Consider the following 57240-nt stretch of genomic DNA (forward strand, 5'->3'; position numbering starts at 1 on the left):
GACGCGGCGTGGACCGCGGGTTCGTGCTTTCCGATCATGCGGATTGGCCCGCGCTGCAAACGGCGATTCACGCGACGGGCGCGCAGCGCGTGATCGTCACGCATGGCTCGGTGGAACCGATGGTGCGCTGGCTGCGCGAGCAAGGGCTCGAAGCAGGCTCATTCGCAACGCAATACGGCGACGATACGGTCGAAGCCGATGCATTGGGCGGCAGCCTTAGCGGCAGCGAGACAGTTGCGCCCGACACTACACCGCGCGCACAGAGCAGCGAAGCGCACGCGCATGAACTCGACGATACCGCGAGCCGTCCATGAAGCGCTTCGCTGCTCTTTATACCGCGCTCGACGCGACCACATCCACGCACGACAAGCTCGAAGCGCTGACGAGCTACTTCGCGGTGGCCGAGCCGGAAGACGCCGCATGGGCGTCGTACTTTCTGGCCGGCGGCAAGCCGCGGCAATCGGTGCCCACGCGCCTGCTCACCGAATTCGCACGCGAACGCGCGGGCTTGCCCGCCTGGCTCTTCGAGGAGTCGTATCACGCAGTCGGCGATCTTGCGGAAACCATCGCGCATATTTTGCCGCCCGCACAACGCAGTTCCGAACTCGGGCTCACGCAATGGATCGAGCAGCGTGTGCTGAGCTTGCGCGGTGTTGCGCCGGAAGAATTGCGCACGCGTCTGTTCAGCTATTGGGACGAACTCGACTGGAGCGGACGCTTTCTGCTCACGAAGCTGATTGGCGGAGGTTTTCGCGTCGGCGTTGCGCGGCAGCTGGTCGTGCGCGCGCTCGCGGAAGTTGCCGGCGTCGACCATAAGCGGATCGCTCAGCGCATGGTCGGATGGACCGATTCGCGGCAGAAGCCGGACGCGGCGCGCTATCTGCGTCTGATCGCGCCCGAGGCGCCCGAGGTCGCGAACGCAGATGAACAGCAATCGACGCAGCGGCACGACAGCGATCTGGGCTTGCCGTATCCGTTCTTTCTCGCGCATCCGTTGCAGGCCGATCCTGAGACGCTCGGCGATCCGTCGCGCTGGCTGATCGAATGGAAGTGGGACGGCATACGCGCACAGCTCGTCAAACGCGGCGGACGTGTGTGGTTGTGGTCGCGCGGCGAGGATCTGATCACCGATCGCTTTCCGGAAGTGGCCGCGCTTGGCGAGGCCTTGCCGGACGGCTTCGTGATCGACGGTGAAATTCTCGCGTGGGAGCCTGGCGCCGCTGCGCCGTTGCCGTTCGCGCGTCTTCAACCGCGCATTGCGCGCAAGACGCTGACGAAAAGAATTCTCGCGGATTCGCCCGCCGCACTGGTTGCATACGATCTGCTCGAAGCTCACGGCGAAGATTTGCGCATGACGCCGCTCGCCGGGCGGCGCGCGCGTCTGGATGCGCTGGCCGTATCGCTCGACAGCATGCCTGCACGCGAGCTGCTACGTGTATCGCCGCTCGTAGCGGGCGCTGACTGGCGCGCCCTGGCAGCGCTACGCGAAGAGAGCCGCGCGCGCGGCGTCGAGGGTTTGATGCTCAAGGACCGGGGCTCGATGTACGGTGTTGGCCGCACGAAAGCATCAGGCACGTGGTGGAAATGGAAAATCGATCCCTATGCGGTCGACGCCGTACTGGTTTACGCGCAACGCGGACATGGCCGCCGTGCGAGCCTATACACTGATTTCACGTTCGCGGTCTGGGACGAAGCCAACGGCGTACGCACACTCGTGCCGTTTGCAAAGGCGTATTCGGGTCTTACCGATGAGGAAATGCGCCAGGTTGACGCCATCGTGCGCAAGACTACGATCGAGAAGTTCGGACCGGTGCGCAGCGTGACGCCGACGCTCGTATTCGAAATCGGCTTCGAAGGCATTCAGGCGAGTGCGCGCCACAAGTCCGGCGTGGCCGTGCGGTTCCCGCGCATGCTGCGCTGGCGCACGGACAAGCATATCGACGACGCCGACACGCTTGCGATGCTGAAGGGTTTCATCGACGATCGTGCGGCGTAACCCTCGCACTAACGAATAGCCGGCCAATCAATACGACGCATCGGCAACGACGCATTCGCAACAGATAGACCACATACAGCGCCGCTGGCTGATCGCGGCCCATCCAGAAATGTAATGAATGACGCGGCGCTGCGCGGGAGCGAATCTTGCAACCGTGCGGCGGATGCCGTGATGCGGCGCGCGCAGGAATCAGGGAGAACGTAGTGAGGCTCGACAACCGATTCGACGACAGTGAAGACGTGGTCGTATGGCGGCCCATCCAGTATGCGATGGCCTCGCACCGTCGCGTGCTGGTGGTGGACGACTATCGCGAAGCCGCGGACGCGCTGCAAATGCTGTTGAACGCGGATGGATTCGAATGCCGGGCGCTGGAAGATCCGCATGCGGTATGCGATATGGCGTCCGAGTGGCAGCCGTTCGCCGTGGTTCTCGACATCAAGATGCCGGGGCTCGACGGCTTTGAACTTGCGCGGCGTCTGCGTGCGCATCCGTCGACCGCGCATATGCTGCTTGTGGCGTGTACGGCATTCGCTTCGCGTGACGACCGTGCGCGCGCCCGCGCTGTCGGTTTCGACGCGCACTGCGCGAAACCGTTGACGCCCGAGCTTCTGTTGCGCGTGCTGGAATCGGCCGCGGCGCTGCATGCAGCGGGGCCGCCGTAAAGCATGCGCGAGGTTTGAAAAAACTGCGGGGTTGCCGACGCGGGTTGTCGATGTGGGTTGTCGATGTGGGTTGTTAGCGATGCACCAGAAAGCCGCGCCACATGCGGGCCCGGGGGTTGCTAAACGTGTTGCAAGCCGTGCGTTTTGCACGCCGCACATGTTCATCAGCATTCTGGAGGTCGTATGAGCGACACACAACGTCCCACGCCACCGTTCTCAGGGCAGCAGCAGGATCAGACTCCCGGCCGCACCGCGCCGATGCAGCCTCAACCCGATCACGGCGAGAAATCGTATAAGGGCTCGGGACGCCTCGCTGGCAAGGCGGCGATCATCACCGGCGGCGACAGCGGCATCGGCCGCGCAGTCGCCATCGCCTTCGCGCGCGAAGGCGCGGACGTACTGATCGCCTATCTGAACGAGGACGACGACGCACGCGAAACCGCGCGCTGGGTCGAAGAGGCAGGCCGCAAAGCGGTGCTCATGCCTGGCGACATCACGAACCGGGCGCATTGCAACGCGATTGTCGACAAAGCGGTCGAGGCTTTCGGCCGGCTCGACGTGCTCGTGAACAACGCCGCGTATCAGATGACCTACCCCTCGATCGACGAGATTACCGACGAGGAGTGGGACAAGACATTCGATACCAACATCGGCGCGATGTTCCGGATCACGCGCGCCGCGGTCAAGCATATGAAACCAGGCGCCGCCATTGTGAACACGACGTCGATCAATGCGGACCATCCGAACCCTGGCTTGCTTGCGTACGCGACGACCAAGGGCGCGATTCAGAACTTCACGGGCGGGCTCGCGCAACTGCTGGCAGAAAAGGGCATTCGCGCCAACTGCGTGGCGCCGGGACCGATCTGGACGCCGCTGATTCCGTCGACGATGCCGCCGGAAAAGGTCGAAAAATTCGGCCAGCAAGTGCCCATGAAGCGACCCGGACAGCCGGCCGAACTCGCGCCGGCCTACGTGATGCTGGCTTCCGACGAAGCCAGTTACATCTCAGGCGCGACGATCGCGGTCACGGGCGGCTCGCCGATTATTTAGGCATATTGATTGAATGTAGAAGGCACCCCTGGTTGCCTGCTCAAGCGTAAGCAGTGGTGCCGCAGAACGCCTCACACATTAAGTCGACGCAGGACTGCGATAGTTCGCCTTGCGGCGGCACAACCCATCCTGCTGGCACACGGCTTGCGCGCGTAAGTAATTCGTTCTTGCGCTCGCTGTGCGTGACCCATCGTCAGGAGAAAATCCCATGAATACACCCATTGCGGACACGCCGCTGGATGTCGCGCCTGGCGACGTTCAACGCGTGTCGGTGAGCTTCGACATCAACGGAAAAAAGCACCACTTCGACGTGGAAGCCTGGACGTCGCTTCTCGATTTGCTGCGCGAACACTGCCATTTGAGCGGCACGAAGAAGGGCTGCGATCACGGACAATGCGGCGCGTGCACCGCCATTGTGAGTGGTCAACGTATCAATACCTGTCTCGCGCTTGCGGTGGTTTACGACGGTGCGTCGATTACGACAATCGAAGGACTCGCGAACGGCGAGGCGTTGCATCCGGTTCAACAGGCTTTCATCGATCATGACGCGTTTCAGTGTGGCTATTGCACGCCGGGGCAAATCTGTTCAGCCGTGGCGATGCTCGAGGAAGGCCACGCGAAAACGGCCGCCGACGTGCGCGAACTGATGAGCGGCAACCTGTGCCGCTGCGGTGCCTACACTAGCATCGTCGCGGCGATTCTCGATGTAGGTGAGTTTGCGGATAAAGGAGCGCGGTCATGAATCGCTTCTCGTATATGCGTGCGAGCGAAGTGCCGCAAGCCATCGAACAGCATCGCGCGAACCCGGCCGCTGCGTTTATCGCGGGCGGCACCAATCTGGTAGACCTGTGGCGCGAGAACGTCGCGCATCCGCAGGTCGTGGTCGACATCAACCGTTTGCCGCTCAGAGAGATCGAACCGACCGCGGCGGGCGGACTTAAGATCGGCGCGCTCGTGACCAACAGCGCGGCCGCTTACGACGCCGCGATCGTTTCGCGCTATCCGTTGTTGTCCAAGGCGATTCTCGCGGGCGCTTCGCCGCAGATTCGAAATGTGGCGAGCGTTGGCGGCAATCTGTTGCAGCGCACTCGCTGCCTCTATTTCTACGATGCGGGCACGCGCTGCAACAAGCGCGAACCCGGCACCGGCTGCCCGGCGATGGAAGGCGTGAACCGGATGCACGCGATCCTCGGCGCGAGCGAACACTGCATTGCCGTTCATCCTTCCGACATGTGCGTGGCCCTGGCTGCGCTCGATGCAACGGTTCACCTATCGGGGCCCGACGGCGCGCGCGTGCTGCCGTTCGCCGATTTCCACCGCTTGGCCGGCGACACGCCGCACATCGATACGAATTTGCGCGACGACGAAGTGATTACCGCAGTCGAGTTGCCAAAGCAGGGCTTCGCCGAGCATCACGCGTACGTGAAAGTGCGCGACAGGGCGTCGTATGCGTTTGCGCTTGTCTCCGTCGCGCTGGGATTGGAGCTCGACGGCGACATCATCATGAATGCGCATTGCGCGCTAGGCGGCGTCGCGCACAAGCCCTGGCGCAATAGGGATGCTGAAGCATCGCTGCGCGGCAAGACACTGAACGTCGACACCGTGCGCAACTTCGCCACCTATGTGCTGCGCGACGCGCAGGGCCGCCGGGGCAACGCGTTCAAGATCGAATTGACGGCGCGCGCCATCGAGCGTGCATTTCTGATCGCAAGGCAACGTTCGTTCGAGGAGTCGGCGCTATGAACCGTATCGAGACTTTGCCGGCACTGCGCGCGAGCGGCGTGCCGCACAAGCGCGTCGACGGCAGGCTGAAGGTAACCGGCGCCGCGCAGTACGCGGCCGACTTCACCGCGAACGGGCTCACGTACGGCTTTGTCGTATCGAGCACGATTGCGGCGGGGCGCATCGTGTCGATCGATTCATCCGCCGCGCTTGCGCTACCGGGCGTGCTGCATGTGCTGACGTATCTGAATCGCCCCGAATTGCCTCGCGAGGACAAACCCTACAAGGATAAGGTCGCGCCCGGCGGCAGCCCGCTCAGGCCGCTATGGGACGACCGCGTGTGGTACAGCGGCCAGCCGGTGGCGCTCGTGCTCGCGCAGTCGCTCGAACTCGCGCGTCATGCGGCGTCGCTCGTGGACGTGCGCTATGAGTCGGCGCCGCATCGCACGGATATGGGCGAGGTGCTCATGGATGCCGTGCCGCCGTCGACGGAGAAGGGCGGCTTCGACCCGCCGCCCGCGCCGCGCGGCGACGCGGATGCCGCGTTGGCAAGCGCCGTGGCGCGTGTCGATGCGTTCTACAGCACACCCGCCGAATATCACAATCCGATGGAAATGCACGGTTGCACGGTCGTGCCTGGCGACCACGGTCATTTGACCGTGTACGAAAAGACCCAGGGGGTCGTCAACACGAAGTCGTATCTGACCGCTGTGTTCGGCTTGAGCGATGACGAGGTGCAAGTTGTCTCGCCATTCGTGGGCGGCGCATTCGGCTCCGGGCTCAGGCCGCAGTATCACCTCGCACTCGCGGTCATGGCGGCGCTCGAACTCAAGCGGCCAGTGCGGGTGACGTTGACGCGCCAGCAAATGTTTACGTTTGCGCATCGTCCGCAATCCATTCAGCGCGTCGCGCTCGGCGCCGGTGCCGACGGCAGGTTGCAGGCAGTGATTCACGAAGCAGTGTCCGAGACCTCCCAATATGAGGACTACTGTGACGTGGTGGTGAATTGGGCCGGTCAACTTTATCAATGCGAAAACGTGACGCTCGGCTACAAGGTCGCGAGGCTCGATGTGCCGACGCCCGCCGACATGCGTGCACCGGGCGCCGCACAAGGCCTTTTTCCGCTGGAAGTGGCGATGGACGAACTGGCCGAGGCGTTACAGATGGACCCGCTCGAACTGCGCCTCATCAACTACGCGGAACGCGATGGCAACAAGAATCTGCCGTTCTCGAGCAAGGCGCTGCGCGAATGCTATCGCGAAGGCGCGGCGCGTTTCGGTTGGGACAGGCGGCCGCTTGCGCCCCGCGCGCGGCGCGAGGGCACGGAGCTGATCGGCTGGGGCATGGCGACGGGTGCTTGGGACGCGATGCAAAACGAAGCGTCGGCGCGCGCGGTGCTTACGCGTGACGGCCGCGTGACTGTGTCGAGCTCGACCGCCGATATCGGCACCGGCACTTACACCGCGATGACGCAGATCGCGGCGGACGCGCTCGGTGTGCCGCTTCACGACGTCGTGTTCGAACTCGGCGATACGCGCTTGCCAGAGGCGCCGATCGAAGGCGGATCGTGGACTGTGTCGTCGGTGGGCAGCGCAGTCGATGTCGCGTGCAAGCGGTTGCATAACCGTCTCGTCGAGCTAGCGCGGCAACATGGCGGCACACGATTCGCGGCTGTCGCCCGCGAGGACATCAGGCGCATGGGCAAGCAGATCGTATGCGGCTCAGGCAAGGAAGACGTAATCGCGATCGACGCACTGCTTGAGCGCGCCGGACTCGAAGCGCTCGAAGAACAGGCGAGCGTGAAGCCGCACGAAAAGCAGCAGGCGTATTCGATGGGCACGCATTCGGCGATTTTCGTCGAAGCGCGCGTGGACGAGGCGCTGGGCACCGTGCGCGTGACACGCGTGGTGAGCGCGGTGGCCGCCGGTCACATCGTCAATCCAAAGACCGCGGCGAGTCAGGTGGCAGGCGGCGTGGTGTGGGGCATCAGCATGGCGCTGCACGAGGAAGGGCAGTTCGATCACGACATAGGCCGACAGATGAACCACAACCTCGCCGAATATCACGTGCCGGTCAACGCGGATATTCACGATATAGACGTGCTGTTCGTCGAGGAGCACGACGATATCGTCAATCCGCTCGGCGCGAAGGGCGTGGGTGAGATCGGCGTGGTCGGCGTGGCGGCGGCCGTGAGCAACGCGATCTGGCATGCAACCGGCAAGCGCGTGCGGGACTTGCCGATTACGTTGGACAAGCTGTTCGCGTGAATGCCGGTTGGAGCGCGCAGCGAGGTGAACAGAAACACATGAATGCGGAGCGGGGTTCGTTAGCCGCGCTCCGCTCCGTTCATTGCGCTGCGCTCATCGTCCTCACGCCGCGTATCGGCGTATCAGTGGACCGGAGCACCGCGAAACGCGGCGTCAGTCGGCGTATTTGAATTCAGGCAGCGCTTCTAGCGACTTTTTAGTTGCCTCGGGCAGAACCACGCGACGGTTCGTGATCTGCAGATCGTTGAACGGAACTGCCACGAGATGCTTGCCCATGCCGAGGAAACCGCCCACCGACAGAATCGCGTAGGTGCCGCGGTCGCCGCCTGGCGAGACGATCAGATCGTCGACCGTTCCAATGGTGTCCTTGTTCTTGTTGAAGACATCGGCCCCTGCGAGCTTCGACGCGCGGTAGCCGCTCGCAAGCTGGACCACGTCGGTACGCCTCTCGGTGATCGATTGCGGTGCGCCCTGAGCGTGAGCGTTGCCGTACGAGAAGAGAGTGCCGACGAGCAGTGCCGCTGCAAGCAGCGGTCTCGATTGCGTGCTTCGCATGATCGTTTCTCCTTGTTATGCATGTGGCGCCGATCCGGCGCGTCCAGTCAGCTTTCAAAGCCGTTACCGCAAATTCCGTGCCGCGCGGGCATCGCTGCAAAGGCGCGGGCCTGGGGATTGCTACACGAGCGAGCCTGCTCTTCATATTGCCTACACTGGAAACGCGCGCGAGCGCCCTTTGCTTCTCACAGGAATCCCTATGTCATCCCCGGCCAATTACTCCACCCGCATCGCGGAAGGCACGCCTTTTCCGCTCGGCGCGACATGGAACGGAAACGGTGTGAACTTCGCACTCTTCTCGGCGCACGCGACCAAAGTCGAACTGTGTCTATTCGATGAAACGGGTCAGCATGAAATCGAGCGCATAGAACTGCCGGAATATACCGACGAGGTCTGGCACGTGTTCGTGCCTAATCTGAAACCCGGCGCGGTGTACGGTTACCGCGTGCATGGTCCGTACGAGCCCGAGAAGGGTCATCGCTTCAATGCGAACAAGCTGCTGCTCGATCCTTATGCAAAGGCGCACATCGGCGAATTGAAATGGGCGCCTGAAATCTTCGGCTATACGCTCGATTCCGAAGATGCGGACCTGTCGTTCGACGAGCGCGACAGCGCGCCGTTCGTGCCGAAATGCAAGGTCGTGGACGCCACATTTTCATGGGCTCATCCCGAGCGCAATCCGCTGCCGTGGGACCGCGTGATCTTCTATGAAACGCATGTGCGCGGCTTCACGAAACGCCATCCGCAAGTGCCGGAAAATCTGCGCGGCACTTTCGCGGGGCTCGGGCAGAAAGCGGTGATCGATTACATCAGGAGCCTCGGCGTAACCTCGGTCGAACTGATGCCGATCCAGACTTTCGTCAACGACAGCTATCTGCTGGACAAGGGCCTGACGAATTACTGGGGCTACAACACAATCGGCTTCTTTGCAGCCGACCCGCGATTCTTTGCTTCGTCGACCGAGTCGGTCAGCGAGTTCAAGGGAATGGTGGACAGTTTCCATAACGCGAACCTCGAAGTGATTCTCGACGTGGTGTACAACCACACCGCCGAAGGCAACGAACGTGGGCCGACGCTCTCGTTCAAGGGCATCGACAACGCGTCGTACTATCGCCTGATGCCCGATGAGCCGCGCTATTACATCAACGATACGGGCACCGGCAATACGCTGAATCTCTCGCATCCGCGCGTGCTGCAGATGGTGACCGACAGCCTGCGTTACTGGGTGACGGAGATGAAGGTCGACGGTTTCCGCTTCGACCTCGCGACTATTCTCGGCCGCGAGCCGCATGGCTTCGACGAAGGCGGCGGCTTTCTCGACAGTTGCCGGCAAGACCCGGTTCTCTCCAGCGTGCGGCTCATCGCGGAGCCGTGGGATTGCGGTCCCGGCGGCTATCAGGTGGGTGGCTTTCCGCCCGGATGGGCCGAATGGAACGACCGCTTTCGCGACACCGTGCGCGCGTACTGGAAGGGCGACGAGGGCATGGTCGCCGATCTCGCGACGCGCCTGACCGGCTCCGGCGACAAGTTCAATCATCGCGGCCGGCGTCCGTGGGCCAGCGTGAACTTCATCGCTGCGCACGACGGCTTCACGCTGAACGATCTCGTCTCATACAACGACAAGCACAACGAGGCGAACGGCGAGGACAACAAGGACGGTCACTCGGACAACAAGTCGTGGAATATGGGCGTCGAAGGTCCGACCGACGACCCCGAGATCCGTCAGCAACGCGAGCGTCAGAAACGCAATCTGCTCGCCACATTGCTGCTCTCGCAAGGCACGCCGATGATTCTCGCGGGCGATGAATTCGGCCGCACGCAGAAGGGCAACAACAACGCTTATTGCCAGGACAATGAGATCAGCTGGGTGGATTGGGACGGCATCGACGACGACGGCCGTGCGCTGACCGAGTTCGTGAGAAACCTGACCACGCTGCGTCACCGCTTGCCGGTGCTGCGTCGCAGCCGCTTTCTCACGGGCGAATACAACGAGGCGCTCGACGTCACCGACGCGCGTTGGCTCTCGCCTGACGGCGCCGATCTCGCGCCTGAGCAATGGGCCGATCCGTCGATGCGCTGCTTCGGCCTCGTGATCGACGGCCGCGCGCAGGCGAGCGGCATTCGCCGGCCCGCATCGGACGCGACCTTGTTGCTGGTGCTGAACGCGCATCACGACGTCGTCAATTTCACGTTGCCCGACGTGCCCGAAGGTGAGCGCTGGACTTGTCTGCTCGACACCAACATGCCGGTGCGCCCAGAGTTGCCTCAGTTCAGTGCTGGCGACGACTATCAGGTCACTGCGCGCTCACTGCTGCTGTTCGCGCTCGAAGCGCCGAGCCGCGCGACGCAACGCGTGTTCGACCGGCTCGAGGAGCAACTCACCTCGGACGAAAGTGAAGCCCCGCCTGCGACGTAAGCAGGAATAGCAATTGCTCTACCGATGATGGCCGCGCGCATGCAGATCGTTGTGCGCGGCCTTCGCCATGTCGGCATCCGCGAGACCTTAACCGTAGGTGATCAAATGGAACAGGAGCAGACCTCTCAGGAGGAACAGATTCGCATGCGCGCTTATTACCTGTGGGAACACGCGTCGGAGCCGAAGGGCACACCGGACGAGTATTGGGAGCAGGCCCGCAGCGAGATCGAGAAGGAAGCGCCGCCAGTGGAAAGCGGGCCGATTGCAGAAGAGCCAAAAAAATAGACACATGAAAGGGAGCACTAAAGGAGCGCCACAATCAATAACGATCAGCACATAGCGCAATGAAGGACGTCCCCGAACCGTCGCGCGGCAGGCCTCCCACGCGCATCGACGCGCCGCCTGCCGCGTTCGGTCTCGACGCGCTGATCGCGCTCGGCGCGGGCGCCGGTTTTGTCGCGTGCCTATACTTCGCGCGAGCCGTTCTGATTCCCATGACGCTCGCGATCATGCTGAGCTTTCTCGTCGCGCCGCTTGTGAAGTCGCTGGGGCGCCTCAGGCTCGGCCACGTCGCGTCGGTCTTCGCCGCGGTGCTGATATCGGTGTCGGTGATCGGCGTGCTCGGCGCGGTAATTACGATGCAGTTGACGGAGCTCGCCGCCGGCATGCCGCGCTATCAGGCGACTATCGAGCGGAAGATAGAAGCCGCGCATACGCTGACCGTCGGCAAGCTCGACCGCTTCGCCAAAGCCGCCGGCCAGGCGCTGCAACGCGCTACCGTCGAGCCGACGCAACCCGCGCCGCGACACGACGCGTCTTCTGCCGATGGCCGCGCATCCGCTGCGGTACCTGTAGAAGTGCGCGAGCCGGTGCCGACACCGCTGGAACTCGCGCGCCGTGTGTTGTCGCCGGCCATCAGTCCGCTCGAGACGGCGTTTATCGTGTTCGTCGTGATGGTCGTGATCCTGCTGCAACGCGATGATTTGCGCGACCGTGCGATTCGCCTGTTCGGCTCGCGCGACCTGCATCGCACCACCACCGTGATGGACGAAGCAGCGCGACGCTTGAGCCGTTACTTCGTTTCGCAACTCGGATTGAATGCGGCGCTCGGGGTCGCTATCGGTACGGGGCTTTTTTTTATCGGCGTGCCGAGTCCGATTCTGTGGGGCATTCTCGCCGCCTTGCTGCGGCTCGTGCCCTACGTCGGCATCTGGATTGCAGGCGGTCTTGCGACCGCGCTCGCAGCCGCGGTGAGTCCCGGTTGGGATATGGCAGTCTGGTGCATCGCGCTCTTCGTGACCGTCGAACTGCTGGTGGGCCAAGTGGTCGAGCCGCTGCTTTACGGACGCAGCACCGGGCTCTCGCCGTTTTCGGTGGTCGTGGCCGCGATCTTCTGGAGCTGGATCTGGGGGCCGATCGGCTTGATCATGTCGACGCCGTTGACCCTCTGCCTGCTCGTGCTCGGCCGGCATATCCGGCGTCTGGAATTTCTCGACGTGATGCTGGGCGACCAGCCCGCGCTCACGCCCGTCGAAAATTTCTATCAACGTGCGCTCGCGGGCGATCCCGACGAAGCCATCGCGCAAGCGGAGTTGCTGCTGCGTGAGCGTTCGCTGTCGGCATACTACGACGAGGTGACGATCAAGGGCCTGCAACTCGCCGCCAACGATGTCGTGCGCGGCAGCGTCACCGCGGCGCAGCTCGCGCGCATCGAGTCCACCACCAACGATCTGGTCGATGGCCTCGACAGTTATGCGGACGAGCAGCCGCTGCGGTTCGCGGGAGCAGAGGATAGCCGGGATGTCGGACCGGTCGCGCCGTCGCGCAACTTGCCGGTCTTATCGGGGGAAACGCACGCGTTGTTTGCGAATCAGGCTTCGCATGGCGCCGCCGAAGAGCCGCGCGAAGAGCGTCCCGAAGAGGCCGCTGAAAACGCGCTGGAGCGCGCGAGAGAAACGCAGCACGCCGCGCATGCCCGCGTGTTGTGTATGCCTGGACGCGGACCGCTCGATCCGCTCGCGACCACGATCCTGTTGCAGTTGCTCGGCAAGCACGGCTTCGCGGCACGCGCGCTGCCGCACGAGGCTGCTTCGCGTGCGTCGATCGACCAGATGGACGCCGACGACGTGGGCATCGTCTGCATCGTCTACTTGCAGATCGACGGCATTCCCTCCCATTTGCGTTATATGGTGCGGCGCATTCGCGCGCGCTTGCCGAAGGTGTCGATCATCGTCGGACTGTGGGCGCGTGAGGATTTCGAGAAGTGGAGCGTCGATCTGCAAAACGCAATGGGCGCGGAATGCTATGTCACTTCGTTGCAGGAGATGCTAGCCGCTTGCCGCGCATGCGGCAGCAAGACGAGTTCGGAATCGCTCGCGGTTGCGAGCGCCTAAAAGCCTCTCGACAAAAAAACGCCCGGCGCTTTCACGTCCGGGCGTTGTTCGTTGGCGGCGGCCCTTACTTGCCGGTAGCTTCGTCTTCCGATGACGTGTCTTCGTCGTCGGTCACGATTTTCGTCGTGCCGCCGGTGGAGGGCGGGTCGCTCGCCGGAAAAGTATCTTCGACTTCCTTGTCGATCTGCTTCTCCGTCTTGTCGGCGTTCGGATGTTGTTCCTTGGGGTCTGGCATGACGTTTCTCCTTCGGCTAATAAATGTGATGCGCGGGACAGCTACCCGTTCGCGCGGCCCACGTGGGGCGTTTTTTACATCGGCGTGTAGGGTTGAACGGTAAGTGAAAGATAGGCGAACATAAGCGTACGAGGGGGGAACGCCAGGCGAACGATAAGCGAACGACAGGCGGCCACGCGTTAGCCTCTCCCGCACGACTCGCGCCCGACGATTTGCAATGCGTCTGCGCGCGTAAGCGGGCCGCGGCGCATTGCATCGATCAAGCGCGCCGTTTGCGCGTCGCGTTCGCAGGCAAGCACGGCGAGAACCTCGTCGTTTTTCACATATAGCGCAGCAAATTCGTGGCGATCCAGGTCGCCATCGACAAGCAGTTCATCCCACTCGCTAGCGTGGCCGAGATATTCGAAGGTCTTGCCGAAGTAATAGGTCCAGAAAAACGGCACACCGCTGTAGCGATTGCGTGCGCCGCACATGTTCTCAGCGGCAATGCGCGCGTGCTGCTGCGCGACGCGCCAATGTTCGATGCGTAGCGGCTCCTCGTTCTCGCGCAGCGGAAAGACCGCGATATCGCCGGCGGCATAGAGACCGGGCGCCGCCTGCATGCCGGCATTCACGATCACGCCGCCATCCTTATGCAGCGGCAGTCCTTCGATAAAACCGGTGGCGGGCGCAACGCCTGTGCCTAACAGCACCACGTCGGCGGCAATATGCTCGCCGCCTTCCAGCATCACTTCATGCACGCTGCCTTCTTCCCCTTCGAGGGAAGCGACCTTCGTTCCCAGATGAAACTTAACGCCATTGCTTTCGTGCAGCGCGCGGAACATCGCGCCCACCCGTTCGCCGAACTGCTTTGCGAAAGGCACTTTGTCCGGAGAAATAACGTTGACCTGCACGCCGCGTTTGCGCAGCGCGGCAGCGGTTTCAAGTGCAATGAAGCTGCTGCCGAGAATCGCTACCTGGGTGGAGGCGGTAGCGGCGGTCTCACTGGCGAATCCGTCGGCCGGCCCGTCGCCAAGCGCCTCGACGATTGCAGCGGCGTCGTCGAGATGGCGCAGCACGTACACGCCGCCGAGTTCGCAGCCAGGAATCGATGGGACTTTCGGCACACTGCCGGTGGCGAGCAACGCTGTGTCGTAAGTCAGCTCCCCGCCGGTTTGCAGATGAACGGTGCGCTTCGGAACATCGAGGCGCACCACTTTCGCGACGATCCGCTCCACGCCGTGCTGTCCGAACCAGTCAGCGGCGAGTAGCGGCGGCACATCGGCGGGGGACATTTCGGCGGATGGGACAAACTTGCTGAGCGACGTACGGTCGTAGGGCGCGTGCGCTTCGTCGCCGATCAGCGTGATGCGTCCAGTAAAGCCGGACTCGCGCAGCGCCGCGCAAGCTGCGGCGCCTGCCGCGCCTGCGCCGACCACCGCGAAGTGCGGCTTCTCTGTGCGGGAAGGCTCTGTTTCGTTCGGCAGCTTTTCGGGCGTGACCATGACGTCGTCGCCGTCCACGATCACCGCGTAGCGTTCGAGCGGCACCAGCGGCGGCGGCTCCAGCACCGTGCCGGTCGCGGCGTCGAACGTACCCTTGTGCCAGGGGCAAACGATCCTGCCGCGGCACAGCGCGCCTTTTTCGAGCGGTCCTCCCGCGTGCGGACAGTCGGCGGAGTACGCACGCACGGTGTCGCCGTCGCGGACCAGCAGAATCTTCTCGTCATCCACGACGACGCGTTGTGCCCGATCCTCGCGCAATTGCGAGAGCTGAGCCACGTGTCGGGCAGTCGTAGGCATGCGCGTTCCTTGGGCGTATAGCAGGACAGCGCGCGGCGGAGTCGCGCGCCGACGCGGCGTGTCAAAGAGAGAGGGCACGGTTCTCGGAACGAGCAATTGCTGTGCCCGACCTCTGGCCAGACGAACGCAGGCGAAAACATTGTCGATTCTTCGCGCGGTGCTATGTGGATGGCCGGAAATTGCGGTAGATTCCTTCCAGGAAATAGCGCACGACCACTTAGGGGCACGATACGTGCGACGAATCTCAGACCTCTCGTGATCTTTAACTGGAGACGTTGGCCGTGCAGCGTGCGGAGCGAGTCGCCGTCGATTTCCCAATGCCGTCGCGCAACTTCGCCGCAACGCGGCGTGTGCTTCTTGTCGTGCTTGCAGTTTCCATTCTGTTTCCTCTTGCCTGTCTCGCGGGATACGGCTATTTCGACTACCAGCGCCGTATCGCCGATTCAAACGACGTGATCGACCGGCTGGTACGCGTGACCGAGGAGCAGGCCGTCAAGGTGCTCGATCTGAATCAGCAGATGGCGTCGCGCATCGTCGAACTGATCGGTGACGAGGACGACGCGCAGCTTCGCGCGCATGACGCGCAATTGCATCGGAGTCTGCGCGAAATCGGCGGAGACTTTCCGCAAGTAGCGTCGATCAATTTGATCGGCGTGAACGGCGATCTGCTGGTGTCGAGCCGCGCGTATCCGGCTGCGCGCATTTCAATTGGGGACCGCGAAGACTTTGTTGCCGCGCGAGCGATGCGCCCGCACCCTTACTTCTCGCTGCCGATGTTTGGCCCGCTATCGCAAACGGATGTGTTCAACACGACCGTCGCGCGCACCGATGCGGAGGGCCGGTTCCTCGGCGCGGTGTCGGTCGCGTTGCGCAACGAGTACTTCTCGCACTTTTATCGTGAGCTCACCAATGGCGACCCTTCGCTCGCGTTGGCCCTATACCGCCAGGACGGCAATTTGCTGGTCCGCTATCCTCCGTGGCCGGTAGGTGCGACGGCGACTACGGCGGATGCGTTTGCCGCCGCGTTGCGCGACAAGCAGTTGTCCGGCCACGTGCGCGTCAAATCGCCGGTGGATGGCGGCGAGCGGCTTGTCGCGTTTCGCCGCGTCGGCGATTACCCGCTCTATGTGTCGAGCGCGTATTCAACGGGCTCCATCGTCGATGTCTGGCGCCGGCACTTCATGGTGATCGCCGCGTTGACCGCGGTGCCGTGCATCGCGATCTGGATACTGGTGCTTTATTCGCTGCGTCAACTCGATGGCGAGCGCGTTGCGTGGGAGCGCTGGCAGGGCGAGGTCGCGATGCGGCTCTCGGCGGAAGCATCCAGCCGGCAATTGCAGCGCATGGGCGCGCTCGGGAACCTGGTCGCCAACGTGGCGCACGATTTCAACAATCTGTTGATGGTCGTCTCGGCGAACATCGAGCTTGCGCGTATGAAGCGCTACAACAACCTCGAAAAGGAAATGACCGCGGTGCAGCGCGCCACCGCGACGGCCGAATCGCTGACGCGGCGGCTGCTGAGCGTCGCGAAGAAACAGCCGCTAAAACAGGAGCCGATCGATCTCAGGAAGTGGATGCCGGGCGCGGCGCCGCTCGTCGAGGCGGCGCTCGGCGACCACATCGTGCTCGCGCTCAGCATCGTCGACGATGTGTGGGAAGTGCTCGCCGATCCGACCGACCTCGAACTCGCGATCATGAACCTCGCGGTGAATGCGCGAGATGCGATGCCGCGCGGCGGACGCTTCGTGATTCGTTGCCAGAACAACCGGCTCGTCGGCAGCGATACCTTGTTGCCCGATGGCGAATACGTGCTGATCGCATGTTCCGACGACGGCGAAGGCATGCCCGAATCGGTCGCGCGGCGCGCCTTCGAGCCGCTCTTTACCACGAAGCTGAGCGGTTCCGGCGCGGGCCTCGGGCTGGCGCAGGTTCTGTCGATGTGCGAACAGGCGGGCGGCACCGCGAAGATCGACAGCGTGCCCGGCAGCGGCACAACGGTAAGGCTTTACCTGCCGCGCTATCGCGAACGCCGCCAGACGCGTCCCGTGAATGAGGAAGTGGCCGAGCAGCCAGCGCTGCGGCACGCGGGCATGGTGCTGCTCGTGGAAGACAACGAGGACGTCGCGGCGGGCGTCGCAGCGGTGCTCGAAACCTTCGGCTGCGAAGTGCGGCACGAGCCCACCGCCGATCAGGCGCTCGACGTGCTGACTGGCGGCGAGCGCTTCGAACTCGTGCTCTCGGACATCCAGATGCCGGGCAAGCTCAACGGCATCGACCTTGCCGAGAAAGTGCGCAGCGCATGGCCCTCGCAGAAGATCGCGTTAATGACGGGCTATGCCGATGAACTCGAACGCGCACGGCGCCTCGGCGTGGCCATATTGGCGAAGCCGTTCGACATTGCGGAGCTGCACGCGCTCGTGGCTTGCGAACCTTGAAGCGTTGAAATCCTGAGGCACACCCCTTGCTGAACTTCTGACGAGGCATGCGCACGCGGCGCGCTTGTGTGCGCAATCCGCTTCTATTTCGCTTCCATCCCGACAGGAGAACAGTCATGAAGATCAGAAAGGCACTGCTTATTTCCACATTGCTTGCGGCTTCCTCGGTTGCGGTCGCACAAGGCGCGGGCGGCGCGGGCGGTGGCGCTGGCGGTGGGCCCGCCGGCAACAGCCCGAGCACCGACGCCGGCGCGAATGCATCGACGCGCGAGGGCGGCGACATGCAGGCGTCGGGCGCAATGTCGCATTCCAAGTCGAAGAAGCACTCGTCCAAGTCGTCGAAAACCACCAAGCCCGCGACCGACACCACCAATATGCCGGGCGCGAACGCAAGCAGCGACGCGAAGGGGAAATAACGCGCGCATCATCGCGAATCATCGCGACTAAGGGCCCACGGCGCAAACGCGCTGCGGGCGCCTTATGAATGACCTGTTTCTGCCGATGCGGCTAGCTCTTTTCCTGTGCCGCGTCGTACTTGCCGAGCGCCGCCGCGCTGTTCAGGCGTGCGCGTTTGAGGAGCGCCTGCTGCGCTTCCTCGACGTTGCTCGGCATGCCTTTCCACGCTTGCAACGGCGGCTCCTGCAATGCGCGCCCATACGAGAAGCTTAGATTCCACGGCAGCGTTCCGAGGCGATTCATTGCGTCGAGGTTTGCTGTCGCTTCCTCGGGCGACTGTCCGCCGGAGAGAAATACAATGCCCGGCACGGCCGAGGGCACCGTGCGTTTCAGGATCCGCAGCGTATAAGCGGCAATATCGGCGGTGGACGATTGCCGCGCGTTCTCCGGGCCGGCGAGTACCATGCTCGGCTTCAACAGCATATGTTCGAGCACCACGCGATGCCGGTGCAGCGCATTGAACACTTCGTGCAGGACAGCTTCGGTCACTTCGGCGCTGCGCTCGATCGAGTGGTCGCCATCCATCAGCACTTCCGGTTCGACAATTGGCACGATGCCGGCTTCCTGCGCAATTGCCGCATAGCGCGCGAGCGAGTCGGCATTTGCTGCGATCGCGAGGCGGCTCGGCAGATGGGCTGCTATGTTGTAGACAGCGCGCCACTTCGCAAAGCGCGCGCCTTGCTGTTTGTAATCGACGAAACGGCGCGCGAGGCCGTCGAGGCCTTCGGTGATTTCATCGCCGGGAGCGTGCGCAAGCGCGATCTTGCCGAGGTCCACCTTGATGCCCGGCGCGATGCCGTTTTTTGCCGCGAGCTGTGGAAACGGCGTGCCGTCGTCGGCTTTCTGGCCGAGCGTTTCCTGATAAAGAATCACGCCGCTCACGAATTCGCCGAGGCCGGGCGTGGTGAGCAGCAGATTGCGATATGCGCGGCGGTTTTCCTCGGTGGACTCGATTCCGATCGTCTTGAAGCGCCTGGCGATGGTCGGGCCGCTTTCGTCTGCGGCGAGCAGGCCCTTGCCGGGCTGGACCATTGCATCGACGGTGGCTTGCAGTTCGCTACGGGTGTCCATGAGATATGCTCCCTTTGTTCCGGTTGCGGTAGGAAAACTGAGGCTTCGACGCGTTGGCCGCTGTACATTGGCCGCTGCACGTTCGCCGCGCATTTGGCCTCGCGTTTGTCCTCGCATTCGGCCTCACTAGTTACCTGCATTATTCGCCGATCAGATGCAGCACGATGTCGCGATGATGCGTATGACGCCGATGCTCGAACAGATAGAGGCCTTGCCATGTACCGAGCGCCAGCTGCCCGTGCTCGACGGGTACGCTCAACTGCACTTGCGTCAATGCGGTGCGCAGATGCGCGGGCATGTCGTCGGGTCCTTCGGCGTCGTGCTCGTAGCGTTGCTGGTCTTCGGGCGCGAGGTTCGCGAAGTAGCGCTCCAGATCGCGCTGCACGGAAGGGTCCGCATTCTCCTGGATCAGCAACGACGCTGACGTGTGACGGCAAAACAGCGTCAGCAGTCCGGTGTCGATCTGCTGAGCCGCGACGAAGCGGCGTGCTTCGTCGGTGAATTCGACGAGTCCGCGAGTGGGCGCCTTGACGCTCAGATGGTGAATGGCTTGCCGCATGATGGAAGCGCTTGAGTTCGAGGCCGGTTCAGAGCGACGCAAATGCGTCCGCGATCTGCTCGACGCTGGTGGGGCGAACGACGCGCGCCACTTCGGCGCCGTCGCGCATGAAAATTAGCGTAGGCCATAGCTTGACCTTGAACGAGCGGCCTAGTGGCCGGCCGGGGCCGTCTTCGATCTTCAGATGCCTGACGCCGGCATGCGCTTCGAAAGCCTTTGCAATCGACGCCTGCGCGCCTTGGCAATAGCCGCACCAGTCCGTACCGAACTCGATGACGGTGGCGCCTGGCAACGCGTCGACTTCGGCTCGGGAAGGGGCTTGGGTGGAATAGGCTGTCCGGGTTGCCATGCATGCTCCGCTGCGGGTTGAGTGATGCGCCGTCTACCGCCATGTATTCATGGCGGCGAGCGTCCGCTGCGGTGGACGCGCCGCTGCCGCACCTGATTTGATAAGAGTACCAGCTATTGGTTCGAGTTTTCAGGCGGGGGATTCACATCGATCGCACACGGTTCTGCTCGACTCATGATGACGCGGCAGTACGCAGCAGATGCGCGCGACGCACGGCAAGCAGCCCGCTTCGCGCGGCCACGGCGTTCGCAATCCGGCTCGCAAAAACCGGCACCACAAATTTGGGACGCGCCGCTGCGGGTTTACGCGCCCGCACGCGCGGCCGATAATGCCCCGTCATTCCCGCCACGAAGTCTGCCGCGCGCGCCGCGCCTGGCAAGCTCGATTCTCCAAAGCCCACAGCCGCCCGTGTTGAAAAGCTCACGTTTTCTTGGCCTGCTGCACATTCCCGGCTTCAAGCCGCTCGCCGCTGCCACGCTGATGCTCGGCGTGGCCATGTCGTTCACCGCTCCGTATCTATCGCTTTTCGGCGTCGAGCGCGCCGGCATGACGCCGTTCCAGCTTGGCATATTCATGACGCTGATCGCGGCAAGCGGCGTGCTCGCGAGCACCTTCGCGGGGCGCTGGAGCGATGCGAGCGGCCGGCATCGTCCGTTGCTGCTGGCGGCGCTCGTGCTAGCCGCGCTCGGCTACCTGTCTTTATGCGTCGTCCGCGATTACCGGCTGTTGCTTGTTGTCGGCATCGTCTTTATTGGCGCAGGCGGTTCAGCCATTTCGATGGTGTTCTCGTTCAGCCGCGCCGCGCTGCCCGTACCGGACGCGGCCGAGCGTGTGTTCGCCAGCGCAACCTTGCGCACGATCCTGTCGGCGGCGTGGGTGTTCGGGCCTTCAGTGGGCGCGCTGGTGCTCGCGGCAACGAGTTTCTACGGGCTCTTCCTGTTCGCCGCGGCGAGCTTTGCGACGTGCGCTGCCATCGTGTGGCGCATGCGCGAGCCGCAAGGACATCTCGGCGACCATACGGTGCAGGACACGGCATCGGAGCCGTCGGCATCCATCACCGTGCCGCCGTTGACGGAGCCGGGCGAAGACGCGCACGAGGACTTGCCGGGGGTTGCATCGGCGAACGACATTGGCCGCGCGGTCGCGGCGCTCACCTTGCTCGGACTCGCCGCGAATGCCACGATGATCGTCTTGCCGCTTTACATCGTGCATGGGCTGAACGGTACGCATCTGGACGTATCGGTGATGCTGGGCCTCGGCGCCTTGACCGAGATCCCGATGATGCTCGCGCTCGGTGCCAAGTCGTCCAGTCTGCACAAGCCGAACTGGCTGGCCGCATGCGCGGCGGTTCACGCGGCGTATTTCGTCGCGATGTCGTTTGCGGGAAACGTGCATGTGCTGATTCCGATGCAGATTCTCAACGCGTTCGTGGTCGCCGTGACTTCGTGCCTCGGCATGACCTATGTGCAGGACCTGATGCCGCATTCGCCCGGCCGCGCCACGGCGCTCTTCTTCAATGCGGCGCGGGTCGGCTCGATTCTGTCGGGCGTGCTGTCCGGTTTGCTGGTGCAAGCCTTCAGCTATCGCGGCACGTTCCTCTTCTGCGGATTGCTGGCGCTGTGCGCGCTGGTGCTGTTCGCGGTGCCGGGCTACCGCTATCCGCTGATGTGGCGAGCCGTGCGGCGTTTCGCTCGCAGGCAATACGGCAAGCTTCAGGGGAGTCGCTCGTTGCGGGGAGGCCGCGAACCGTAAGCGGCGGCAGGACATATTGCGTGCGTGCGCGCGCAGCGCAAGTTTGCATTGAACTGAACAGGAGGAACTTTACGCCGCGCAAAACCTCTGCAATGAGGCGTATTGTTCTTGCGATGCAGGCGGCGAAGATTGAGAAGGTGGCTATTCGGCTAACGCAGCTAACGCAGCTAAGGCGGTTGAGGCGGCCAAGGCGGTTAGGGCGGCCAAGGCAGTCAAGGCAGCTGAGCAGCTAAGGCAGTCAACGCGGCCAATCCGAGCAAGATCAGCAAGCTGGCCAACGCGGGTCGCCGCGGTGAAGTCGGCATCCGCAGCAGCAACGAGGCATCCGCAGCATGAACATCTAACTGAAACGAAGCAGCATCACGAAGCACTTTCGGGAGCGGTGAAATGCAGCTAGGCATGATTGGATTGGGACGCATGGGCGCCGACATGGTGCGGCGCCTGACAAAGGGCGGTCAGCAATGCATCGCCTACGACGTACAGCCCGCCGCAGTCGAGCGGCTTGCGCAGGAAGGCGTGCTCGGCGCGTCGTCGCTCGAAGACCTCGTGGCGAAGCTCGACAAGCCGCGTGCGGTATGGCTGATGGTGCCCGCCGCGGTGGTCGACGGCACGCTCGAAAAGCTCGTGCCGTTGCTGGAGCCGGGCGACATCGTGATCGACGGTGGCAATTCCTATTACCACGACGACATCCGCCGCGGCACCCAACTGGCTGAGCGCAAGCTGCACTACGTGGACGTCGGCACCAGCGGCGGCGTCGCGGGACGCGAGCGTGGCTACTGCCTGATGATCGGCGGCGAGGCGCAGGTGGTGCAACGGCTCGAGCCGATTTTCTCGACGCTCGCGTCAGGCTCGGCCGCGGCGCCCGCCACACCGGGGCGCACCGAGGGCAGCAGCACGGCCGAGCAGGGCTTCCTGCATTGCGGTCCGCTCGGTGCGGGGCACTTCGTCAAAATGGTTCATAACGGCATCGAGTACGGCTTGATGGCGGCCTATGCCGAAGGCCTCAACATTCTGCGTCACGCCGATGCCGGCAAGCACGCCCGCGACGCAGACGCCGAGACTTCGCCGCTGCGTCGTCCGGAGCTGTATCAGTACGATCTGAATCTGGCCGATATCGCCGAAGTATGGCGGCGCGGCAGCGTGATCGGCTCGTGGCTGCTCGATCTGATCGCCGGCTCGCTCGTCGGCGACGCCGATCTGAAGAACTACGCGGGACGCGTATCCGATTCCGGTGAAGGACGCTGGACGGTGGCGGCGGCTATCGACGAAGGCGTGCCCGCCCCGGTGCTGAGCGCCGCGCTGTTCGCGCGTTTCAGTTCGCGCGGCGAAGCGGACTTCGCGAACCGCGTGTTGTCGGCAATGCGCCATGACTTCGGCGGCCACGTCGAAAAACCGGCCGCGCCTTCGGGCAGCCAGCAGGGCTGATTGTCCGGCTCACAGCACAGCCGATCTCACGGAGCCGCACATGCAAGCCTCACAACGCACTGAAACCGCGCCGCACGACGTCGTCTTCCTGTTCGACTGCGACAACACGTTGCTCGACAACGATCACGTGCTGTCGGATTTGCGCGCCCACATGATGCGCGAGTTCGGGACCGACAACAGCACGCGCTACTGGGAAATTTTCGAGCAGTTGCGCAGCGAGCTCGGTTACGCGGATTATCTCGGCGCTTTGCAGCGTTATCGAACCGAGCATCCGCGGGACACGCGCCTTTTGCTGATGTCGTCGTTCCTGATCGACTATCCATTTGCGAACCGGCTCTATCCAGGGGCGCTCGACGCTTTGCGGCACGTCGCGAAACGCGGGCCCACGGTGATTCTCTCGGACGGCGACGTCGTGTTCCAGCCGCGCAAGGTCGCGCGTTCAGGCTTGTGGGAAGAGGTCGAGGGGCGTGTCCTGATCTACATCCACAAGGAGTTGATGCTCGACCAGGTGATGGAGTGCTATCCGGCGCGCCACTACGTGATGGTCGACGACAAATTGCGGATTCTCACCGCGATGAAGAAAGCCTGGGGCGGAAGACTGACCACGGTATTTCCGCGTCAGGGCCATTACGCGCTGGACCCGAAAGAGATACTGGGCAACCCGCCGGCGGACTTCAGCATCGAGCGAATCGGCGATCTCGCGCAACTGGATGTCGACGCGCTGCTGGCCGAAAAACCCTCGACGCTATAGGCGCGTTGACGCTTCGCTTTGTCTCCATTGCCATTGCGCGCGGCGCATGGTCCGATGCGTCGCCGCGCAAATGATCGCGCCTGTCACGAGCCTTGCGCTTTCAATCTGGCTTGTGCCTCGCCAGCGCCCATTCTGCCGGCGGCATCGAGCGCGCTAGCGCCGTTGACGTCGCGTGCATCGAGGTTCGCGCCGTGAGCTATCAATAGGTCCATGATCGTCGTGCGGTTGAACATCGCGGCTACCATCAGCGCGGTGCGTCCGTCCGGCGACGCGCCTTCAACATCCGCTCCGTGCGCGAGCAAGGTTTCCACCACGCCGTCGAAGCCCTTGAAGGCCGCGCCTGCAATAGGCGTCTGTCCGTTATTGTTGCGCAGGTCAGGGTCCGCGCCGCGTTCGGGCAGCGTGCGCACTGCATCTACATGCCCGTGATAGCTCGCGAGCATCAGAAGACTGTCGCCGTTGTCGTTGCGCAGGTTCGGCGGTACGCCTTTTTCGATCACTGCTGCCAGCATGGCGGCATCGCCGCGACGCGCGAGATCGAACACCTGCTGCGCAAGGTCGAGCAACCGCGGGTCGATGGGTTGCCCGGAAGACGGGGAAGGCTCGGCTGGATTAGTCAATGAAGTCTCCTCGCGGTGAAGCAGCGCCTCGGCGCATAAACAACCGCAGCATACACAGTTTGTACTGCGGCGCGCGCAGCGCGCCACGCTAAAGGTGACCGAAAAGCTTCACCAGCAGGCCGAACACGCCAACCAGAACGGCCACGCCTGCGCACAGCAGCACAAGCGTGAGAAGAAGAACAAGCGGCGCTTTCAGACGGTTGGATGTCGGCATGATGAATGTGTATGGTTAACGACGGGTACGACCAGCACGGCGATATATGCGGCCGCGATCCACAGCTTAAGCGTTTCGCTCGATACGCGCAGCAAGCCTGGCGTAAGACTTGCTGCGGGGCGCGCGCCGACGGGGGATTGTGAGCCGCATCAAGCTTTTCGCCGATGGCCTCGAACCATGATGCGTGCCCCCTGTCACACCGCAGACGACCGACGAGCAACCGCAAACTGGCCTCCGCAACGCACGTTTCGTGCTACGCGCGCATCTCGCCGTAAGCATGACGCTCCATCTACCAAGCTTCGCAACACCCGCCAACCTGCCTGACAGTCCTTACGAGGAGTGACGCCGTGGCTGAAGCAACTTCCCATCCAACCCCGCCGCAAACGCTAGACCCCGATACGCTGCGCAACATGGATCGCTACTGGCGCGCGTGCAACTATCTTTCGGCCGGCATGATCTATCTGCGCGACAACCCGCTGCTGCGCGAACCGCTCAAGCCGGAGCACATCAAGAATCGTCTGCTCGGACATTGGGGCTCCGATCCTGGCCAGAGCTTCCTGCTCGTGCATCTGAACCGGCTGATCAAGAAGCTCGATCTCGATGTGATCTACATTTCGGGCCCCGGTCACGGCGCGCCCGCTACGCTCGCGAATTGTTATCTGGAAGGGCATTACTCGGAAATCTATCCGGACCGTAGCGAAGACGAGGCCGGGCTGCGGCGTTTTTTCCGCCAGTTTTCGTTCCCCGGCGGCATTGGCTCTCATTGCACGCCGGAAACGCCAGGCTCCATCCATGAAGGCGGCGAACTCGGGTACAGCCTGTCGCACGGCTACGGCGCCGCGTTCGATAACCCGGATCTGATCGTCACGGTGATGATCGGCGACGGCGAGGCCGAAACCGGTCCGCTCGCCACGTCGTGGCATTCGAACAAGTTTCTTAATCCGATCCGCGACGGCGCGGTGTTGCCGGTTCTGCACCTGAACGGCTACAAGATCGCGAACCCGACCGTGCTCGCGCGAATTCCGCGCGAGGAACTCGAAGCGCTGCTGACCGGTTACGGCCACAAGCCGTATTTCGTCGAAGGCGACGATCCCGAGGTCATGCATCAGCAGATGGCGGCCACGCTCGAACAGTGTGTCGGCGAAATTCGCGCGATCCAGCAGCACGCACGCGCAAACAATGACGCGACGCGGCCTCGCTGGCCGATGATCGTGCTGCGTTCGCCCAAAGGCTGGACCGGTCCGAAGGAAGTCGACGGCCATAAGGTGGAGGGATCGTGGCGCGCGCATCAGGTGCCCATTGCCGATCCGGTGAAGAACAGCAAGAATCTGAAATTGGTCGAAGGGTGGCTGCGCAGCTACGAACCCGAGTCGTTGTTCGATGAAAGCGGGCGGCTCGTCGAGGAATTGCGCGAACTTGCGCCGAAGGGCGCGCGCCGCATTAGCGCAAATCCGCATGCGAACGGTGGCGTGCTGTGCAAGATGCTCGACATGCCCGCGTTTCGCAACTACGCGGTCGAAGTCGCGAAGCCTGCGTCCGCGTACACGTCGCCTACTCAAATACTCGGCGAGTTTCTGCGCGATGTGATGCGCAACAACATGACCAACTTCCGCGTGTTCGGCCCCGACGAAACCGCGAGCAACAAACTGACGGCCGTGTACGAAGCATCGGGCAAGACATGGCTCGCAGAGGGCGAGCCCGGCGACGCGGACGGCGGCGCGCTGTCAGCCGATGGCCGCGTGATGGAAATGTTGAGCGAACACACGCTCGAAGGCTGGTTCGAAGGTTATGTATTGACGGGGCGGCACGGCCTTTTCGCAACCTATGAAGCCTTCGTGCATGTCATCGATTCGATGTTCAACCAGCACGCGAAGTGGCTGGAAAAAGCGAAGCGCGAACTGGGCTGGCGCCAGCCGGTGCCGTCGATCAATCTGCTGATCACGTCTCTCGTGTGGCGCCAGGATCACAATGGCTTCACACATCAGGACCCCGGTTTTCTCGACATCGTGACCAACAAAAGCCCTGACGTGGTGCGCATTTATCTGCCCCCCGACGCGAATTGTCTGTTGAGCGTGGCCGATCACTGCCTGCGTTCGCGCGATTATGTGAACGTGATTGTCGCCGACAAGCAGCCACATTTGCAGTATCTCGACATGGATGCAGCCGTCACGCATTGCACGAAGGGCATCGGCATCTGGGACTGGGCGTCGACCGATCAGGGCGCCGAGCCGGACGTGGTGATCGCCTGCGCGGGCGACATCGCGACGATGGAGGCGCTCGCCGCCGTGCAGATTCTCAACGAACATTTCCCGGATCTGAAGATCCGCTTCGTGAATGTAGTCGACCTGTTCCGGCTGATGCCCGAGCATGCGCATCCGCATGGCCTGTCGAGCCGCGATTTCGATTCGCTGTTCACCACCAGCAAGCCGGTGATTTTCAACTTCCATTCGTATGCGTCGCTCGTTCACAAGCTGACCTATAACCGGACCAATCACGACAATCTGCATGTGCACGGCTATCACGAGAAAGGCAACATCAATACGCCGCTCGAACTCGCGATCATCAATCAGGTGGACCGCTTCTCGCTGGCTATCGACGTGATCGACCGTGTGCCGAAGCTGCGCGGTGTCGGCGACCACGCAAAGGAATGGTTGCGCGGGCAGGTCATCGAGCATCTGGCTTACGCGCATGCCGAAGGCATCGACAAGGAAGAAATCCGCAACTGGACGTGGCAAAGCTGAGCGAGGCTCGTCATGAATACTCACGACGGCGCTTCGCCGCAAACCATCCTCGTGCTGAACAGCGGATCGTCGTCGCTGAAGTTCGGGCTGTTCGAGCATTCCGGCGACGACGAGTCGCTGCTGCTCGAGGGCAGCGCGCAAGGCATTGGGCGCGGCGACGGCAGCTTGCGGATCGCGGCGCCGGACGGCCGCGTGCTCGTCCAGCAGGAGCATGTGCTGGAGTCTCAGACCGATGCGTTGCAGAAGCTTTCTGCCGTGCTTGCCCAGCAGCATCATGCGCAGCCAGCAGCGGTCGGGCACCGCGTGGTGCACGGCGGACCGCATTTGCGCACGCATCAGCGGCTGACGCCGGAGATTCGCCGCCGCTTGCAGGATGCCGTGCATTTCGCGCCCCTGCATATTCCGCCGGCGCTCGCTCTGATCGATGAGGCACAGAAGATTTTTGGCGGCGCGCAGCACTTTGCCTGCTTCGACACTGCGTTTCATGCGACGCTGCCGCCGCGCGCCGCGCAACTTGCGTTGCCACGGCGCTATGCGGACGCCGGCGTGATTCGCTATGGATTTCACGGGCTTTCCTACGAATCGCTCGTCGCGCAGCTTGGCGCAGAGTTGCCGGCGCGCGCGGTGTTCGCTCATCTCGGCAACGGTTCGAGCGTGTGCGCATTGCGCGACCGCCAGTCGGTCGATACGTCGATGGGCATGACGCCGACGGGCGGCGTGCCAATGGGAACGCGTTGCGGCGACCTCGACCCAGGCGTGCTGTTATATCTGATGCGAGTGGAAAAGCTCGACGCAAACGCGCTGGAAACGCTTCTGAACCGGCATAGCGGCCTCGCTGGTTACGCGGATGGCGAGAGCGACATGCAGGCGCTCGAACAACGCGCGGCGGCGGGCGACACGCACGCGTCGCTCGCACTCGACGCGTTCGCCACCGCGGTGCGTAAAACCATCGGCGGATATGCAGCTTTGCTGGGCGGCATCGATCTGCTGGTGTTCACTGGCGGTATTGGCGAGCACAGCGCGGAGATTCGCAAGCGCGTTTGCGAAGGACTGTCGTTTCTGGGTCTTCACGAAGGCGACGCGTCGGGCAAGGTGAGGGCGCTTCATACCGAAGAGGAGAAGCAGATCGCGAGGCATTGCCGCGCGTTGCTACATGCGGATCGGGCCTGATTGTGCGGGACGTGCCGGACTTGCTGCCTCGTACTGCCTTGCGCTTAGCGCTCAGGATGGCTTCACGACCAGCCTGTCGCGTACGCCTGCCACGCCGAATAGACGCATGACGTCTTCGAGCGCCGCGATTCTTTGCGCATCGCGTTCGAGTTCGCCCGCGAGCAGAATGTGACCGTCATGCACTTCGAGCGTGATCGCACGTTCTGGAACCGCGGCGTCCCATGCGAGCCGCCGCATCGCCTCAGCGGCGATTTGCGCGTCGCTCAGACGCGAGCCGTCCGCGTCGTCGAAGGCAGCGGCGTTCAGCTTGGCGAAGCGCGAATGAGCCATGAGTTGTCGAGAGCAAGACGCGGATGGCACAACACTAGCAGATGCCGCGTCGTCCTGGCGGACTACTGAATCGCGCCTCCACCGCGTGCGCCGTCGCGGCCGGCAACGCACGCCGCTCGATCAATGCCTAAGCGGACGCGCAAGCGGCGGATGCGCAAACGGGCCGCATTCCCAGCGCAGGGCCACGTGCAGGCTTCGCCGCGGCGATTCATGCGCCGCGCCTGCTCGGGCCGTTTATCATAGTGGCCTTCACCAGAAAAGTGCCGCCTCGCTGAGCGATGGTAAGGCGTGTCATCCACGACCACACCGGCACATGCCGCTACATCACATGAATTCGACTCCCGACGCTCCCTCCCGTCCGTCCATCCGCGCATTGACCCTGCTCGAGGGGCGCGTGCTTGGCGTGCTCGTCGAAAAACAGCATACCGTGCCCGACAGTTATCCGCTTTCGCTCAACGCGCTGACCTTGGGCTGCAACCAGAAGACCGGCCGTTCGCCGGTGATGAATGCGACCGAAGCGGAAGTGCTGACCGCGCTCGATGGCCTGAAACGGTTGAGCCTCGTGATGGAAGGCAGCAGTAGCCGCGTGCCGCGTTTCGAGCACAACATGAATCGCGTGCTGGGTCTGCCGAGCCAATCCGCTGCGTTGGTGACCACCCTGTTGCTGCGCGGGCCGCAAACCGCAGCCGAGTTGCGCCTGAACAGCGCGCGCCTGCATGGCTTTGCCGATATCTCGTCGGTCGAGGCATTTCTCGATGAACTCGCCGCGAACGATCCACCGCGTGTCGTCAAGCTGCCTCGCACGCCCGGCGAGCGCGAGCATCGCTGGATGCATCTGCTGTGCGGCGAAGTGAGCTTGAGCGAGTTTGCGCAATCGGGCGGCGGCGACGACGAAGCGGTGCCGCTGTCCACGTTCGAGGCTGTGAAGGCCGAGCAAAAAAGGCTCGCCGATGAAGTTGGCCGGCTTCGGGCAGTAGTGCAGCGCATGGCCGCTGAACTGGGCATCGACGCTAGTGATCTCGATGCCTGAAGCGGCCCCTCAGGCGTCGTTGCCGCGGTGCGGGTCGGTGGATAAAGCTCGCTGCGTGCGGTAAAAGTTGCGCGGCGGCACATTGGGCGAGTCTTGCGCGAGCCGGTCTAGCTCGTCGCGAATCGCGGTCAGATAGTGGCCGTCGCGTGCGTCTGGATCGCCCGCGAAAATCGATTCGAGCCGCCGCCGCATTGCGCCATAACGCGCGCCTGCCGCACGGTGTTTTTCCGCTCGCTCGGCATAACGCAGATACGTTTGCAACGCCGACGAAACCGCAGCCACCACACTCACGAAGCCGATCAGAATCCTGATTTCCAGCGAGACCGCGTTCGAGTTCAGTGATGCAAACACGGCCGTGCCGACGAACGCGGCCAATACGGTGACGAGCCAGCCGACCTGGCGGTCCCGCGCGGACAGCAGATCGGCCATGTCGTAATGACTCATTTGCGACTCGCGCGCGCGCCGGATCCATTTCAGCAGTAGCTGCTGCTCGTCGACTGGCGGCTCATAGGCTGGCAGATTCTTCATGGGGCTCGTCAGGGCAGTGGCGTGCCGCGCGCCGCGCGCGTGCACTGACGCTACTGTGCCACATGAAAGCGTGGCCTGGCGCGCTGCGTTTCATGCCGCCACGGCTGTCGGGCGGGCTACGCCAAACCGTTCGCTGTGCGCGTTGCCGTTCAGATAGAAGTCGCCAATGGCGGCCTCGCGAATGATGGCCGGGTTGTGCGACGCGAGCACTCGCGCATTGCGCCAGTAGCGGTCGAAGCGCCGCGTTTCGCTGGTCGCGGACGCACCGCCCACTTCGAACAACAGCGTGGCAGCATGCAAGGTTTGCTCGATTGCGATCTGCTGCGCCTGGAAGGCCTGAATGTCGAGCCGGATATAGGTCTCTTCGGTTGTGCGGGCTTCCTGTCGCGCGACGCATACTTCGTCGATGGCCCTCGCGAGCGACGCGCTAATGCTCTGCGTCGAATAAGCGAGACTCGCAAGCCGCCCGACCACGCGATGCACGAGCGGATTGTCGCGCGGACTCGATTCGCCTGGGATACCGAAGGTTCTCGTCTTAGCCTGCGTGAAGGCCACGGCATCGCGCAGTGCTGCACGGCTGATGCCGGCCAGGTTCGCGACGTGCAGCGCCTGGTAGTACGAGGAGAGAAATGGCCGGAGTGCGTACATGCAACGCAGGCGGTACGACCCGCACAGTGTGCGGCTGCTGCACACGCCTAACACGCCTGCCACGCCTCGCACGCCCATAAGCGCCGGGCGCATGCTCGTGATATCTGCTTCTCCGGCCTGCCGCGAAGACCGCCATCAGCGCACGCCGGTTCGCCCGCGCTCGCAGCCGGCACGCGCAGATGAACAACGCCGGCCGCTACGACCGGTCGCGATTGCGCGCTCGCGTTGCGCCGGTGATCACGGCGATGCCCAACAGAATCACGGCCACGATCGCAATGATGTGCTGCGCGACATGCAGCGCCATCAATCCCCACGCGACGCCGCCGATAAAAATGATCCATCCGACCAGGTAGATAAGCAGGGTCATCGTTTTTCTCCTTGTGGTTTCGGCTGATGGCGCCGGTTGCCTGCCGTGCAAAATTTACCGTGCGCCCCGCTGGACCGCGTGCATTGCCTCGATCGGCGGCCGCCTGTGCGTGACGCCACTGCCGCGAAGCAATCAACGGGTCTATTTCCAAGCACGTTGCGCGCCCGCGTCGACACACTGGCCGCCGATGACCGGAACGCGGTTTGCTTCGCCCTGCTATGGCCGCATATCCAGGAAGCGTAATGCGATGAACTATGGTCACGACTAAGCGAACCACCCGACGCACGCCCCCCGGACAGGACAAGAGCGCAGCCGGGCCCGAGGTCGATCCCGACCAGCAGCCCGCGACCCTCGACGATTGCCGCCGCTGCCCGCTTTGGGCCAACGCGACGCAAGGCGTGCCCGGCGCCGGTCCGCGTCGCGCGCCGATCATGATGGTTGGCGAACAGCCAGGCGATAAGGAGGATCTGCAAGGCTTGCCCTTTGTCGGACCGGCTGGAGCATTGCTCGACGATGCGCTCGTCGAGGCCGGCGTCGGCAGGAAGGAAGTGTATGTGACGAATGCGGTCAAGCATTTCAAGTGGACGCCGCGCGGCAAGCGTCGCATGCATAAAACACCGGCGCAACGCGAGGTGGACGCATGCCGCTATTGGCTCGATCAGGAACTGCAGAGCGTCGGCGCTCACGTGATCGTCGCGTTGGGGGCGACCGCGCTGAAGGCGGTGCTCGAAGATCCGAAATCGCGCTTGCAGGATGCAATAGGCAAGGTCATCGAACATGGCGACCGTCTGGTGGTCGCGACGTATCACCCGTCGTTTGCATTGCGCGCGCCCGATCCTGAGACGCGCCATCGCGCGTATGCGGCGATTGTCGCCGCTTTGCAGGACGCGAAAAAACTCGCGCAGCGGGGCAAGTAGACGCGCGTGGGGAATTACGGGGGTAGCCCTCATGTCATGTCGCTAACGCGCCGCCTTAATGCGGCTCTCCAAGCGGCCCTTCATGCCGCCTTCATGCCGCCGTCCTGGTGCGCGTGCAGCCCCAATCGCTGCATCAACCTCTGCGCGTCGAAAGGCGCGTTGGTCTTTGCGTCGTTGTCGAAATAACAGTAGACGTCGCGCGTTTGCGCGCGAGGCGGCTGCAAATCCGGTGCAGCGAGCCGCGCATCGACGGGCTGGGAGCCGCGACTCCACGACTTGATTCTGCGCGCCCACCGTTCGAGTGATGCATCCGAATACTCGCCCGAATACCTGGTTTCCGTGCCATGCAGTCGCATATACACGAAGCCCGCGCTCAGGTCTTCGAACTGAGGCCACGCTTCGGTCGAATCGGAAACCACGAGCGCAGCCTTGTAACGGCGAAGCAGCTTCACGAACGCCGGATCGACGAAGCTCTCGTGGCGCACTTCGACTGCATGACGCAATTTGCGCTTGCGGTCGATCTCCAGATACGGCGTCTTGACCCGCTGATCGTGCTGCTGCGCGAGCGCAAGCGCCGCTTCGGTGTCTCGCGGCAGCAGGCTCAGGAAACGCTCCATGTGCTGCGGATCGAACCGCAGCGATGGCGGAAATTGCCACAGTATCGGCCCTAGCTTGTCCTTCAACGCGAGCAGTCCTTGTGCGAAAAAATTCGCACAGGCGACGGTAGCCGTTTCGTCGCGAAAGCGCAGAAGGTGAGTGAGATAGCGCGCGCCTTTCACGCTAAAGACAAACCCCGGCGGCGTTTCCTCGTACCAGTGCTGCCAGCTGTCGAGCGATTGCAGGCTGTAATGCGTGCCGTTGATTTCTATTGTTTGCATCAGGCCCGAAGCGTATTGCAATTCGGTTGCCTGCTTCAGTCCCTTGGGATAGAACGTGCCGCGCCATCCGTTGTAGCGCCAGCCGGAAATGCCAATGTGAATCTGGCCTGTTGTGCTTTTCACGTCGATGCTCGAATGGGTCAGGGTCAATTGCCGGCGAGCAATACCCGTGCCATTGCGCGGCACAGCCGTTGCTGCATTCACGTATCCGACGCGACGGATCGCACGAAACGCTGTATCTGGCATCTCGCGAACACATGGAGGCATGCATGGCAGGCACGGATTTCCGCAGCACGGACGTCGACACCCAACGCGACGGCACCCTGCGCGTGACGCATCGCGGCGTGGACATCGTCGTCAGTGCGAAGCAGAACGACCGGGGCGCATGGGTCGCGCAAATCGCGGCGTCCGTGAACGACAAGCCGTTTGCGTTGCCCGACGTCGAACCGGTTACGCCGGAATGGACGACGCGCGCCGAGGCCTTGCGCGACGGTGTAGAGCGCGGCTGCTACCTTGTCGAGAGAAGTAACGCCGGCCACGGCCTCGAAGATTCCGCGCACGGATCGGGAGAAAGTTGATGAAGCGCCTCACCAGTCTCGTTTGCCGCGCGATGATATCGGGCACCGCGGCGGGCAGCGCCGCCGCCGTCACCGCCGCCGCGCGGGCGCGCAACGACGGCAGCACGCCATACGCGCCGCTCAACGCCGTTACTCATTGCTTATGGCCGCGCCGCGCGTTCACGGAAACCGGTCTGAGCGCACGCTACACACTGACGGGTCTCGCGATCCATCAGGCGTCGGCGATTTTCTGGGGCGTGCTGTTCGAAGGACTACTCGATCGCTGGCAATGCCACGCAAAACGCCGCCCTAGCGTTGCGGAAGTCGCGGCCAGCGCGGCGACGACGGCGGCCGTCGCCTACACCGTCGACTATCACGCGGTGCCGAGCCGCCTCACACCCGGGTTCGAAGCGCATCTGTCGAAACGCTCGATGTTTTACGTCTATGCCGCGCTTGGAGCGGGCTTTGCGGCGGCCGCGCTGTGCCGCGGAACAGGCGACGAATGAGCTGAAAGCCGCTGAGCCGCGCAGCGCCGCATCACCTCACGCCGCTTCCGCCTTGCGTGCGTCCGCCGCGCGTTCGACGAGAATCACGAACGGCTCGCCCTCGTGTATTTCGAAGCGCCGGATCTGCATGACCTGCTCGGCCGAAAGTATTTTGCCCTTCGTCATGAGCAGCGTGCCGCGCGACGTGCGCAGATCGTCGGCCAGTTTCATTCCCTCTTTCAGATGCGAGGCATCCACGCGGTCGGGCACACCTTCCGGCGTCAACTCGGCATGCCTGGTCAGCAACTCGATGTACTTTTCCGCGATCGCCGGATCGTAGCGAATACCCGTTTGCGCGCGTACTGTGGAAATGATCTGCGCGTCGTTCATCTTTTGCGGCGCGATCACGCCGATGCGCAGGTCTTCGGCATCGCGCGCCAACGCGAGCACGCGAGCGCCCAACGGAATCAATCCACCGATGAGACCATCCGGTGTGCCGCGTCCATCGTAACGCTCGTACTGGTGACGGATCATAGTCTGCACCGCGCTCAATTGCGATACGGGCGTGAGCGCCATCTGCCCATGCAGAGGATGAAGCTGATAGAGCTTCGCTTCCTGCGGCTGGAGCTTTGCGACCGGCGTTTTCAGCAGCGCATCGGGCAGAAAGAGTTTGCCGATGCCATGCAGCAAGCCCGCCATCAGAAGTTCGTTGCAGGCGTAATCGCTCAGGCCGAGCGCGGCGCCCAGTTGTCTCGCCGTTTCCCCGATTCGCGCGGAATGGCCGGGCAGCCCGCAGCGCATTTCGACCATGTTCGCGCAGACCTTCACCATCGTCAGGAAATTGCTTTTCAGGTCCTGCTGCGCGCCTTCGAGAAACATCACCGTCTGGCGGATCTCTTCGGTGCGCGCATGAACCTCGCGCTCCAGTTCCATGTTGAAGCACGACAGTTTTTCGTTCTGCTCCTGCAACAGCGTGGTGAGCCGCTCGGCCTTGCGTTGCAGGCCGAGCTGCTCGAGCGCCCGCTGGACCGTGAGCAGCAGGTCCTGGTCGTCCCACGGCTTGTGCAGATAGTGATAGACGTGGCCTTCGTTGACCGCGCGCACGACCGCATCGACCTCGCAATAGCCGGTAAGCAGAATGCGGATCGTGTCCGGTGCAAGGATCCGCGAGCGCGACAGGAACTCCGCGCCGTCCATGTTCGGCATGCGCATGTCGGAAATGATCACGTCGACGTGCGCGGCTTCGAGCAGGGCAAGCGCCTCGGCGCCGCTGTTCGCGCTGAGCACCTCGTATTTCAACGGGCGCAGCAGGCGTTTGAGCGACGAAATCACGCCAGGCTCGTCGTCCACGAGTAACAGTGTGGGAACGGGGGGCGCGGCTGCATCGAAGGATGCAAGCGGTGCGTCGGCGGGGCTCGTCGAATTGCCGGTTGCCTGAAGTTCAGACATGGTTACCTCATGGATTATGTTGGTGTCACAGCGCGCATTGCATCATTAGCCTGGGCCCTACAGCGCTTCGAGAAAGTGGTCGAGCGCTTGTTTCATTCCGCGGATGGCCGCATCGGGCAACAACAGCACCATGCGCGCGCCGAAGCCGCCTTCTTCCAGCGTGAAGTGGATCTCGAGCAATAGCGCGACATCCCACCGGCCGCCAGGCAGCAATCCGTCCTGTTTGTTCCCCGCAGGCGGCAACAGCGTTGGCTGCGAGAAGCAGATATGCTGCCCCAACTGCTCGAACACGCTTTGCACGCATGCGCCGACCAGCAGATTCGTGATGTCGCACAGCACCTCCACTTCGGTGTCGGGTTCGCCGACGTCATGCCCCATCAGTTGTTGCAGTTCGCGCTGGCCGTCCTTGCCGACCAGCACGATTGCCTCGCCGGATATGTCGGACTGGAACGCCTGGCGCACGGGCGGCAATTCGCCGTCGCCCTGCGCGCCCAACGCGACCCGCAACTGCTCGACACCGACGAGCCGGATATCCGGCACGGACAGCGTGACGAATGCGCCGAGCAGTGTTGCCAGCGCCGCGGCGGCCTTGCCCATGCCGACATTGCAGATTTCCTGCAACGCGTCGCGCTGGTCTTCGTTCAGAGACTGTTCATTCATGGAGACCGTACTCCGCGAGAATCGGCTGGATCGCTTCGGGCGATACGGGCTTAGAAATAAAACCGATCGCACCGAGCGCCTTCGCACGTTCGACAGCGCCGGACTGCACGTCCGCCGATACGACGATCACGAATGTGTCGAGTCCTTCGTGCTGGATCGCCTCCAGCACTTCAAAGCCGTTCATTACCGGCATGGTGAGATCGAGAAACATCACCGCGGCCTTGCCGGCGCGATAGAGATCGAGCGCGGCCGCTCCATCGGAGGCCTGAGTAATCTCGATGTCCCAGCCCTCGGGCAGCGAGCGGATCAATAGTTTTCGGGCGAGTGTCGAATCGTCGACAACAAGTACGGGCAATGGCATAGGTCTACCTCATAGGGCTGCCGGCAATTGCGCCGGCAGCGCGATTTCATCCGGCGGACCGGTTCGCGCAAGCGCTTCCGTATTGCCGGCTGCGTCAAGCAAGGAACCGTCGACCGGCAGCGTGACGCGGAACGTCGTGCCCTGGCCCACGGTGCTGACCACGGAGATCGTGCCGCGATGCGCGTTGACGATCCCATAGGTCACCGACAAGCCGAGGCCGGTCCCCTGGCCAACGGGCTTCGTCGTGAAGAACGGATCGAAAATACGTTTCAGGTGTTCGGGCGGGATTCCGCATCCCGCATCGGCGATTTCGAACCAGACGCGTGACGGATCGGCTCGGTCGAGACCCGTGCGCACGGTGATCGTGCCGAGCGGCGCGCCGTGCTGCTCGTGATTGCCGCCGTAGGCCTGCGCGGCGTTCACCACCAGATTGAGCACCACCTGGCTGATCTGCGACGGGATGCAGCGCACAAACGGTATCTGCGCATATTCGCGGACCAGGTGCGCACAGTACTTCACTTCGTTATGCACGATGTTGAGCGTCGATTCGATGCAGCGGTGAATGTCGGCGAGCTCCCACACATGCGTGCTGTCGACGCGCGAGAAGTCGCGCAGATCGACCACGATGGTGCGCACGCGCGCGAGTCCTTCCTTCGACTCGTGTACGAGCGTCGGCGCATCGCCGAGCAGATACTCGAGGTCCGCCTGTTCGGCGAGCGCATGCATGTCGTTCTTCAGCGCGGGCGCGGCCTCGCTTGCCATGCGCTCAATGTCCGCTGCATAGCCGATCAGCGTCTTCACGTAGCCGTCGAGCGTGTTCAGATTCGACAGTACGAAGCCAACCGGATTGTTGATCTCGTGCGCGACGCCCGCCGCGAGTTGGCCGATCGCGGCGAGCTTTTCCGATTGCAGCAATTGCTGGTGCGCGTGCGCGAGCGCTTCGTTAAGCGAAGTAAGCTGCTCGTTGCGCACGGTCAATTCGGCGAGCGCGCTGGTGACCGCTTTTTCGCGGTCCTGAAGCTCGCCATACGCGATGCAGACATCGGTCGTATCGACAATCGCGACGCCTACCGCGACGACGTCGCCGTGCTCGTCCTCGATCGGAATGAAGCTGCAATTCTGGCGCATTGCGTCGATCGTGCCGGTGATCGGGCGCGAATGCTCGAAGCGGAACAGATACGGGCGATGCTCCCACGACGAATAAGCGGGCGTGCCCAACACGAACACGCCTTCGACCTTTCTGCTGAGCCAATGCCTCGGCAGTTCCGCAAAAGCGTCGAGCAGATTCTGGCCGACCACGGACTCGGCTGAACGTCCGCTGTGCGAGTGCATGAAGCGATTCCACGTGAGAATGCGCAACTCGCGATCCACCGTGAAAACACCGCAGTTCACCCGCTCGACAATAGCTTCCGACAGATTCGTTTTCACCGAAAAGGCCCGTGAATGACAATGCGTGCAACGTTTTATCGCTGGCCGCATAAGCGTTCATGCTTACGGGACCGGCGTCGCTGCTATGAATGAATTAACGGAGCGTCGGGCGCCGGCGCTGAGCGGTATTTACCCTGGATCGAAACGCATAACAGACTGGCGACGCGCGCGGACTCGGCGTTTATATCGCCGCTGACCACCCGCTGATTAGCCGCGGATAGCGTTGCACGAGCGGCATCCAAGGGTTTCCCGTAATGCGCCGCGTATCAAGCGGCGCGCGAATCCGCCGTAAACAGGACAAGAGGCACGTCTCGCCTCGCGAAGTCCCGAGTTCATCGGCGGGGCGCGGGTTACATCGTCCGGCATATCGGGGGGACTCATGCATTTACGCGTTGCGCTCAGGCCCGCGCTCGTCGCGATGATCGCGCTGTGCGGTCTATGCATCCGCCCCGCATGTGCGCAGCCCGCGCTGCAGTCCGTCAGACACGCAGCGGCAAGCGAGGAACTGAACGTCGCAGCGATGCAGCGCGCCGTCGATAGGGCGAGCGAACCGGCGTCGCCCTGGAGCGGCCCGACCTCCGGGCCGGCCGCGGTGCCCGGCGCGACCATCGCGATCATCACCGAGGACTTGCGCAACGGCGGCGTGCTGGGCGTCGCGAAAGGCATCAACGAAGCCGCGAACGCTATTGGCTGGAGCACCAGGGTCTATGACGCGCGCGGAACCGCTGCGGGCCGCAGCAAGGCCGTGGCCGCCGCACTTGCCTTGAGCCCGGACGGCGCGATTCTCGTCGGCGTGGACGCGGGCGAGATGAAGTCCGACTTGCTGCCGTTCACCGCGCATAGGATCGCGCTCGTCGGCTGGCATGTCGGGCCGGTCGCGGGCGCGATGGCGAACAGTGTCGTTGCGATGAACGTGTCGACGAATCCGCTCGACGTTGCCCGCATTACGGCGATGGCCGCGGTGATTCAATCGGGCGCGCGTGCCGGCGTCGTGGTGTTTACCGACGGCAATTTCCAGATCGCCAAAGCGAAGACGGACACCATGCTCGAAGTGATCCGCGCGTGCCGCGATTGCCGGCTGCTCGCTGTGCGCGACGTGGCAATCTCGAAGAGCGCGGAGCAGATGCCCGCTGTCACCGACGAACTGCTCGCGAAATACGGTAAGACCTGGAACTACGCGCTCGCGATCAACGACCTCTATTTCGACTACGCCGCGCCCGCGCTGACGCGCGCCGGCAACATGAGCCGCGGCCTGAGCATGCTATCCGCCGGCGACGGAAGCGCGGCCGCGTTTCTGCGCATCCAGGCGGAGACATTCCAGACCGGCACGGTCGCGGAGCCGCTGAATTTCCAGGGCTGGCAACTGGTCGACGAATTGAATCGCCTGCTTGCGCATCAGCAGGTGACGGGCTATGTGTCGCCCGTTCATCTGGTGACGGCGGCAAACATCAGGTTCGATGGCGGATTGCAGGGGCAATACGATCCTGGCAACGGCTATCGCGACATTTATCGCGGCATCTGGAAGCGATAACCGCAATGGCGAACGCAGCGGGAGCCGGCGCATGCGATTAGCGTCAACACGCCTGAAGCTATTGCCGCACTCGTTGCGCTGGCAATTCACGCTGGCCACGGTCGTGCTCACGCTGCTGATCGCGACGAGCGGGCTGACCGCGGTCTACACGCTGCGTGTGGCGACGAACGAGACGCGCGCGCTCGCCACCGACGAGCTCATGCGCATGCAGGCCGCCGACACGCTGGTGAAGCACACGTTGCTAATCGAGCGCGAATCGTCGCGGCTCGCCAGCGCCGGGTCACTGGATGCGATGCGCGCGAACTATGCGGACATCCTCAGGCAACTCGAGACCTTCGACCGTCTGTCGGACCGTCTTGCCGCTGCCAACGACGACGTCAGCGTGCTCGACCTGCATCAGGCAAGCCAGCTATTTCGCAACACGGTGAATGTCGTCGCGCAGTTGCGTGAAAGCGATTTGCGCGCGGCGGCGGCGCACGCTTCGAACCCCGCACGCGAGCAGACAGGTACTGCGCGAGCCGATGTGAGGCCCGATGTGCAAGCCATCGCGCCGCGCGATACGTTCAGCGAGGGCCTGCGTCAGCAGGCGAGCGCGATGGTGGCGTCGGCGCAGTTGCAATCGGATCGCTGTACGCAGGAGTTTCAGCAGGCAGTGCAGCGTCTCGCGAATACGTCCGCGAGAAACGAACGCTGGATTACGGGGCTCGTTGCAGTGAGTCTGCTGTTCGCATGGCTCGTCGCCCATGCGTTTCTCGGCAAGAATGTATTGGCCCGGCTCCAGGTGGTCAGCAGCAATCTGCGGCGCGGCGACTCGCTGGAAGGGCACGACGACGCTACGCGCATCGTCAACGGCCGCGACGAGATCGGCGAAATGGCGCGCGCAGTCGAGCAGTTCCACGACGACAGGCGCCAGCTTGCACGCGCGTATGCCGCGCTGCGCGAAGAAAAGCTGCGGCAGGAAGCGCTGATCAACGAGCTTGCGCAAGCGCATAGCCAGTTGTTGCAGTCGGAGAAACTCGCGTCGATTGGACAGCTCGCCGCGGGCGTCGCGCATGAGATCAACAATCCGGTCGGCTTTGTGAATGCCAACCTCGGCACGCTGCAACGCTATGTGGCGGACCTGCTGACCGCGCTGGCCGCTTACGAACGCAGCGAGGCCGAGTTGATCGCCGAGTCGCGGGCCGCGCTCGCCGAACTCAAGCGCGAAATCGACATCGACTATCTTCGTGCCGATATCCCGGCGCTGCTGTCGGAGTCCGTCGAGGGTTTGCAGCGGGTCAAGCGCATCGTGCAGGGCCTGAAGGACTTCTCTCACGTCGACAAAGCGGAGAAGCAGTGGGCCAACCTGGAGAGCAATCTCGATACGACCATCGACATCGTCTGGAACGAGTTGAAGTACAAGGTCGAGTTAAAGCGCGAGTTCGGCGCGATTCCCGAACTCGAATGCATTCCGTCGCAACTCAATCAGGTCTTCATGAACCTGCTGATGAACGCGGCGCAAGCCATCGAGGGACGCGGGCATATCACCGTGCGAACGGGGCACGACGAAAGCAGCGTATGGGTCGAGGTGGAAGACACGGGACAGGGCATCAAGCCGGAACATCGCGACCGGATCTTCGATCCGTTCTTTACGACCAAACCCGTTGGGACCGGCACAGGGCTTGGCTTGTCGATATCGTATGGCATCGTCAGGAAGCAGGGCGGACGCATCGACGTGCATTCCGAAGTCGGGCACGGCTCGACGTTCAGGGTCGTCCTTCCGAAGACGCCTGAAGATGAGTTAATGGCGGGCAGCGTGCGGTCATAACTCTTCGGCAAAAGCACAAGCACAAGCACAAGCGGAGGCGGAGGCGGAGGCGAACGCGCAATGCAGCCGCCAAAGCGGCGCGCAAAATTTTGCTGGTGCGGCACGCCAAAACAAACTATGATGGTCGTCATATTAACGATGCCGTCACTGCTGTCATGACCCGAACCGCGCCCCGCCGCAAGGAAGCCACTCACGAACGCATCGTGCAGGCCGCGGCGCGCGCCATACGGCGCAGTGGCTACAGCGGCACTGGCGTCGCGGACATCATGAAAGAGGCCGGGCTCACGCACGGCGGCTTTTACGCACACTTCGAGTCGCGCGAGGCGATGCTCGCGGAGGCCGCGGACCGCGCCGGCGCGGAATCGGTCGCGCTGTCGGCGAAGATCGCCGCCGCAGCGGCGCCCGAGCAGGCATTGCAGGCGCTGATGCAGGCGTACTTGTCGGACGAACATCTGCAAAATCCCGAACTAGGCTGCCCGATGGCGGCGCTCGGTTCCGAGATGCCTCGCCAGGCGCCCGAAGTGCGGCGCGCGGCCACCCGTCGAATCAAGGAGATGATCGATCTCGTGGCCCGCCAGGCGCCCGACTGGGGGCAGCCGGGCGCGCATGAGCGGGCGCTCGTCAGCGTCGCCGCGATGGTCGGCACGTTGGTACTCGCGCGCGCCGTCGACGATCCGAAGCTGTGCAATGCGCTGCGCACGGCGGCCCTTTCGCATTTCACTCCGTCGAACGACTGAACACGTCGCGAGGCCTTGACACGACGCCGTGTTGTTCGTCTTTAAATATGATGATCATCATTTTTTGATGTTTATCGTAGCTGCACACCGGTAGGCGCAGTCGCGGCCGTGCCGTTGCGCCCGTTGAACCCATGCATCGCCGGCGAACGCCGTCCGTTGAACCACACCACGCAATCGCACGCAAAAGGAAGGACATCATGAAGAACAGAACGGCGCTCGTCACAGGCGCTTCGTCGGGCATCGGCGAAGCGACGGCCATCCGGCTCGCGGCTGCGGGCTACAAGGTGTACGGCACCAGCAGGCGCGCAGCGAGCGGCGCACAAAGGCCGTTTGAGATGCTGCCGCTCGACGTCACGAGCGAGGAGTCAGTCGAAGCCGCCGTGAAGGAAGTGTTGCGCCGCGAGGGGCGGCTCGATCTGCTCGTGAACAACGCCGGCTTCGGCGTCGCGCCCGCCGGCGCGGAGGAAAGCTCGCTCGACCAGGCGCGCGCCATCTTCGATACGAATTTTTTCGGGCTTGTCCGGATGACGCGCGCGGTGGTGCCGCATATGCGGCGTCAGGGCGGTGGGCGCATCATCAATATCGGCTCGGTGCTCGGCTTCCTGCCGATGCCCTACGGCGCGCTTTACGCGGCGACGAAGCACGCGGTCGAAGGCTATTCCGAATCGCTCGACCACGAACTGCGCACGCGAGGCATTCGCGTGTCGGTCATCGAGCCGGCCTATACGAAGACCGGGTTCGACGCGAATTTTCTCGAAGCCGACGCGAAGCTCGACGAGTACCGCGATGTGCGCGCGGCCTTGACGGCAACCATGAAGGCCGTCATGGCGAGCGCGGATGCACCCGCTGTCGTCGCAGAAGTGGTACTGAAGGCAGCCAGCGCGGCTCGCCCAAAACTGCGTTACACCGCCGGCGGACTCGCGAACCGCTTGCGCCTGTTGCGCCGATTTGCGCCCGCGCATCTCATGGACGCAGGCATACGTAAAGACCTGCGGCTCGACGTTGTTGATGCGACGATATCTCCCTCGTTTCAAAAGTAATTGCATAGCAGGATGTCTACGAACCAGGGAGCAGGAAATATCATGAAGGCATTCATCGTCGATCGGTATGGACGCAATGGACACGGACGCAATCCGGCGGCGTTGCGGTTCGGCGAAATGCCTGAGCCGGAACTTCGGGACAACGACGTGCTCGTGCAGGTCCACGCCGCGGGTGTCAACGCGCTCGACGCAAAGATCAGGAACGGCGAGTTCAAACTGATCTTGCCTTATCGCCTGCCGCTTGTCCTTGGCAACGACGTGGCCGGGGTCGTGGTGCGCGTCGGGCCCGGCGTGCGGTCGTTCAAACCGGGCGACGAGATCTATGCCCGGCCGCATCAGGACAGGATCGGCAGTTTCGCGGAACTGATCGCGATGAACGAGAGCGACGTCGCTATCAAACCGAACAAACTCAGCATGGAAGAAGCGGCGTCCATCCCGCTCGTCGGCTTGACGGCATGGCAGGCGTTAATCGAAAGAGCGCAGCTGAAGAAAGGGCAGAAAGTTTTTATCCACGCGGGTTCAGGCGGAGTGGGAACGTTTGCAATTCAACTGGCGAAGTACTTTGGAGCTTTCGTTGCGACTACAACGAGCACGCCGAACGTGGAATGGGTGAAGCGGCTCGGCGCGGACGTTGTGATCGACTACACGAAAGAGAACTTCGAAGAAGTTCTGCACGACTACGATGTCGTACTGAACAGCCTCGGTAGCGATGCGCTCGCGAAATCCGTGCGGGTACTCAAGCGCGGCGGGAAGCTCATCTCGATCTCGGGCCCGCCCGATTCTGCCTTTGCGAAAGACATCGGCGCGAATCCTTTTCTCGCGTTCGTCATGCGCTTGCTGAGCTTTCGAATCCGACGACAGGCGCGACGCCGGGGCATCGACTATTCGTTCCTGTTCATGCGGGCGGACGGCGAGCAATTGCGCAAGGTCACCGCGCTTATCGATGCCGGCGCAATTCGTCCGGTCGTGGAGCGCGTTTTTCCCTTCGAATCGACTAACGACGCTTTAGCCTACGTCGAAAAAGGACGCGCGCGAGGCAAGGTCGTCATCAAGCTCAGATAGACGCGATCAGTGCCTCGGCACCCGCAAGACGATTCGTGCCTTCCACGAGCGCCTGTCCGGCGCGTCCACCAGGTGTCGACAACAGCACCACGCCCCCGCGCGAGCGCACGACGGCATCGGTAGCGCCCATGTTCAGCGCGATGAATAAGCGCTGACCGCGGTAATGCCGCTCATAAGTCAGCACGTCGCCATACGCGGCGACGTTTTCAATCGAGCCCCGCACGAGCGCCGCGTTGCTGCGCCGCAACCTGAGCAGTTGCCGGTAAAGCGACAACATGCTCGACGCGTCGCTGTCCTGGGCGCGCACGCTCGTGCCCGTGGCGATCGGTAACCATGACTTGCCGTTTGTAAAACCGGCACCCGGCAGCGATCCATCCCATTGCATCGGCGTGCGCTCCGGATCGCGTCCCTGGCCGATGCCCGGCTGCCGGATTTCCGCTGGATCCTGCACCTGATCGGGCGGAATCACACCGTCCGTCATGCCGATTTCATCGCCGTAATAAAGCGTTGGCGTGCCGCGCAGCGTCAGCAGCAACACGGCGGCCACGCGTGCCTGCTCGGTGCCCACGCGCGATGCGACACGCGGATTGTCGTGATTGCCGAGCACCCAGTTAGGCCATGCGTGTTCGGGCAGCGCGCTGTCGTAATCGCGGATCATCCCCGCGAACACGCCTGCGTTCCATGCCGCGTTGAGCAACTGGAAATTGAACGGCATGTCGGCGCCATCGCCGTTCGCGCCGTAGTACCTGACCAATTGCGGCACCGGCAAATAAATCTCGCCGATCAATACGCGCTTGCCGTACTCGTCGAGCGTGGCGCGCATGGAGCGCACGATCTCGTGCACTTCGGGCTGGTCCTCGGTATAGGTCTGCAATAGCCGGTGATGGTCCGGCTGACCCGGCTCATACGCGGGATTGGGCAGGTTGTCGCGGAACTGCGCGTCCTTGATCAGCAGCCACAGCACGTCGACCCGAAAACCGTCCACTCCGCGATCCAGCCAGAAGCGCAATACGCTGTCCATCGCGCGGCGCACTTGCGGATTGCGCCAGTTCAGGTCCGGCTGCTCGCGCAGGAACGCGTGATAGTAGTACTGACCGGTACGCGCGTCCCATTCCCACGCTGAGCCGCCCATGCGGCTTAGCCAGTTGTTCGGCGGGCCGCCATCGGGCGCGGGATCGCGCCACAGATACCAGTCGCGCTTCGGATTCTCGCGTGACGAGCGGCTTTCCTCGAACCACGGATGCCTGTCCGACGAATGGTTCGGCACGAAATCGAGCAGCACCTTGAGGCCCAGTTCGTGGGCCCGGTCCACGAATTGCTTGAAGTCGGCGAGAGTGCCGAACATCGGGTCGACATCGCAGTAGTCGGCGACGTCGTAGCCGAAGTCCTTCATGGGCGACGGGTAGATCGGGGAAACCCAGACTGCATCGACGCCCAGCTCGGCGAGATACGCAAGGCGCGAGGTGATGCCCGCGAGATCGCCGATGCCATCGCCGTTGCTGTCCTGAAACGAGCGCGGATAGATCTGGTAGATCACGCCGCGTTGCCACCACGCCAGTTCCGACATTGCAATTCCTCTTAACGATCGATTGTTTTGGCGCCACGCACAGACCGCATGCTCAACGATCTCTGGTACAAGAACGCCATCGTCTATTGCCTTTCGGTAGGCACTTTCATGGACGCGAATGGCGACGGTGTTGGCGACTTCAAGGGCCTTCTGCGCCGGCTCGATTACCTGCAAGGGCTCGGCGTAACGACGATCTGGCTGATGCCTTTCCAGCCCTCGCCGGGCCGCGACAATGGCTACGACATCTCGGACTACTACAACGTCGATCCGAAGTACGGCACGCTTGGCGACTTCTCCGAGTTCACGCACGCATGCGCCGAGCGCGGCTTGCGCGTGATGATCGACCTCGTGATCAATCACACGTCCGATCAGCATCCGTGGTTCAAGGAAGCACGCAGCGATCCAGGCTCGCAGTATCGCGACTGGTATGTCTGGTCCGACAGGCAGCCGCCGAATGCGAAAGACGGCGTGGTGTTTCCCGGCGTGCAGAAGTCGACATGGACTTTCGACAAGCAGGCGAAGCGCTGGTACTTCCATCGCTTCTACGATTTCCAGCCTGATCTGAATACCGCGAATCCGTACGTGCGAGCCGAATTGCTGAAGATCATGGGCTTCTGGATCCAGCTTGGCGTGTCGGGCTTCCGTATGGACGCCGTGCCGTTCGTTATCGCGACGAAAGGTCCGAAGGTGCGCGAGCCGGTCGAGCAATACGACATGTTGCGGGATTTTCGCGAGTTTTTGCAGTGGCGTCAGGGCGACGCGATCATTCTGGCGGAAGCCAATGTGCTGCCCAACACCGACCTCGACTATTTCGGCGACGAAGGCGAACGCCTGCAGATGATGTTCAACTTCCAGCTTAACCAGAACACGTTCTACTCGCTTGCAACTGGCGATACCGCGCCGTTGAAAAAAGCGCTGACGGCGACGAGGCCGCGCCCGCCGACCGCGCAATGGGGCGTGTTCCTGCGCAATCACGATGAGCTCGATCTCGGCCGGCTCACACCCGAACAGCGCGCGGCCGTATTTGCCGCGTTTGCGCCCGAGCCCGACATGCAGCTTTACGAGCGTGGCATCCGCCGCAGGCTCGCGCCGATGCTCGCGGGCGACAGGCGCCGGCTGGAGCTCGCCTACAGCGTGATGCTGACCTTGCCCGGCACGCCGGTTTTCCGTTATGGCGACGAGATCGGCATGGGCGACGACCTGCGTCTGCCCGAGCGCGAATGCGCGCGCACGCCGATGCAATGGTCGACAGAACCGCAAGGGGGCTTCACGAAGCACCCGAAGCCGCCGTGCCGGGTGATAACAGGGGGTGCGTACGGCTTCGAGCGTATCAACGTGGCGAACCAGCGGCGCGATCCGAATTCGTTTCTCAACTGGATGGAGCGCATGATCCGCATGCGCCGCGAAGTGCCGGAAATCAGCTGGGGCGACTTCGAAGTGCTGCGCACGTCGCGAAGCGACGTACTGGCGCTTCGTTTCGACTGGCGCAACAACTCGGTTCTATGCGTGCACAACTTCTGCGCCGAGGCCTGCACCGTGAAATTCCGCTCCGGCTGCGACGAACCTGGCCAGTACCGGCTCATCAATCTTCTTTCCGACGATCACAGCGAAGAGAACGACGACGGCCGTCATGCGGTGGTACTCGAACCGTATGGCTACCGGTGGTATCGGGTCGGCGGGCTCGATTATCTGTTAAGGCGTAGCGACATCTAGACACAGTCACGGAACAACAAAATGCGAGGCGAATGAGATGAACGACCGACACGCCGGATTCAGCAGAGCGCGCCCTGGCACACTCTCCACGATGCTCGCGCTGAGTCTCACTTTAGGTCTCGCGGCATGCGCGTCGAGTGCGGTGGACATCGGCGACACCGGGATGGGGCAGCATCCGGCACTGCCCGCGCCGCATACGTCACTGTTGCCGACCATCAATATCGCGCCCGTTCAGACGCGCGACAGCCAAAGCGCGCCGGTCGCGCCGCAAGGCTTTACGGTGACGGCGTTCGCGAGCGGACTCGACCATCCGCGCTGGGTGTATGCGCTGCCGAACGGTGATCTGCTGGTCGCGGAGAGTAATGCGCCGGCCCAGCACGACGAGGACCAGGGCATCGTCGGCTGGATTCGCACGCAGGTGATGAAGCAGGTAATGAAGCGCGCGGGCGCGGGCGTGCCGAGCCCGGACCGGATCATGCTGCTGCGCGGCGAGGGCGGCACCGCGCAAAGCCGCAGCGTGTTCATCGCAGGACTTCATTCGCCGTTCGGCATGGCGCTCGTCGGCGATTATCTTTACGTGGCCGACACCGACGCGCTCTTACGCTTTCCGTATCGCGCCGGCGACACGCAAATCACGGCGGCGGGCGAGAAGGTCGCCGATCTGCCTGCGGGGCCGATCAATCATCATTGGACCAAGAATGTGGTGGCGAGCCGCGACGGACAGCGCCTGTATGTCACGGTCGGCTCGAACAGCAACGCCGCGGAAAACGGCATCGAAGCCGAAGAGGGCCGCGCGCTCATCCTCGAATTAACGCTTGCTACCGGGCGCTCGCGCGTGTTCGCGTCGGGCCTTCGCAATCCGAACGGGATGGCCTGGCAACCGGACAGCGGTGCGCTCTGGGCCGCCGTGAACGAGCGCGACGAACTGGGCGACAATCTCGTGCCCGACTACATGACGGCGGTGAAAGACGGCGGCTTCTACGGATTTCCCTATAGCTACTATGGCCAGCATGTCGATACGCGCGTGAAGCCGCAGCGGCCGGACAAGGTGGCCAGCGCGCTCGTGCCGGACTATGCGCTCGGCAATCACACGGCGTCGCTCGGGCTCGCGTTCTATACCGGCAAGAGTTTTCCGCGGCAATACTGGGGCGGCGCATTCGTCGGGCAGCATGGGTCGTGGAATCGCCATGAGCACAGCGGCTATAAGGTCGTCTTCGTGCCGTTCGCCGATGGCCGGCCGGCGGGTATGCCGGAGACGTTTCTACGCGGTTTCCTGAGCGCGGACGGGCATGCGTTGGGGCGACCGGTCGGCGTCGCTGTCGATAAGGCCGGCGCGTTATATGTAGCCGACGACGTCGGGAACGTGGTCTGGAAAGTGGTTTATAGCGGCACCTGATGACGGAGTGTGGAATGCAACGCAAACGCGGCGCGTTCGAATAGCGGGTCGCGTAAAACGTCCTGCCGCGGCTTCTGAAAATTGCCCGGTAAAATGCTGCCCACTACCGATGGCGCGGAAGGCTCGGTCCCCGCCTGCTTACTTTGAATTTCGAGGCGTTCATGTCGATGCAAACAGACACCGTCACCGATGAACAGGTGGCTCACATTGCGGACCGCATGGTTGGCGAAGGCAAGAAGGTTTCCGCGCTGGCGGTCTGGGGCGAAATCCGCAGCGGTTCGATCGTCGCCGTCTCCGCAGCCTTGCAGCGCTGGCGTGAAGTGCGGGAGCCCGCTGCGGCGGCCGAACCTGTCATGACCGGCTTGCCGGACGACATCGCGCAGATCATGCTGAGCGCCGCAGGCAATGTGTGGACGAGCGCCCGCGAGGAAGCTGAGCGCGTCGTCAATCAGCGTCTTGCCGTTGTGAGCGAGCGCGCGGACGCGATCGCCGCCGAACGCGACGAGGCCTTCGCTGAATATCAGAACACACTGGCGGAAGCGGAGCTGGCGCGCGAGCGCGTCGCCACACTCACGAATGCGCTGAGCATTTCCGAAGAGGCCGTGAATCGTCTCGCAACCGAACTGTCAGCGTTGCGGGATCGCGCGAAAGCCGCCGACGAGCGCGTCGCCGAACTGGAGGACCGCGCAGCGGCAGCCGAGGCGCGCGTAGCCCAAACCGAGGAGCGCGAAGCGGCGACTGAAGCGCGGATTGCGCAGGCCGACGAGCGGGCATCCACTGCCGAAGCGCGCGTCGCGCAGGCTGACGAGCAGGCGGCGGACGCACAGCGGCGCATCAGGGAAGCGGAGGAACGCGCGGCGGCGGCAGAGGCTCGCATTGCGCAGGAGGAGGAGCGCGCGTCGGCAGCAGAACTTCGAATCGCGGAGGCGAATGAACGCGCATCGGCGGCCGAAGCCAGGCTGCAAGCGGCGGAAACCTCGCTCAGCGAGGAAGGTCAGGCGCGCGAAGCCCTAAGCAGTGCAGCCGTCGCGAGGGATGATGAGATGGAGCGTCTTCGCGGGGAGCGAGATACCGCGCGCCACGAGGCGGCCGCTTTGAGCGAGGCCGGCGAGGCACACGCGCAGGAAGTGCGGCGATGGACGGACGAATCGAGCGCGGCGTCATCGCGTGCGCAAGACGCCGCGTTGCAGGCGAGCGAGAGCCTCGCGCAACTCGCGGCATTGCAGACCGAACTGGATCAGGCCCGCGCCGAGTTGACGGCGCAGCGCGAGACGAACGCGGCTCGCAGCGACGAAGCGGCGGCCGGGCGCAGCGAGGTCGAACGCCTACAGCACGAACTCGGCGCCGCGCGCGAACAGCTTGCCGCCATGAGCGAAGCGAATGCGGCGGCGACGACGGAGACGACCCGGCTCGCGCAGGACGCGTCGGCGGCGGCGGGCCGCGCCGAGGCGGCCGAACGGCGCGTCGCCGATCTGGAGCGCCAGCTTGCGGAACTCGAAACCGCGCACGCGCAACGGCTGGAACAGGCTCAGCAACAAGGTCGATTGCCGGATAGCCCGTCGCCGGATAGCCCGTCGCCGGAATTCGAGTCGAAGGAAGCGGTGATGGCCGACGAGATCGCGTCGCTACGCCGTCAGATGTCTAGCCAGGCGAAGGCGCACGAGAAGGCGTACAGCGAACTGCGCACGCTGGCCGAGCAGTGGATCGCACATGCGAAAGAACTCAAGCAGCGGCTCAGCGCGACCAATCAGAAAGTAACTTTTCTCGACGCGCGCAGCGCGGCCGAGGTCGCGCTTCTGCGCCGACTCTCGTCCGAACTGGAACGGCTGAAACCGGACCACGACCTGGTATCGCGCGATGCGCAGCAGAAACTGATCAGCGCCGCGCTCGCCGAACGTCTCGAACAGAAGGGCTATCGTTACGATCCGGCAACCGCGGTGATGTCCAAAATCGAAGCTTGACGCCTTTGGCCTCTGTGCGGGTTGCGCTGCACGTTACCCATCGGCGCTCTGGCGCACAGGCGCTCAGGCGAGCGATCGCGTGAGCGTGACCGGCGGAATCGGGGGCGAGTCGAATCGCAAGTTGCGGTCCGCAACGAGGATGCCGAAGGGCCGAGGTGTCTGCGGTGCGCGCGGTTTGTTCGCCGTTTGTTCGCAGTTTCGTTATAACGGCTTCGGCGCCGAGCCTTCGTCGTCGACACTATGGCTGCCCGCTCCCGGCGGCGAGATCGTGTCGCGCAATTGCGTCTCTTTCGGATCCTTCGGCACGACCTTGTCAGCATCGGCTTCGTCGATTGTGTCGAGCTGATTGCCGCCCGGCGTGCGCGGCGTGCCCGGTGTCGGCGATGGAATCGGTCTGGGCTGAGCCGGCCCCGGCCCGGACAAGCCCTCTTGCGAAGGCGTCGACGGCGAGGGCGGCGTGGCGGGATCGTTATTCGAAGAAGAGGAATCTTGCTGCCCGGTCATGGGTTATCTCCTGGGTGAGGTCGTGGCGCGAAGGCCATGTGGTGCAATGCGTACGACAAGCGCAGCACGCGCCGTTCCATCGGACCGTGCTTTCACGATTGCCTACGCCTGGATGCCGGCCTTCAGCGCAACACACGCGCGACTAGCGGCAGATGATCCGACGCGACGCGCGCCGGCTCGCTCCGATCCACCTCGATATCGACGAGGCGCGCGGCCGGATGCACCCACACGCGGTCCAGTGCGAAAGCCGGAAAGCGCGACGGAAACGTGCGTGGCGCAGCCACCCGGCCAAAGCGCGTGAGCAGCGCGCGCAGCGGCCATCCCCAGACGAACCATTCGTTCAGATCGCCGAGCAGGATCACGGGAAGATCGGGCGTATCGAACGCCTCGAGCAGCAGCCGCACCTGCGCGCGGCGTTCGCGCGCCGACAGGCCCAGATGCGTCGCGACAATCCGCATCACGCCATTGCCGGTGTCGATATCGACGTCGAGTGCACCGCGCGCTTCGCGGCTACCGAACGACAGGTCCAGCGTGCGCACCGCGCGCACCGGCAGATTCGTCAGCACCGCGTTGCCGTAGCGCCGGTCCGGACGGTCGAGCGTCGGGCCCGGAACCGCATGCATGCCCGTCAGGTCCTGCAATTCGCCCAGCACGTCGATGCTCGCCGCGCCGCCGAGCGGCACTTCCTGCAATGCGACGACATCGGCCTTTAGCGCCGCGATCACCTGAGCGATGCGGGCCGCCGAACGTTTGCCGTCCGTGCCCACCGCGCCGTGAATGTTGTACGTGACGATGCGCAGCGGCTCACCCGCGTGGTTTGCATGGGCCGGTCGCGTTCGCGCGCGCGGCGCGGGCTGTGCTTCGTCCAGCGTCAAGGTCTCGTTCGCGCGCCCGCTCATTGCCGCCTCACCAGCATGCGCCTCAACACAAGGGACATGGAAACGAGCGCCACGCCGATTGCCGCGACCAGCAGCAACGAAAAAGGCGTCGGATGCGTGAGCGCCGCGACGAGTTGACGGGCGAACGTTGTCGCGAGCACGACGCCCGGCGCCATGCCGAGCGCCGTGCCCACCATGAAATCCCAGAAGCGGATATGCGATGCGCCCGCGGCGAGGTTCACAATCGAGAAGGGCGCGACCGGCACGAGCCGCAGCACAATGACCGCGACGAGCCCTTTGCTGCGCAGCCGTTCGCTGAGCTGGTTCAATCTTGCACCCGCCAGTTCCCGCACGGCGTCGCGGCCAAGCCACGCACCGGCGGCCCAACCCACCGCCGCGGCGATCAGCGTACCTGCGAGCGCGTACGCGGCTCCGGCTATTGCACCGAACACGAGCCCCGTTACCGCGATCAGCAAAGTCACGGGCACCGACAGCAGCGCGGCGACCGCGTACATTGCCACCACCGCAATCGGACCGAAATGCGTGGCGGCGAGCCGTTGCGTTTCGGCGCTCAGCTTTGCGAAGCTCAACTCGTGGCCGAACGGCGTGAAACGCCAGACAATCGTCAGCGCGACGACGCCCAGCGCGAGCGCGCCGAGCACCAGAAGTTTCGCAACGACCGGACGATGCGTGGGCTCGGGCAAGAACTGCGCGAGCAGTTCATTGGCCGCAATCGGCGCTTCCGGATCGAGAACGTGAACGCGGTCGGCGATGTCGCGCAGTTCGGGCGGAACCTCCGGCGTCAACGTTTCGAGCGTGCGCGCCGAGTCTCCTTTAAGGCTCGCAATGGCCGCGTTGAGACGGCCATGCAGCGCGAGCGCTCGCTTGACGTCGGCTTCGCTCGAATCGAGATGTTCGGCGAGCAGGCGGTTGCGAATGCGTGCAATTGCCGCTTGCCGGTCGGGATTGTCGCGCGCGTCGATGACGATGCAGCACTCCGAGTCCAGCACCATCGAACGATTGTTCAGGTTGGCGCTGCCGATCACGAGCAAGCGCTCGTCTACAATCATCATCTTGCTGTGCACGTTCACGAACTGGCCGTTCGGGGCGTCGACAGCGGGCGCATACATTGCATAACGGCCGTTGCTGTCGGCGGCTTTGAGCAGCTCGTGCAGACGGGCGCGCAGCACGCCCATTGTCGCTTCCTGGAGCCAGCCGCTTTGCCGGTAAGGGCACACCACGGAGAGGTCGGGGCCGTCTTGTTCCGCGATACGTTTTTGCAGCGCCGAGCCCACCGAATTCGCCGTGAAGTACTGGTTCTCGATATAGATGTTGCGGCGCGCGGCGGCCACGGCGGCGAGGTGCAGCGCCTTTACCTGCTGGATCGCCGGTCTGCCGTCGTAGGCGGGCTCGGTAAGCGAGATGCCGAGCTCGACATCGGCGAAATCGGGCTCGATGCCCGACGGCCACAAATCCGTGCGCGGCGGCGGCTTGCCGTTGAACGGCCGGCCGGCCTTGCCGCTGCGGCGCGAACGGCGCCAGCGCTCGCGAGCCAGATGCGCGATGGCCGCCGCCGCGGGGCCGTCGAACATCAGTTGCGCGTCATGCATCGGCTCGTAACTCGTCTTGCCGAGATTCTTGCGCAGCGGATCGCCGGGTCGGTGCTCGGGCGTGTCCCACCGCGAGCCGGTGAGATCGATGCCGCCGGTGAACGCGAGGCTGTCGTCGATCACGACGATTTTCTGGTGATGCGACGCGCCCAGCGGATGACGGCCGTCGAGCCGGAACGAGAGGCGCCGGTGCGCGTGCCATGCCGGCTTGTACGACGGCAGCCATTCGCGCTCGAACGCGTACAGCATCGCGAAATCCCAGCCCAGCAGATAGATGCGCAACTGCGGATTCGCGTCGAGCACCGCGCACAGGAACTCGGAGAGCTTCGGGGGAAAGCCGTCGTTGACGCCGCCGGGAACCAGTTCGATACGGCTGTCGATATCCCATCCGAGGATGAAGATCGAATGGCGCGCGCGCGGAATCATCTCGCGCAATACCGCGTAGTAGGAGGCCGCGTCGATCAGCACGCTCGCGCGGTGCGCCTTCAGTATCCATTCGCAGGTCGAGCGAGTGTCCATTACCTCGCCGTTGTGGGCGACAGGCGGCGCGTCGGCGGTGTCGCGCGACGGCGGATCGAGCAATTCGGATTGCATCGGGTCAGTTCGACTCATAGAGGTCCATGCGACAGTCAGTGGCAAACAGGGATGCAAGGGGCATTCCACGGCTGGGCGGCGCGCCGCGGTCGCGAGTGCGAAATCGCTTATCGCTTTGAAAACGACTGGCGCGTGTAGTTGCTCTACGCCGTTTGAAATTTTGGCAGACGTATGGCGCTTATCGTCGGGCAAGCCGCGCTGGCGCCCGTGGCGCAGGAGGCATGCGCTTTGCACTGCACAAAGCATCCGGTTTCAGGAGCGGTTCATGAATTCGAACGCCGCGCGGCTTGCCGCGCAAAGTTGCGGAAACCTGCATAGACACGCGCACGGCTTTGCGACAAGGCTCGTTTGGGCTGCGCTATTCGCGGCATCGTGCCCGTCGTTCGCGGGCTCGCTGACTCAAGCGCCGTATGGCGTCACTGCGGACGGTCATACCGTAACCCGTTACACGCTGACGAACGCGCATGGCATGACGGTCAGTTTTCTGAGCTACGGCGGGATCATCAGCGAGATTCGCACCCCGGACCGTCATGGCCGCATGGCGAATATCGTTCTCGGCTTCCGCAGTCTTGCCGACTATGAAAAGTTCAACGGCAACATCCATTTCGGCGCACTGATTGGACGCTACGCGAATCGCATTGCCGGCGGACGCTTCGTGCTCGACGGTCATACGTGGACGCTGCCCACCAACGATCCGCCGAATACGCTGCACGGCGGTCCGTCGAGTTTCGATGCGAAGGTGTGGACCGTGAAGCCGGTGAACTCGTCGAACGGCGCGAGTGCCGAACTGAGTTATGTGAGCCCCGATGGCGAGAACGGTTTTCCGGGCACGCTAAGCACGCATGTGACCTACACGCTAACGGACGACGACGTGTTCCACATCGACTACCGCGCGAGCACAGACAAGCCGACCGTGGTCAACCTCACCAATCACTCGTATTTCAATCTGGCGGGCGAGGGCAGCGGCAGCATCGAGCGGCAGACCATCCAGATCGCTGCTTCGCGTTATACGCCGACCGATTCGACGTCGATACCGACCGGCGAACTGGCGAGCGTTGCGGGAACGCCGATGGACTTGCGCAAACCAACCGTTATCGGCGAGCGGCTGCGCTCATCGTTCAACCAACTGGTCTATGCGCACGGCTTTGATCAGAATTGGGTGCTCGATGAGCAGGCTAATGCGGAAAACGCGGCGGAGAAGTCGATAAACAAGTCGGCAAACACGACGCCGCGCTTCGCTGCCCGCGCGGCCGATCCGGCGAGCGGCCGCGTGCTCGAACTCTATACGACGCAGCCCGGCCTGCAGTTTTATACCGCTAACGGTCTGAACGGCAGCGTGGTCGGCACATCGGGCACAACGTACCGTCAGGGCGACGCATTCGCGTTGGAAGCCGAACATTTCCCCGATTCCCCCAACCAGCCGTCGTTTCCGTCGACCGTGCTGAGGCCCGGCGAGACGTTGCACCAGATCACCGAGTGGCGTTTCAGAACGCTAGCGGGCGCCGGCAAGTGAGCGCCGGCCGGCGAGACGCCCCGCCTGAAGGGTGCCAGCCTGATAACACGACTGCGTGCCGCTCGTCTGAGAGATCACGGATAACGGCCGCCAGCCGTCGCGCCCCGCATGCTTCGACGCGAGCGTCAGCAAGCCTTCCTGGTCTGCGATCACCTAATCGGCGAGATGCGGATCAGACTAACGGCCGCTTACAAAGCACTCGATGCAAGGTTGCGAGCGCGGCACGCGTTATGCGAACTGTCCAGACGAAGCTTTTCCAACTGGCAAGGAGATGAATATGGCTCAGCATCCGGCTCGTTCGCAGAACCACCGTCATCCCGACGAACCGCGCCTGGAAGAAATTGCACGTGCGCTCGAAGGCGCCAAGTTTCCGACCACGCGTGACAAACTGGTCGAGTTCGCGCAGCGCAAGGGCGCGGACGGCGAAGTCCTAGCCGTGCTCAAGCGGATGGGCGATCGAAACTTCGACAGCGTCTCGGCTGTCGTTCGCGAGGCATCGAACGTCGAATAGCGCGGCGGCCAGGCCGTTATCAGATCGCGGCGCTTGCGCAGGCTTCGTCATGCAATGGCGCGAACCGGCGAACTGGGCTTCCGATCTCGAAGCCCAGTTGTCACGACCGGAGGAAATCGCCGGAATTGAGCACCAGCGCAAGCGCGCCAACGAGGATGAAACTGACGGCCCACACGGCATCGAGATTGAACCAGCTTCGCGACACGAATTTCAGCCCCAGATAACGGTAGACCAGCCACGCGACCAGTCCGCCCGCGAGCACCATCGCGCCGGCATGCACGCCGGAGACCAGCAAGGCCATGCCAAAGCGCGCCTCCATCAATTTTTGCGCTGCCTGGTGCGCGCGGTCAGCGTCGTCGGCGCGGCAAAGGCCCAGGTAAATCGGCACGAGCATCAGCCCCGCGCCGTGTGCAATCGCTATCGCGAAGGACCATAGCGCGAGCCGCGATGGCGCGATCCGTGCGAGCGCACGCGGATGACGCCGCCAGAGCAGCAGAAATACGCCGAAGGCGATAACGAGCGCGCTCGCGCCCGCCTGGATCTCACGCTGCCATGCCA

52 protein-coding genes and 1 pseudogene (2 of these 53 cut by a window edge) are annotated in these 57240 nt (G+C 63.3%); 31 read left to right on the top strand and 22 right to left on the bottom strand.

Annotated features, from left to right (window positions below; translation table 11 throughout):
- The 7 genes from F759_RS0103190 to F759_RS0103220 form a co-directional block, all read left to right on the top strand.
- On the top strand, window positions 1–314 hold the final stretch of the coding sequence (locus F759_RS0103190; RefSeq protein WP_036023394.1) for a ligase-associated DNA damage response exonuclease. 847 nt of this gene lie to the left of the window's left edge; only the last 314 of its 1161 coding nucleotides appear in the window; its start codon lies off the left edge, out of view; the stop codon is at window positions 312–314.
- Window positions 311–1996: an ATP-dependent DNA ligase gene (locus tag F759_RS0103195; RefSeq protein ID WP_027798572.1), complete on the top strand. Its 1686-nt coding sequence runs from the start codon at window positions 311–313 to the stop codon at window positions 1994–1996. The genes F759_RS0103190 and F759_RS0103195 overlap by 4 nt, the downstream gene beginning before the upstream one ends.
- Before the next feature lie 203 nt (window positions 1997–2199).
- Window positions 2200–2658 (top strand): response regulator, encoded by a 459-nt coding sequence (locus F759_RS0103200; protein WP_027798573.1) that lies wholly within the window; start codon window positions 2200–2202, stop codon window positions 2656–2658.
- A 183-nt stretch (window positions 2659–2841) separates the two neighbouring features.
- Window positions 2842–3708, top strand: coding sequence for an SDR family oxidoreductase (locus tag F759_RS0103205; RefSeq protein WP_027798574.1), 867 nt, complete (start codon window positions 2842–2844; stop codon window positions 3706–3708).
- A 208-nt stretch (window positions 3709–3916) separates the two neighbouring features.
- A complete protein-coding gene (locus tag F759_RS0103210) occupies window positions 3917–4450 on the top strand; it encodes a (2Fe-2S)-binding protein (protein ID WP_027798575.1) in 534 nt (177 codons plus the stop codon).
- The gene (locus F759_RS0103215) at window positions 4447–5451 is read left to right on the top strand and encodes an FAD binding domain-containing protein (protein ID WP_027798576.1); all 1005 of its coding nucleotides are present in this window, start codon (window positions 4447–4449) and stop codon (window positions 5449–5451) included. The genes F759_RS0103210 and F759_RS0103215 overlap by 4 nt, the downstream gene beginning before the upstream one ends.
- Window positions 5448–7697 (top strand): xanthine dehydrogenase family protein molybdopterin-binding subunit, encoded by a 2250-nt coding sequence (locus F759_RS0103220; protein ID WP_027798577.1) that lies wholly within the window; start codon window positions 5448–5450, stop codon window positions 7695–7697. Before F759_RS0103215 ends, F759_RS0103220 begins: the two co-directional genes overlap by 4 nt.
- A 153-nt stretch (window positions 7698–7850) precedes the next feature.
- On the opposite strand, the gene F759_RS0103225 is transcribed toward F759_RS0103220, so the two are convergent.
- Window positions 7851–8252 (bottom strand): PRC-barrel domain-containing protein, encoded by a 402-nt coding sequence (locus F759_RS0103225; RefSeq protein ID WP_027798578.1) that lies wholly within the window; start codon window positions 8250–8252, stop codon window positions 7851–7853.
- Between the two features lie 199 nt (window positions 8253–8451).
- Here F759_RS0103225 and glgX point away from each other — a divergent pair, with 199 nt between their 5' ends.
- From glgX to F759_RS0103240, 3 genes are all read left to right on the top strand, one after another.
- Entirely contained in the window at window positions 8452–10668 is a 2217-nt protein-coding gene (gene glgX / locus F759_RS0103230) for a glycogen debranching protein GlgX (RefSeq protein WP_027798579.1), read from the top strand.
- Window positions 10669–10773: 105 nt separating this feature from the next.
- Entirely contained in the window at window positions 10774–10953 is a 180-nt protein-coding gene (locus F759_RS0103235; protein ID WP_027798580.1) for a DUF2934 domain-containing protein, read from the top strand.
- A 59-nt stretch (window positions 10954–11012) separates the two neighbouring features.
- Window positions 11013–13061 carry an AI-2E family transporter gene (locus tag F759_RS0103240; RefSeq protein WP_027798581.1) on the top strand — a complete coding sequence of 683 codons (2049 nt, stop codon included), beginning with the start codon at window positions 11013–11015 and terminating at the stop codon, window positions 13059–13061.
- 64 nt (window positions 13062–13125) lie between these two features.
- Here F759_RS0103240 and F759_RS43190 read toward each other — a convergent pair whose 3' ends face one another.
- Both F759_RS43190 and F759_RS0103250 read right to left on the bottom strand, forming a co-directional pair.
- A complete protein-coding gene (locus F759_RS43190) occupies window positions 13126–13296 on the bottom strand; it encodes a hypothetical protein (protein ID WP_167334000.1) in 171 nt (56 codons plus the stop codon).
- Between the two features lie 179 nt (window positions 13297–13475).
- The gene (locus tag F759_RS0103250; protein WP_027798582.1) at window positions 13476–15077 is read right to left on the bottom strand and encodes an FAD-dependent oxidoreductase; all 1602 of its coding nucleotides are present in this window, start codon (window positions 15075–15077) and stop codon (window positions 13476–13478) included.
- A 281-nt stretch (window positions 15078–15358) separates the two neighbouring features.
- Between F759_RS0103250 and F759_RS0103255 the strand changes: the two genes are divergently transcribed.
- Both F759_RS0103255 and F759_RS0103260 read left to right on the top strand, forming a co-directional pair.
- Window positions 15359–17512 (top strand): hybrid sensor histidine kinase/response regulator, encoded by a 2154-nt coding sequence (locus F759_RS0103255; RefSeq protein WP_027798583.1) that lies wholly within the window; start codon window positions 15359–15361, stop codon window positions 17510–17512.
- Between the two features lie 116 nt (window positions 17513–17628).
- On the top strand, window positions 17629–17928 hold the full coding sequence (locus F759_RS0103260) for a hypothetical protein (protein ID WP_027798584.1): 300 nt from the start codon (window positions 17629–17631) through the stop codon (window positions 17926–17928).
- A 91-nt stretch (window positions 17929–18019) separates the two neighbouring features.
- Here F759_RS0103260 and F759_RS0103265 read toward each other — a convergent pair whose 3' ends face one another.
- The 3 genes from F759_RS0103265 to F759_RS0103275 all read right to left on the bottom strand — a co-directional run bounded on the left by F759_RS0103265 (window position 18020) and on the right by F759_RS0103275 (window position 19947).
- On the bottom strand, window positions 18020–19039 hold the full coding sequence (locus F759_RS0103265) for a class I fructose-bisphosphate aldolase (protein WP_027798585.1): 1020 nt from the start codon (window positions 19037–19039) through the stop codon (window positions 18020–18022).
- A gap of 139 nt (window positions 19040–19178) precedes the next feature.
- Complete coding sequence (locus tag F759_RS0103270) at window positions 19179–19598, bottom strand: secondary thiamine-phosphate synthase enzyme YjbQ (RefSeq protein ID WP_027798586.1); 420 nt, start codon at window positions 19596–19598, stop codon at window positions 19179–19181.
- 28 nt (window positions 19599–19626) lie between these two features.
- Complete coding sequence (locus F759_RS0103275) at window positions 19627–19947, bottom strand: thioredoxin family protein (RefSeq protein ID WP_027798587.1); 321 nt, start codon at window positions 19945–19947, stop codon at window positions 19627–19629.
- Window positions 19948–20355: 408 nt separating this feature from the next.
- Between F759_RS0103275 and F759_RS0103280 the strand changes: the two genes are divergently transcribed.
- From F759_RS0103280 to F759_RS0103290, 3 genes are all read left to right on the top strand, one after another.
- Complete coding sequence (locus tag F759_RS0103280) at window positions 20356–21699, top strand: sugar efflux transporter (protein WP_027798588.1); 1344 nt, start codon at window positions 20356–20358, stop codon at window positions 21697–21699.
- A gap of 387 nt (window positions 21700–22086) precedes the next feature.
- The gene (gnd, locus tag F759_RS0103285; protein ID WP_027798589.1) at window positions 22087–23124 is read left to right on the top strand and encodes a phosphogluconate dehydrogenase (NAD(+)-dependent, decarboxylating); all 1038 of its coding nucleotides are present in this window, start codon (window positions 22087–22089) and stop codon (window positions 23122–23124) included.
- Between the two features lie 40 nt (window positions 23125–23164).
- On the top strand, window positions 23165–23875 hold the full coding sequence (locus F759_RS0103290) for an HAD family hydrolase (RefSeq protein WP_027798590.1): 711 nt from the start codon (window positions 23165–23167) through the stop codon (window positions 23873–23875).
- An 83-nt stretch (window positions 23876–23958) separates the two neighbouring features.
- Here the strand turns inward: F759_RS0103290 and F759_RS0103295 are convergent, their stop codons facing one another.
- Both F759_RS0103295 and F759_RS44795 read right to left on the bottom strand, forming a co-directional pair.
- Entirely contained in the window at window positions 23959–24495 is a 537-nt protein-coding gene (locus F759_RS0103295) for an ankyrin repeat domain-containing protein (protein ID WP_027798591.1), read from the bottom strand.
- A gap of 88 nt (window positions 24496–24583) precedes the next feature.
- Window positions 24584–24709 (bottom strand): hypothetical protein, encoded by a 126-nt coding sequence (locus F759_RS44795; protein WP_013341163.1) that lies wholly within the window; start codon window positions 24707–24709, stop codon window positions 24584–24586.
- Between the two features lie 347 nt (window positions 24710–25056).
- Between F759_RS44795 and F759_RS0103305 the strand changes: the two genes are divergently transcribed.
- Together F759_RS0103305 and F759_RS0103310 are read left to right on the top strand one after the other, a co-directional pair.
- Window positions 25057–27450 (top strand): phosphoketolase family protein, encoded by a 2394-nt coding sequence (locus F759_RS0103305; protein WP_027798592.1) that lies wholly within the window; start codon window positions 25057–25059, stop codon window positions 27448–27450.
- A gap of 12 nt (window positions 27451–27462) precedes the next feature.
- Complete coding sequence (locus tag F759_RS0103310) at window positions 27463–28620, top strand: acetate/propionate family kinase (RefSeq protein ID WP_027798593.1); 1158 nt, start codon at window positions 27463–27465, stop codon at window positions 28618–28620.
- A 51-nt stretch (window positions 28621–28671) separates the two neighbouring features.
- Here F759_RS0103310 and F759_RS0103315 read toward each other — a convergent pair whose 3' ends face one another.
- Window positions 28672–28950 carry a BON domain-containing protein gene (locus F759_RS0103315; protein ID WP_027798594.1) on the bottom strand — a complete coding sequence of 93 codons (279 nt, stop codon included), beginning with the start codon at window positions 28948–28950 and terminating at the stop codon, window positions 28672–28674.
- Between the two features lie 328 nt (window positions 28951–29278).
- On the opposite strand from F759_RS0103315, the gene F759_RS0103325 reads away from it, so the two are divergent.
- Complete coding sequence (locus F759_RS0103325; protein ID WP_027798595.1) at window positions 29279–29980, top strand: YceH family protein; 702 nt, start codon at window positions 29279–29281, stop codon at window positions 29978–29980.
- Between the two features lie 9 nt (window positions 29981–29989).
- Here F759_RS0103325 and F759_RS0103330 read toward each other — a convergent pair whose 3' ends face one another.
- From F759_RS0103330 to F759_RS43195, 3 genes and pseudogenes are all read right to left on the bottom strand, one after another.
- Window positions 29990–30508, bottom strand: coding sequence for an SLATT domain-containing protein (locus F759_RS0103330; RefSeq protein WP_027798596.1), 519 nt, complete (start codon window positions 30506–30508; stop codon window positions 29990–29992).
- A gap of 90 nt (window positions 30509–30598) precedes the next feature.
- Window positions 30599–31135, bottom strand: a pseudogene (locus F759_RS37205) (acyl-CoA dehydrogenase family protein); the annotation flags it as partial.
- Window positions 31136–31352: 217 nt separating this feature from the next.
- Entirely contained in the window at window positions 31353–31523 is a 171-nt protein-coding gene (locus F759_RS43195; RefSeq protein WP_167334001.1) for a hypothetical protein, read from the bottom strand.
- Between the two features lie 254 nt (window positions 31524–31777).
- Between F759_RS43195 and F759_RS0103345 the strand changes: the two genes are divergently transcribed.
- Window positions 31778–32440, top strand: a complete 663-nt coding sequence (locus F759_RS0103345; protein WP_027798597.1) for a UdgX family uracil-DNA binding protein — start codon at window positions 31778–31780, stop codon at window positions 32438–32440.
- 80 nt (window positions 32441–32520) lie between these two features.
- Here the strand turns inward: F759_RS0103345 and F759_RS0103350 are convergent, their stop codons facing one another.
- The gene (locus tag F759_RS0103350; RefSeq protein ID WP_027798598.1) at window positions 32521–33441 is read right to left on the bottom strand and encodes a DUF72 domain-containing protein; all 921 of its coding nucleotides are present in this window, start codon (window positions 33439–33441) and stop codon (window positions 32521–32523) included.
- Window positions 33442–33587: 146 nt separating this feature from the next.
- Between F759_RS0103350 and F759_RS0103355 the strand changes: the two genes are divergently transcribed.
- Together F759_RS0103355 and F759_RS0103360 are read left to right on the top strand one after the other, a co-directional pair.
- On the top strand, window positions 33588–33896 hold the full coding sequence (locus tag F759_RS0103355) for a DUF6566 family protein (RefSeq protein ID WP_027798599.1): 309 nt from the start codon (window positions 33588–33590) through the stop codon (window positions 33894–33896).
- Complete coding sequence (locus F759_RS0103360) at window positions 33896–34381, top strand: hypothetical protein (protein WP_027798600.1); 486 nt, start codon at window positions 33896–33898, stop codon at window positions 34379–34381. The genes F759_RS0103355 and F759_RS0103360 overlap by 1 nt, the downstream gene beginning before the upstream one ends.
- Window positions 34382–34417: 36 nt before the next feature.
- Here F759_RS0103360 and F759_RS0103365 read toward each other — a convergent pair whose 3' ends face one another.
- The 4 genes from F759_RS0103365 to F759_RS0103380 are packed head-to-tail and all read right to left on the bottom strand — an operon-like array spanning window position 34418 to window position 38258.
- Entirely contained in the window at window positions 34418–35809 is a 1392-nt protein-coding gene (locus F759_RS0103365) for an HD domain-containing phosphohydrolase (RefSeq protein ID WP_027798601.1), read from the bottom strand.
- A gap of 57 nt (window positions 35810–35866) precedes the next feature.
- Complete coding sequence (locus F759_RS0103370; RefSeq protein WP_027798602.1) at window positions 35867–36469, bottom strand: chemotaxis protein CheC; 603 nt, start codon at window positions 36467–36469, stop codon at window positions 35867–35869.
- Window positions 36462–36830, bottom strand: a complete 369-nt coding sequence (locus F759_RS0103375; protein ID WP_027798603.1) for a response regulator — start codon at window positions 36828–36830, stop codon at window positions 36462–36464. The genes F759_RS0103370 and F759_RS0103375 overlap by 8 nt, the downstream gene beginning before the upstream one ends.
- A gap of 9 nt (window positions 36831–36839) precedes the next feature.
- Window positions 36840–38258, bottom strand: coding sequence for an ATP-binding protein (locus tag F759_RS0103380; RefSeq protein ID WP_027798604.1), 1419 nt, complete (start codon window positions 38256–38258; stop codon window positions 36840–36842).
- Between the two features lie 379 nt (window positions 38259–38637).
- On the opposite strand from F759_RS0103380, the gene F759_RS0103385 reads away from it, so the two are divergent.
- The 5 genes from F759_RS0103385 (at window position 38638) to F759_RS0103405 (ending at window position 44435) form a co-directional block, all read left to right on the top strand.
- Window positions 38638–39789 carry a substrate-binding domain-containing protein gene (locus F759_RS0103385; protein ID WP_027798605.1) on the top strand — a complete coding sequence of 384 codons (1152 nt, stop codon included), beginning with the start codon at window positions 38638–38640 and terminating at the stop codon, window positions 39787–39789.
- A gap of 31 nt (window positions 39790–39820) precedes the next feature.
- Window positions 39821–41596 (top strand): ATP-binding protein, encoded by a 1776-nt coding sequence (locus tag F759_RS0103390; protein ID WP_027798606.1) that lies wholly within the window; start codon window positions 39821–39823, stop codon window positions 41594–41596.
- Between the two features lie 155 nt (window positions 41597–41751).
- Window positions 41752–42333 (top strand): TetR/AcrR family transcriptional regulator, encoded by a 582-nt coding sequence (locus F759_RS0103395; protein ID WP_027798607.1) that lies wholly within the window; start codon window positions 41752–41754, stop codon window positions 42331–42333.
- Window positions 42334–42530: 197 nt separating this feature from the next.
- Window positions 42531–43373 carry an oxidoreductase gene (locus F759_RS0103400; protein ID WP_027798608.1) on the top strand — a complete coding sequence of 281 codons (843 nt, stop codon included), beginning with the start codon at window positions 42531–42533 and terminating at the stop codon, window positions 43371–43373.
- A 42-nt stretch (window positions 43374–43415) separates the two neighbouring features.
- On the top strand, window positions 43416–44435 hold the full coding sequence (locus F759_RS0103405; protein ID WP_027798609.1) for an NADP-dependent oxidoreductase: 1020 nt from the start codon (window positions 43416–43418) through the stop codon (window positions 44433–44435).
- On the opposite strand, the gene F759_RS0103410 is transcribed toward F759_RS0103405, so the two are convergent.
- A complete protein-coding gene (locus F759_RS0103410) occupies window positions 44428–46002 on the bottom strand; it encodes an alpha-amylase family glycosyl hydrolase (protein WP_027798610.1) in 1575 nt (524 codons plus the stop codon). The two genes, F759_RS0103405 and F759_RS0103410, sit on opposite strands and share 8 nt — an antisense overlap.
- A 48-nt stretch (window positions 46003–46050) precedes the next feature.
- Here F759_RS0103410 and F759_RS0103415 point away from each other — a divergent pair, with 48 nt between their 5' ends.
- The 3 genes from F759_RS0103415 to F759_RS0103425 all read left to right on the top strand — a co-directional run bounded on the left by F759_RS0103415 (window position 46051) and on the right by F759_RS0103425 (window position 51072).
- Window positions 46051–47715 (top strand): alpha-amylase family protein, encoded by a 1665-nt coding sequence (locus F759_RS0103415; protein WP_027798611.1) that lies wholly within the window; start codon window positions 46051–46053, stop codon window positions 47713–47715.
- Window positions 47716–47752: 37 nt separating this feature from the next.
- Entirely contained in the window at window positions 47753–49111 is a 1359-nt protein-coding gene (locus F759_RS0103420) for a PQQ-dependent sugar dehydrogenase (RefSeq protein WP_027798612.1), read from the top strand.
- A gap of 161 nt (window positions 49112–49272) precedes the next feature.
- Window positions 49273–51072, top strand: coding sequence for a DNA-binding protein (locus F759_RS0103425; protein WP_027798613.1), 1800 nt, complete (start codon window positions 49273–49275; stop codon window positions 51070–51072).
- 201 nt (window positions 51073–51273) lie between these two features.
- On the opposite strand, the gene F759_RS0103430 is transcribed toward F759_RS0103425, so the two are convergent.
- From F759_RS0103430 to F759_RS0103440, 3 genes are all read right to left on the bottom strand, one after another.
- On the bottom strand, window positions 51274–51576 hold the full coding sequence (locus F759_RS0103430) for a hypothetical protein (protein WP_027798614.1): 303 nt from the start codon (window positions 51574–51576) through the stop codon (window positions 51274–51276).
- A 122-nt stretch (window positions 51577–51698) separates the two neighbouring features.
- Window positions 51699–52475, bottom strand: a complete 777-nt coding sequence (locus F759_RS0103435; protein ID WP_027798615.1) for an endonuclease/exonuclease/phosphatase family protein — start codon at window positions 52473–52475, stop codon at window positions 51699–51701.
- A complete protein-coding gene (locus F759_RS0103440) occupies window positions 52472–54676 on the bottom strand; it encodes a VTT domain-containing protein (protein WP_027798616.1) in 2205 nt (734 codons plus the stop codon). Before F759_RS0103440 ends, F759_RS0103435 begins: the two co-directional genes overlap by 4 nt.
- A gap of 247 nt (window positions 54677–54923) precedes the next feature.
- Between F759_RS0103440 and F759_RS0103450 the strand changes: the two genes are divergently transcribed.
- Together F759_RS0103450 and F759_RS0103460 are read left to right on the top strand one after the other, a co-directional pair.
- Window positions 54924–56171, top strand: a complete 1248-nt coding sequence (locus F759_RS0103450) for an aldose epimerase family protein (RefSeq protein ID WP_084534187.1) — start codon at window positions 54924–54926, stop codon at window positions 56169–56171.
- Window positions 56172–56448: 277 nt separating this feature from the next.
- The gene (locus F759_RS0103460) at window positions 56449–56682 is read left to right on the top strand and encodes a DUF2795 domain-containing protein (protein WP_027798618.1); all 234 of its coding nucleotides are present in this window, start codon (window positions 56449–56451) and stop codon (window positions 56680–56682) included.
- A gap of 100 nt (window positions 56683–56782) precedes the next feature.
- Here the strand turns inward: F759_RS0103460 and F759_RS0103465 are convergent, their stop codons facing one another.
- On the bottom strand, window positions 56783–57240 hold the 3' portion of the coding sequence (locus F759_RS0103465) for a hypothetical protein (RefSeq protein ID WP_027798619.1). 220 nt of this gene lie beyond the right edge of the window; 458 of the gene's 678 nt are visible here — the last part of the coding sequence; the start codon falls outside the window, past its right edge — the gene reads right to left on this strand; the stop codon is at window positions 56783–56785.

The sequence above is a fragment of the Paraburkholderia dilworthii genome, from assembly GCF_000472525.1.
Taxonomy (GTDB): Bacteria; Pseudomonadota; Gammaproteobacteria; order Burkholderiales; family Burkholderiaceae; genus Paraburkholderia; species Paraburkholderia dilworthii.

Bases quoted from the DNA above. Each gene is read 5' to 3' on its own strand.
- glgX (WP_027798579.1), top strand. From the start codon at position 8,452: ATGTCATCCCCGGCCAATTACTCCACCCGCATCGCGGAAGGCACGCCT.
- F759_RS0103215 (WP_027798576.1), top strand. From the start codon at position 4,447: ATGAATCGCTTCTCGTATATGCGTGCGAGCGAAGTGCCGCAAGCCATC.
- F759_RS0103310 (WP_027798593.1), top strand. From the start codon at position 27,463: ATGAATACTCACGACGGCGCTTCGCCGCAAACCATCCTCGTGCTGAAC.
- F759_RS0103235 (WP_027798580.1), top strand. From the start codon at position 10,774: ATGGAACAGGAGCAGACCTCTCAGGAGGAACAGATTCGCATGCGCGCT.
- F759_RS0103415 (WP_027798611.1), top strand. From the start codon at position 46,051: ATGCTCAACGATCTCTGGTACAAGAACGCCATCGTCTATTGCCTTTCG.
- F759_RS0103250 (WP_027798582.1), bottom strand. From the start codon at position 15,077: ATGCCTACGACTGCCCGACACGTGGCTCAGCTCTCGCAATTGCGCGAG.
- F759_RS0103205 (WP_027798574.1), top strand. From the start codon at position 2,842: ATGAGCGACACACAACGTCCCACGCCACCGTTCTCAGGGCAGCAGCAG.
- F759_RS0103375 (WP_027798603.1), bottom strand. From the start codon at position 36,830: ATGCCATTGCCCGTACTTGTTGTCGACGATTCGACACTCGCCCGAAAA.
- F759_RS0103315 (WP_027798594.1), bottom strand. From the start codon at position 28,950: ATGGCTCATTCGCGCTTCGCCAAGCTGAACGCCGCTGCCTTCGACGAC.
- F759_RS0103265 (WP_027798585.1), bottom strand. From the start codon at position 19,039: ATGGACACCCGTAGCGAACTGCAAGCCACCGTCGATGCAATGGTCCAG.
- F759_RS0103365 (WP_027798601.1), bottom strand. From the start codon at position 35,809: ATGTCTGAACTTCAGGCAACCGGCAATTCGACGAGCCCCGCCGACGCA.
- F759_RS0103345 (WP_027798597.1), top strand. From the start codon at position 31,778: ATGGTCACGACTAAGCGAACCACCCGACGCACGCCCCCCGGACAGGAC.
- F759_RS0103325 (WP_027798595.1), top strand. From the start codon at position 29,279: ATGAATTCGACTCCCGACGCTCCCTCCCGTCCGTCCATCCGCGCATTG.
- F759_RS0103400 (WP_027798608.1), top strand. From the start codon at position 42,531: ATGAAGAACAGAACGGCGCTCGTCACAGGCGCTTCGTCGGGCATCGGC.
- F759_RS0103430 (WP_027798614.1), bottom strand. From the start codon at position 51,576: ATGACCGGGCAGCAAGATTCCTCTTCTTCGAATAACGATCCCGCCACG.
- F759_RS0103290 (WP_027798590.1), top strand. From the start codon at position 23,165: ATGCAAGCCTCACAACGCACTGAAACCGCGCCGCACGACGTCGTCTTC.
- F759_RS0103260 (WP_027798584.1), top strand. From the start codon at position 17,629: ATGAAGATCAGAAAGGCACTGCTTATTTCCACATTGCTTGCGGCTTCC.
- F759_RS0103450 (WP_084534187.1), top strand. From the start codon at position 54,924: ATGAATTCGAACGCCGCGCGGCTTGCCGCGCAAAGTTGCGGAAACCTG.
- F759_RS0103390 (WP_027798606.1), top strand. From the start codon at position 39,821: ATGCGATTAGCGTCAACACGCCTGAAGCTATTGCCGCACTCGTTGCGC.
- F759_RS0103440 (WP_027798616.1), bottom strand. From the start codon at position 54,676: ATGAGTCGAACTGACCCGATGCAATCCGAATTGCTCGATCCGCCGTCG.
- F759_RS0103395 (WP_027798607.1), top strand. From the start codon at position 41,752: ATGACCCGAACCGCGCCCCGCCGCAAGGAAGCCACTCACGAACGCATC.
- gnd (WP_027798589.1), top strand. From the start codon at position 22,087: ATGCAGCTAGGCATGATTGGATTGGGACGCATGGGCGCCGACATGGTG.
- F759_RS0103210 (WP_027798575.1), top strand. From the start codon at position 3,917: ATGAATACACCCATTGCGGACACGCCGCTGGATGTCGCGCCTGGCGAC.
- F759_RS0103370 (WP_027798602.1), bottom strand. From the start codon at position 36,469: ATGAATGAACAGTCTCTGAACGAAGACCAGCGCGACGCGTTGCAGGAA.
- F759_RS0103360 (WP_027798600.1), top strand. From the start codon at position 33,896: ATGAAGCGCCTCACCAGTCTCGTTTGCCGCGCGATGATATCGGGCACC.
- F759_RS0103355 (WP_027798599.1), top strand. From the start codon at position 33,588: ATGGCAGGCACGGATTTCCGCAGCACGGACGTCGACACCCAACGCGAC.
- F759_RS44795 (WP_013341163.1), bottom strand. From the start codon at position 24,709: ATGCCGACATCCAACCGTCTGAAAGCGCCGCTTGTTCTTCTTCTCACG.
- F759_RS0103270 (WP_027798586.1), bottom strand. From the start codon at position 19,598: ATGCGGCAAGCCATTCACCATCTGAGCGTCAAGGCGCCCACTCGCGGA.
- F759_RS0103405 (WP_027798609.1), top strand. From the start codon at position 43,416: ATGAAGGCATTCATCGTCGATCGGTATGGACGCAATGGACACGGACGC.
- F759_RS0103330 (WP_027798596.1), bottom strand. From the start codon at position 30,508: ATGAAGAATCTGCCAGCCTATGAGCCGCCAGTCGACGAGCAGCAGCTA.
- F759_RS0103425 (WP_027798613.1), top strand. From the start codon at position 49,273: ATGTCGATGCAAACAGACACCGTCACCGATGAACAGGTGGCTCACATT.
- F759_RS0103220 (WP_027798577.1), top strand. From the start codon at position 5,448: ATGAACCGTATCGAGACTTTGCCGGCACTGCGCGCGAGCGGCGTGCCG.
- F759_RS0103225 (WP_027798578.1), bottom strand. From the start codon at position 8,252: ATGCGAAGCACGCAATCGAGACCGCTGCTTGCAGCGGCACTGCTCGTC.
- F759_RS0103195 (WP_027798572.1), top strand. From the start codon at position 311: ATGAAGCGCTTCGCTGCTCTTTATACCGCGCTCGACGCGACCACATCC.
- F759_RS0103275 (WP_027798587.1), bottom strand. From the start codon at position 19,947: ATGGCAACCCGGACAGCCTATTCCACCCAAGCCCCTTCCCGAGCCGAA.
- F759_RS0103240 (WP_027798581.1), top strand. From the start codon at position 11,013: ATGAAGGACGTCCCCGAACCGTCGCGCGGCAGGCCTCCCACGCGCATC.
- F759_RS0103385 (WP_027798605.1), top strand. From the start codon at position 38,638: ATGCATTTACGCGTTGCGCTCAGGCCCGCGCTCGTCGCGATGATCGCG.
- F759_RS0103435 (WP_027798615.1), bottom strand. From the start codon at position 52,475: ATGAGCGGGCGCGCGAACGAGACCTTGACGCTGGACGAAGCACAGCCC.
- F759_RS0103420 (WP_027798612.1), top strand. From the start codon at position 47,753: ATGAACGACCGACACGCCGGATTCAGCAGAGCGCGCCCTGGCACACTC.
- F759_RS43195 (WP_167334001.1), bottom strand. From the start codon at position 31,523: ATGACCCTGCTTATCTACCTGGTCGGATGGATCATTTTTATCGGCGGC.
- F759_RS0103410 (WP_027798610.1), bottom strand. From the start codon at position 46,002: ATGTCGGAACTGGCGTGGTGGCAACGCGGCGTGATCTACCAGATCTAT.
- F759_RS0103460 (WP_027798618.1), top strand. From the start codon at position 56,449: ATGGCTCAGCATCCGGCTCGTTCGCAGAACCACCGTCATCCCGACGAA.
- F759_RS43190 (WP_167334000.1), bottom strand. From the start codon at position 13,296: ATGCCAGACCCCAAGGAACAACATCCGAACGCCGACAAGACGGAGAAG.